The 57,671-nt window shown below is 43.0% G+C and carries 48 protein-coding genes and 1 riboswitch (1 of these 49 running past the window's edge); of the genes, 10 read left to right on the forward strand and 38 right to left on the reverse strand.

Going from position 1 to position 57,671, the window contains the following annotated elements:
* A partial coding sequence (locus ACWNM1_RS13865) for a sensor histidine kinase (protein WP_449601373.1) occupies positions 1–546 on the forward strand: 546 nt, incomplete at its 5' end.
* Between the two features lie 81 nt (positions 547–627).
* Here the strand turns inward: ACWNM1_RS13865 and ACWNM1_RS13870 are convergent.
* On the reverse strand, positions 628–4,071 hold the full coding sequence (locus tag ACWNM1_RS13870) for a collagen binding domain-containing protein (RefSeq protein WP_449601374.1): 3,444 nt from the start codon (positions 4,069–4,071) through the stop codon (positions 628–630).
* Between the two features lie 279 nt (positions 4,072–4,350).
* On the opposite strand from ACWNM1_RS13870, the gene ACWNM1_RS13875 reads away from it, so the two are divergent.
* Complete coding sequence (locus ACWNM1_RS13875) at positions 4,351–5,109, forward strand: YwaF family protein (protein ID WP_449601375.1); 759 nt, start codon at positions 4,351–4,353, stop codon at positions 5,107–5,109.
* 57 nt (positions 5,110–5,166) lie between these two features.
* Here the strand turns inward: ACWNM1_RS13875 and ACWNM1_RS13880 are convergent, their stop codons facing one another.
* The 5 genes from ACWNM1_RS13880 to ACWNM1_RS13900 all read right to left on the reverse strand — a co-directional run bounded on the left by ACWNM1_RS13880 (position 5,167) and on the right by ACWNM1_RS13900 (position 10,611).
* Complete coding sequence (locus tag ACWNM1_RS13880) at positions 5,167–5,598, reverse strand: peptidylprolyl isomerase (RefSeq protein ID WP_042190291.1); 432 nt, start codon at positions 5,596–5,598, stop codon at positions 5,167–5,169.
* A gap of 145 nt (positions 5,599–5,743) precedes the next feature.
* Positions 5,744–7,078, reverse strand: coding sequence for a diaminopimelate decarboxylase (gene lysA / locus ACWNM1_RS13885; RefSeq protein ID WP_076284538.1), 1,335 nt, complete (start codon positions 7,076–7,078; stop codon positions 5,744–5,746).
* 127 nt (positions 7,079–7,205) lie between these two features.
* A complete protein-coding gene (locus ACWNM1_RS13890; protein WP_449601416.1) occupies positions 7,206–8,819 on the reverse strand; it encodes a spore germination protein in 1,614 nt (537 codons plus the stop codon).
* Positions 8,820–9,526: 707 nt separating this feature from the next.
* The gene (locus ACWNM1_RS13895) at positions 9,527–9,952 is read right to left on the reverse strand and encodes a stage V sporulation protein AB (protein WP_076284537.1); all 426 of its coding nucleotides are present in this window, start codon (positions 9,950–9,952) and stop codon (positions 9,527–9,529) included.
* Positions 9,949–10,611 (reverse strand): stage V sporulation protein AA, encoded by a 663-nt coding sequence (locus ACWNM1_RS13900; RefSeq protein ID WP_339266226.1) that lies wholly within the window; start codon positions 10,609–10,611, stop codon positions 9,949–9,951. Before ACWNM1_RS13900 ends, ACWNM1_RS13895 begins: the two co-directional genes overlap by 4 nt.
* 298 nt (positions 10,612–10,909) lie before the next feature.
* Here ACWNM1_RS13900 and ACWNM1_RS13905 point away from each other — a divergent pair, with 298 nt between their 5' ends.
* Complete coding sequence (locus tag ACWNM1_RS13905) at positions 10,910–11,161, forward strand: glycosyl hydrolase 53 family protein (protein WP_449601376.1); 252 nt, start codon at positions 10,910–10,912, stop codon at positions 11,159–11,161.
* A gap of 54 nt (positions 11,162–11,215) precedes the next feature.
* Here the strand turns inward: ACWNM1_RS13905 and ACWNM1_RS13910 are convergent, their stop codons facing one another.
* From ACWNM1_RS13910 to ACWNM1_RS13940, 7 genes are all read right to left on the reverse strand, one after another.
* Positions 11,216–12,262, reverse strand: a complete 1,047-nt coding sequence (locus ACWNM1_RS13910) for a glycoside hydrolase family 53 protein (protein ID WP_449601377.1) — start codon at positions 12,260–12,262, stop codon at positions 11,216–11,218.
* Between the two features lie 2 nt (positions 12,263–12,264).
* Complete coding sequence (locus tag ACWNM1_RS13915) at positions 12,265–13,143, reverse strand: carbohydrate ABC transporter permease (RefSeq protein ID WP_042190304.1); 879 nt, start codon at positions 13,141–13,143, stop codon at positions 12,265–12,267.
* A 24-nt stretch (positions 13,144–13,167) separates the two neighbouring features.
* Positions 13,168–14,058, reverse strand: coding sequence for an ABC transporter permease (locus ACWNM1_RS13920; protein WP_042129685.1), 891 nt, complete (start codon positions 14,056–14,058; stop codon positions 13,168–13,170).
* Positions 14,059–14,305: 247 nt separating this feature from the next.
* Positions 14,306–16,009: a sugar ABC transporter gene (locus tag ACWNM1_RS13925; protein WP_449601378.1), complete on the reverse strand. Its 1,704-nt coding sequence runs from the start codon at positions 16,007–16,009 to the stop codon at positions 14,306–14,308.
* A gap of 109 nt (positions 16,010–16,118) precedes the next feature.
* Positions 16,119–17,759, reverse strand: a complete 1,641-nt coding sequence (locus ACWNM1_RS13930) for a response regulator transcription factor (RefSeq protein WP_449601418.1) — start codon at positions 17,757–17,759, stop codon at positions 16,119–16,121.
* Positions 17,760–17,770: 11 nt separating this feature from the next.
* Positions 17,771–19,522 carry a sensor histidine kinase gene (locus ACWNM1_RS13935; protein WP_449601379.1) on the reverse strand — a complete coding sequence of 584 codons (1,752 nt, stop codon included), beginning with the start codon at positions 19,520–19,522 and terminating at the stop codon, positions 17,771–17,773.
* Positions 19,523–19,829: 307 nt separating this feature from the next.
* Positions 19,830–20,789: a DMT family transporter gene (locus ACWNM1_RS13940; RefSeq protein ID WP_076299551.1), complete on the reverse strand. Its 960-nt coding sequence runs from the start codon at positions 20,787–20,789 to the stop codon at positions 19,830–19,832.
* A gap of 126 nt (positions 20,790–20,915) precedes the next feature.
* A riboswitch (FMN riboswitch) is annotated at positions 20,916–21,064 on the reverse strand.
* Between the two features lie 209 nt (positions 21,065–21,273).
* On the opposite strand from ACWNM1_RS13940, the gene ACWNM1_RS13945 reads away from it, so the two are divergent.
* Both ACWNM1_RS13945 and ACWNM1_RS13950 read left to right on the forward strand, forming a co-directional pair.
* The gene (locus ACWNM1_RS13945) at positions 21,274–22,464 is read left to right on the forward strand and encodes a substrate-binding domain-containing protein (RefSeq protein WP_449601381.1); all 1,191 of its coding nucleotides are present in this window, start codon (positions 21,274–21,276) and stop codon (positions 22,462–22,464) included.
* 207 nt (positions 22,465–22,671) lie between these two features.
* Positions 22,672–24,174: an N-acetylmuramoyl-L-alanine amidase gene (locus ACWNM1_RS13950; protein ID WP_449601419.1), complete on the forward strand. Its 1,503-nt coding sequence runs from the start codon at positions 22,672–22,674 to the stop codon at positions 24,172–24,174.
* Positions 24,175–24,224: 50 nt separating this feature from the next.
* Here ACWNM1_RS13950 and ACWNM1_RS13955 read toward each other — a convergent pair whose 3' ends face one another.
* The 5 genes from ACWNM1_RS13955 to ACWNM1_RS13975 form a co-directional block, all read right to left on the reverse strand.
* Positions 24,225–24,629: a VOC family protein gene (locus tag ACWNM1_RS13955; RefSeq protein ID WP_449601382.1), complete on the reverse strand. Its 405-nt coding sequence runs from the start codon at positions 24,627–24,629 to the stop codon at positions 24,225–24,227.
* A gap of 23 nt (positions 24,630–24,652) precedes the next feature.
* Positions 24,653–26,125, reverse strand: coding sequence for a carboxylesterase/lipase family protein (locus ACWNM1_RS13960; RefSeq protein WP_449601383.1), 1,473 nt, complete (start codon positions 26,123–26,125; stop codon positions 24,653–24,655).
* Positions 26,126–26,144: 19 nt separating this feature from the next.
* Positions 26,145–27,299: an AI-2E family transporter gene (locus tag ACWNM1_RS13965; RefSeq protein ID WP_449601384.1), complete on the reverse strand. Its 1,155-nt coding sequence runs from the start codon at positions 27,297–27,299 to the stop codon at positions 26,145–26,147.
* Positions 27,300–27,345: 46 nt separating this feature from the next.
* Complete coding sequence (locus ACWNM1_RS13970) at positions 27,346–27,540, reverse strand: hypothetical protein (protein WP_449601385.1); 195 nt, start codon at positions 27,538–27,540, stop codon at positions 27,346–27,348.
* Between the two features lie 168 nt (positions 27,541–27,708).
* Positions 27,709–28,068, reverse strand: a complete 360-nt coding sequence (locus ACWNM1_RS13975; protein WP_042190321.1) for a (2Fe-2S) ferredoxin domain-containing protein — start codon at positions 28,066–28,068, stop codon at positions 27,709–27,711.
* A gap of 147 nt (positions 28,069–28,215) precedes the next feature.
* Between ACWNM1_RS13975 and ACWNM1_RS13980 the strand changes: the two genes are divergently transcribed.
* A complete protein-coding gene (locus ACWNM1_RS13980) occupies positions 28,216–29,802 on the forward strand; it encodes a helix-turn-helix domain-containing protein (RefSeq protein WP_449601386.1) in 1,587 nt (528 codons plus the stop codon).
* Positions 29,803–29,905: 103 nt separating this feature from the next.
* Entirely contained in the window at positions 29,906–30,925 is a 1,020-nt protein-coding gene (locus ACWNM1_RS13985) for an ABC transporter substrate-binding protein (RefSeq protein WP_449601387.1), read from the forward strand.
* Positions 30,926–30,996: 71 nt separating this feature from the next.
* On the opposite strand, the gene ACWNM1_RS13990 is transcribed toward ACWNM1_RS13985, so the two are convergent.
* From ACWNM1_RS13990 to ACWNM1_RS14015, 6 genes are all read right to left on the reverse strand, one after another.
* A complete protein-coding gene (locus ACWNM1_RS13990; RefSeq protein ID WP_449601388.1) occupies positions 30,997–31,698 on the reverse strand; it encodes an ABC transporter substrate-binding protein in 702 nt (233 codons plus the stop codon).
* A gap of 4 nt (positions 31,699–31,702) precedes the next feature.
* Positions 31,703–32,371, reverse strand: coding sequence for a hypothetical protein (locus ACWNM1_RS13995; protein ID WP_449601389.1), 669 nt, complete (start codon positions 32,369–32,371; stop codon positions 31,703–31,705).
* 120 nt (positions 32,372–32,491) lie between these two features.
* Positions 32,492–33,532 carry an NAD(P)/FAD-dependent oxidoreductase gene (locus ACWNM1_RS14000; RefSeq protein WP_449601390.1) on the reverse strand — a complete coding sequence of 347 codons (1,041 nt, stop codon included), beginning with the start codon at positions 33,530–33,532 and terminating at the stop codon, positions 32,492–32,494.
* A gap of 42 nt (positions 33,533–33,574) precedes the next feature.
* Positions 33,575–35,290, reverse strand: a complete 1,716-nt coding sequence (locus ACWNM1_RS14005) for an ABC transporter ATP-binding protein (RefSeq protein ID WP_449601391.1) — start codon at positions 35,288–35,290, stop codon at positions 33,575–33,577.
* A gap of 43 nt (positions 35,291–35,333) precedes the next feature.
* Positions 35,334–36,368: a FecCD family ABC transporter permease gene (locus ACWNM1_RS14010; RefSeq protein ID WP_042194295.1), complete on the reverse strand. Its 1,035-nt coding sequence runs from the start codon at positions 36,366–36,368 to the stop codon at positions 35,334–35,336.
* Between the two features lie 2 nt (positions 36,369–36,370).
* Positions 36,371–37,429, reverse strand: coding sequence for a FecCD family ABC transporter permease (locus ACWNM1_RS14015; protein ID WP_076284524.1), 1,059 nt, complete (start codon positions 37,427–37,429; stop codon positions 36,371–36,373).
* 213 nt (positions 37,430–37,642) lie between these two features.
* Here ACWNM1_RS14015 and ACWNM1_RS14020 point away from each other — a divergent pair, with 213 nt between their 5' ends.
* Together ACWNM1_RS14020 and ACWNM1_RS14025 are read left to right on the forward strand one after the other, a co-directional pair.
* A complete protein-coding gene (locus ACWNM1_RS14020; protein WP_449601392.1) occupies positions 37,643–38,575 on the forward strand; it encodes an ABC transporter substrate-binding protein in 933 nt (310 codons plus the stop codon).
* Positions 38,576–38,841: 266 nt separating this feature from the next.
* Entirely contained in the window at positions 38,842–39,759 is a 918-nt protein-coding gene (locus tag ACWNM1_RS14025; protein ID WP_449601393.1) for a DUF7916 family protein, read from the forward strand.
* Between the two features lie 114 nt (positions 39,760–39,873).
* Here ACWNM1_RS14025 and ACWNM1_RS14030 read toward each other — a convergent pair whose 3' ends face one another.
* From ACWNM1_RS14030 to ACWNM1_RS14085, 12 genes are all read right to left on the reverse strand, one after another.
* Positions 39,874–40,095 carry a hypothetical protein gene (locus ACWNM1_RS14030; protein ID WP_042190339.1) on the reverse strand — a complete coding sequence of 74 codons (222 nt, stop codon included), beginning with the start codon at positions 40,093–40,095 and terminating at the stop codon, positions 39,874–39,876.
* Between the two features lie 20 nt (positions 40,096–40,115).
* The gene (locus tag ACWNM1_RS14035) at positions 40,116–42,119 is read right to left on the reverse strand and encodes an FtsX-like permease family protein (protein ID WP_449601394.1); all 2,004 of its coding nucleotides are present in this window, start codon (positions 42,117–42,119) and stop codon (positions 40,116–40,118) included.
* Positions 42,109–42,876, reverse strand: a complete 768-nt coding sequence (locus tag ACWNM1_RS14040) for an ABC transporter ATP-binding protein (RefSeq protein ID WP_449601395.1) — start codon at positions 42,874–42,876, stop codon at positions 42,109–42,111. Before ACWNM1_RS14040 ends, ACWNM1_RS14035 begins: the two co-directional genes overlap by 11 nt.
* Positions 42,877–43,180: 304 nt before the next feature.
* A complete protein-coding gene (locus tag ACWNM1_RS14045; protein WP_449601397.1) occupies positions 43,181–44,344 on the reverse strand; it encodes a glycosyl hydrolase family 28-related protein in 1,164 nt (387 codons plus the stop codon).
* A gap of 199 nt (positions 44,345–44,543) precedes the next feature.
* Positions 44,544–45,623 carry a chemotaxis-specific protein-glutamate methyltransferase CheB gene (gene cheB, locus ACWNM1_RS14050; protein WP_449601398.1) on the reverse strand — a complete coding sequence of 360 codons (1,080 nt, stop codon included), beginning with the start codon at positions 45,621–45,623 and terminating at the stop codon, positions 44,544–44,546.
* A 41-nt stretch (positions 45,624–45,664) separates the two neighbouring features.
* Positions 45,665–47,263: a HAMP domain-containing methyl-accepting chemotaxis protein gene (locus ACWNM1_RS14055; protein ID WP_449601399.1), complete on the reverse strand. Its 1,599-nt coding sequence runs from the start codon at positions 47,261–47,263 to the stop codon at positions 45,665–45,667.
* A 204-nt stretch (positions 47,264–47,467) separates the two neighbouring features.
* Entirely contained in the window at positions 47,468–48,130 is a 663-nt protein-coding gene (locus ACWNM1_RS14060) for a response regulator transcription factor (RefSeq protein ID WP_449601400.1), read from the reverse strand.
* A gap of 40 nt (positions 48,131–48,170) precedes the next feature.
* A complete protein-coding gene (locus tag ACWNM1_RS14065; protein WP_449601401.1) occupies positions 48,171–51,104 on the reverse strand; it encodes a PAS domain S-box protein in 2,934 nt (977 codons plus the stop codon).
* 98 nt (positions 51,105–51,202) lie between these two features.
* Entirely contained in the window at positions 51,203–51,958 is a 756-nt protein-coding gene (gene sigF, locus ACWNM1_RS14070) for an RNA polymerase sporulation sigma factor SigF (protein WP_042129724.1), read from the reverse strand.
* Between the two features lie 11 nt (positions 51,959–51,969).
* The gene (gene spoIIAB, locus ACWNM1_RS14075; RefSeq protein ID WP_042129726.1) at positions 51,970–52,425 is read right to left on the reverse strand and encodes an anti-sigma F factor; all 456 of its coding nucleotides are present in this window, start codon (positions 52,423–52,425) and stop codon (positions 51,970–51,972) included.
* The gene (spoIIAA, locus tag ACWNM1_RS14080; protein ID WP_042129729.1) at positions 52,422–52,775 is read right to left on the reverse strand and encodes an anti-sigma F factor antagonist; all 354 of its coding nucleotides are present in this window, start codon (positions 52,773–52,775) and stop codon (positions 52,422–52,424) included. The genes spoIIAB and spoIIAA overlap by 4 nt, the downstream gene beginning before the upstream one ends.
* A gap of 175 nt (positions 52,776–52,950) precedes the next feature.
* A complete protein-coding gene (locus ACWNM1_RS14085) occupies positions 52,951–54,138 on the reverse strand; it encodes a D-alanyl-D-alanine carboxypeptidase family protein (protein WP_449601420.1) in 1,188 nt (395 codons plus the stop codon).
* A 324-nt stretch (positions 54,139–54,462) separates the two neighbouring features.
* Between ACWNM1_RS14085 and ACWNM1_RS14090 the strand changes: the two genes are divergently transcribed.
* The gene (locus ACWNM1_RS14090; RefSeq protein ID WP_449601402.1) at positions 54,463–55,476 is read left to right on the forward strand and encodes a serine hydrolase domain-containing protein; all 1,014 of its coding nucleotides are present in this window, start codon (positions 54,463–54,465) and stop codon (positions 55,474–55,476) included.
* Positions 55,477–55,579: 103 nt separating this feature from the next.
* On the opposite strand, the gene ACWNM1_RS14095 is transcribed toward ACWNM1_RS14090, so the two are convergent.
* Together ACWNM1_RS14095 and ACWNM1_RS14100 are read right to left on the reverse strand one after the other, a co-directional pair.
* Complete coding sequence (locus tag ACWNM1_RS14095; RefSeq protein ID WP_449601403.1) at positions 55,580–56,911, reverse strand: pyrimidine-nucleoside phosphorylase; 1,332 nt, start codon at positions 56,909–56,911, stop codon at positions 55,580–55,582.
* Positions 56,912–57,063: 152 nt separating this feature from the next.
* Positions 57,064–57,671: the 3' portion of a purine-nucleoside phosphorylase gene (locus tag ACWNM1_RS14100; RefSeq protein WP_449601404.1), read on the reverse strand. It continues 217 nt past the right edge of the window; only the last 608 of its 825 coding nucleotides appear in the window; the start codon falls outside the window, past its right edge — the gene reads right to left on this strand; it ends in the stop codon at positions 57,064–57,066.

Consider the following 57,671-nt stretch of genomic DNA (forward strand, 5'->3'; position numbering starts at 1 on the left):
ACCTATGAGAAATCCCTGACTCTTAAAAAGCTAATCGACGATTTATTCGAATATACACGCGTTAGCAGCAACGGGCTTCCCCTTAATATGGAGCCTGTAGATCTCGGAAAGCTGCTCGAACAGCTTGTCGAGGAAATGTCTCCCGTATTGGAGCAAGCGGATATGACCTACCGTATTCATACGGATAAGGGCCCTTTGATTATCCATGGTGATGCAGACGAGTTAGTAAGATTATATGAGAACCTATTTACCAATGCGGTTAGATACGGTAAAGAAGGTATGATTCTAGATATTTCCGTTTATAGAAAAGACAATAGAGTGATTGCTACATGCACGAATTACGGTAACCCGATCCCTGCCACGGACCTCCCCCACTTATTCAAGCGATTTTATCATGTAGATAAGTCACGTTCCAGAGAGACTGGCGGAAGCGGCTTAGGACTCGCGATTGCCAAGAGCATCACAGAGCTCCACGGTGGAACGATTTCAGCCAAAAGCTCACACAAACAAACTAAAATTGAGACTTCCTTCCCTGCGGGTGAATAGGCTCTGAACACAAACAAAAACACCCGACTATAATCACGCCGGGTGCATCTTTCAGTTCAATTTCAAATCATACTTATTCACTTACTTTAAGTTTCCTCCACGTCTAAACACACGGTTTAGAATATAGCCTATGGCTATTAATCCAATACCTGTCATGTAGAGCGGCGCAGGGCTATTTTCCCCCGTCTTAGGAAGCTGAGGGGCACTTGAAGTGCTGTTGTTGACTGTACCTTTCGGAACTTCCTCATCAACAATGTCGACTTCACCCAAAGGAACATTTTCATCTGTAATAACTAAATCTGGAGTTCCTACTTCTTCTGATGTCGTGGATTCCAGATCGCTCGTATTCCCAGGGCCAGCAGGTACTGCCGGATCATTGATGATTACTCCTGGCACCAGCGAACTCGTAGACGTAGGTGTCAACGGACCTCCTGGGGCTCCTGAGGTTGGTGTAGACGTAGGTCCTGATGTCGGCTCTGTTGGCGGAGTAGCCGTCGGTTCCGATGAAGCTGATGGTGTTGCGGTTGGGACTATAGTTGGTTTTGGCGTTGCAGTAGGCGTAGGATCCACTGCTTTTTGATTCGTAATTACGAGTTGATTCGTTGATGAAGAATGAATGGACACTGGATGCTCTGTAGGATCTAGTACATAGCCACTAGGAGCTGTCGTCTCAATCAATACGTAGTTACCCAACCATAATTTATTGAATGTTGCTGTACCAGCGGAATCTGTGGTTAAGCTATTAATAAATACCCGGTCTGAGCCGTTAAGGCGATAGAGTGCAAAAGTTGCATCTGCCAGCGTCTTCAAGTTGCCCTCTGCATCCAGCTTCTTGATCATCAAGGAACCTCTAACCCCGCTGCCTGATCCTGACCCACTCGACACACCGACGATAATTTCTTTAGAAGAATCTTTGCTTATTTCGATAACATTAAAACCACTGAAACGAACAGTATTAGTAACTTTGTCTCCTGTATTCGCCATAATCAGGGACTGATAGTCGAGAATATAAGGTTTACTAATCTCCTTGGCGAAGCTTAAATCAAACGACTGCTTGCCTTCTAAATCCGTTTTTATTTCTAAGCTGTAATCGATACCCTGAATCAATTCAGGTCCGCTTTTTGTTACATCCCCGTTTTCAGCTACGATTGTAGGATACAGATGGAATGAATCCTGCAGCAGAATCTGATTAGTGCTAGGCGTATCTTTGATTAACGCATTCTTCACAGTAGACTGACTACGATTAATTTGAATACTCCAATCGATTTTTTCGCCATTCTGAACACCATTTTTCAAGAGATATTCGTCTCCATAAGGAATCTTTACGGTAGCGTTCAAATCCTTGGATACCTTTTTTGCCCCATCATAGAGACTGGCTTTATTATCAATAGAAGTGCCAATGACTTTGCCTTCAAGACTTGTATGAAATTCTATATAATAAGCGGATTGAATAGCATCTGTAAAAGAGAGCTTCAGCTCATTATTAGCATTAACACTGTAAGTGTATTTGCTACTGTTTACCTCGACACCTTTCGTTGGGTCTCCATTCTTAGCAACATTCATGGTGTATACTTTCAGCGATCCAGGAACCAGGGTTTGACCCGATTTCAAAATATCCACGACTTCTGGCTCTGCAACCGTTTTGCTATTATAATTGACCCCTAATGTCCAAGCTAATTCTTTAGTTAAAGCATTATAAGAACCAAACTTCAAACCATTGCTTTTCGCTTCGGTTCTTGGAATAAATAGCCCTTCTGCTTCTGTTGTGCGAGGAATTTCGGACGTGTCTAACCAGTCCATCCTAACCTTGTTATTGAAATTTTCAGTATTAGACCAAATCCAATCCTTATTAAATTCCGTTGTATAGCTAATCGTATAAAGACCAGTAATCTGCGAATTAAAGACAACCTTGAATCCTTTATTAGCCTGAACAGGAGCATTGTAAACCAAACTATATTTGGAAGGATTCAATACATTCCCATTAGAATTTCTAATAACGAGTGATTCCGGAATAAACTTCAGTCCGCCAAACGGGAATGACTCCGTAACTTCAACCTGACCCATTGGATAGTTATCACTGTTTAATGTGACTTTCCATCCAACCGTTTTATTCTGATAATCTACGCCTGATAAGTTCTTATACAAAATGGCTGACCGTATTAAGCGTGTAGCTTCTCCAGTATAGGTACTGTCCGTAACTGTATTAGTGATTATAGTATCTTCAAACACACGCTTTACAGCTTTGGTCTTATACTCGATTCGATAAGCAGATGTTACATCTTGTTTAAATTGCAAGGTGAACCCTGACTTCTTCACGTCTGAAGCTGCAACTACAGTGTAATCAATATCCTTGGTCAAAAGATTACTCAACGTTGCTGTACCCGCTGAGTCCAGTTGCACCGTGTATACTTTTATCGAATTGGCTACTAACGCTTGAGAATCATCAAACAAATCCTTTAGTACAGCATTTCCTTGCGGAATCGTTTTTTTATTATAGTTATATTCGATTGCCCAGGAAATGATTTGATTGCTCCAGTCATATCCGCTAGAGTATTTGTTCAAACTTCCTCCTCGTTCTACTTGAACAGTAGCAGAAGAACTTGCAGGAACTTGCCCATCTCCTGTAAAAGTCGCTGTATTCGTGAAGCTTAGCCGTTGCTCATCAGTAATAGCTGTGGAGTATTCAATACGGTAAGCACTCGAAATCGCAGGATCAGTGAAACGAACATTTAACGATCCTCCAGTGAACTCTGTAGAATATTTACTAGTATCGAGTAGTGCACCTTGTGTTACCGAACCGTCCAACTGGATACTCAGTTGATACACACTCACAGTAACCGGAGTGCTAAGTGACAAACCTGTTGGTATAGGGTCCGTTACGACTGCATTTCCAACAGTTTTTAATGATTTATTTACGTCAACGGACCATAGAATATGGTCTGCATTAAAACCCTGAGGAATCCCCCTCTTCTCAATGGTCGATCCTACATTCGGTTTAAAATTCACAGTAACCGTCTGAACACCACCGCTCACCGGAAATAAAATCTGCTGAACAGTACTTCCTGAGATTGTATGTTTATCAAACTTAGTATTAATCCGAAGCGTTCCTTGCACTTCATCATGCGTTTCTATGTAGTCGTTAAAGGTCATTGTTACTTTGTGTGATAACTGCTCAACTGTAAAAGTTCCTACATCTCCATCCTCTGAGACCAACAAGCCGCTAATATCATTAAAAAGCTGAAACTGCTCTGGAAGCTGAAAGGTAAAGGTGTCACCTTGCTTGTACGGATGAGCTTTAGGAAGAGACCACGTATAATCTAATGTTACATTAGCTTCTTGCTCATAGACGCTATCCGTAACCGTCTGCCCGTCTTCACCATATACAGCCATTGAGACACTGGTGATGATATTCCGCTCTTGATCGATTGCCGCTGCTTGTACTTGTGGAGTGATCCCGATGCCATAGGCATATTGCGCTACAAGCATCAGAATAACAATCATCACACTTATTCTTTTCTTTAACATTATCCTAAAGCCTCCAATTCCTTTTCCAATTTGATTTTTCTGTGTTTGTATCCCCTCTTGAAGCGTAATCTCTGCCATTCCTCATGCTCGAATGCTTCTTATGTAATTCCGCGCCCATTGCCCATCTTATGTTAAAATAATGAAAAGACATCCTTTTGTGGGTTAGCTGACAGAACGCATACATATATAACCATTTTATGGATGTTTCGAAACAGAAAATATCAAAAATTTACAAAGATATTTTTTGAAGTACTTTTTAGGTACGAAGGAGGTTGGTTCATGCATCTTTCATCTTTTTTTGATCGACAGCGTACGGAGGATTTCATTATGTTCTCCCCTTCACATTGGATTGCTCTGTCTATCATTACATTGGTCTGTATACTGTTTTACAGTTTAAGATTCGAGATTCGGACTGATGTGAGACTTCGGCAAAGTGTGCGCTTGCTGCTGATTATTATTCTTTTGTTCTCAGAAACAGGTCTTCAAATATGGTACCTCTCTCAAGGCGTATGGCAATCCAGCAGCTCACTCCCGCTCGAACTATGCGGAATTACTTTACTACTATCCGTTATCATGCTGATCACTCGCAGCCGAGCACTATATTCCTTTCTGTATTTTGCTGGGATTGGTGGAGCATTCATTGCTTTACTCACACCGAATCTGGTCTATCCATTCCCTCATTTCCGATTTCTACTGTTCTTTATAGCACATGGTGGTATTGTTCTCGCTTCTCTTTATATGACCTGGATTGAGGGCTATAAGCCCGCTTGGAAATCTCTCCTGTTCACCATGCTTGGACTAAACATTGTGGCCGCTTGTGTGTGGATCGCCAATTACATCCTAGGATCTAACTACATGTTCCTATCTCATAAGCCCAGCACTTATTCTGTATTGGATTATTTCGGGCCTTATCCTTATTACCTGCTTGTTGAAGAGTTGTTTGCCTTCGTTGTGTTTCTGCTCATGTATATGGTATTCTTCTGGGTGCCAGAGCAGCGTAAATCGAGACGTAAACGAATAAGCCGGATTCCTTATTAAATAAGAAAAGGCCAGCCTCCGATAATCCGGAGACTAGCCTTTTTAAATTAAGAATTCTTAAGCTTCGATGATTTCTACCGAAGTCATTTTGTCGCGTCCTTTGAAAGTATCAACAAGATCCATACCTTCAACTACTTTACCGAATACAGTGTGAACTCCATCCAAGTGTGGTTGCGGTGCATAGCAGATGTAGAACTGGCTTCCGCCTGTGTTCTTACCCGCATGTGCCATAGCAAGTGTTCCGCGCTCGTGTTTGTTTGGGTTGATTTCGCAGTTGATTGTGTATCCTGGACCACCAGATCCAGTTCCGTTAGGACATCCGCCTTGAGCTACAAAACCAGGGATAACACGGTGGAATGTCAATCCATTGTAGAAACCATCTTTTGCTAGCTTTTCAAAGTTAGCTACAGTGTTTGGTGCATCTTGATCGAACAAGTCAATCAGCACTACGCCGCCATTTTCAAGAGTAATTTTCGCTTGCTTTGCCATATGTAAATGACCCCTTTCAAAATTAACAAATTTAGAATACCTCAATTATATTACTATGAAACTACGCACAAAGCAAAGCAAGCAGGAGTAATTCCTGCTTGCTCTTTATGCCTTACCAGTTTTCCCTACCTAACATTAACGGCTGTTACTTAGCAACAGCAGCTTGTTTAGCGATACGCTCAGGAACAATATCGTTGGCAATAAGATCATTATAGCTTTCGCGACGCACTACAAGATCGCTGTGTCCGTTCTGAACGAACACTAAAGCCGGACGACGAAGCCGGTTGTAGTTGCTCGCCATGGAGTAATTGTAAGCGCCTGTGCAGGCTACAGCCAACAGATCGCCGCTTTCAGCCTCGGGCAGCTCTACATCCCAGATCAGCATATCTCCGCTCTCGCAGCATTTACCAGCGATGGATACAGTTTCTGTAGCCTCTTCATTCGCTCGATTAGCAAGTAATGCCTCATATTTAGATTGGTACAATGCAGGACGTGGATTATCAGTCATCCCACCGTCAACGGCAACGTACTTACGCACGCCTGGGATATCCTTGTTCGTACCTACTGTATAAAGTGTAGTACCTGCATCTCCAACAATACTACGGCCCGGCTCCACCCAAATTTCAGGCAAAGCATTATAGATTCCAGCAAAATGAGTCTTCACGGCATCCGTAATTGCAGTTACATATTCAGAAACATGTAACGGGGTATCACCCTCAACGTAACGAATACCGAAACCTCCACCTAGGTTTACTACACGGAAGTCCACTTCCAAACCTTCTTTAACACTACGAGCAAAACTCGCTACACGTTCAACAGCAAGCTGGAATCCATCCGTTTCAAAAATTTGAGAACCAATATGGGAATGTACGCCAAGCAGCACTAAATTCTTTTTGCTGACTGCCGCTTTAACTGCTTCATAAGCCGATCCATTACCGATATCAAATCCAAATTTGGAATCGGTCTGGCCTGTTGTAATATACTCATGCGTATGAGCTTCGACACCTGGTGTCACACGTAATAAGATGTTAACCTTAACTTCTTTACGTGATGCAATCGACTGCAAAAGATTAAGCTCTACCAGATTATCGACTACAAAGCAGCCGATCCCGGCATCAATCGCCATTTCGATCTCTTCAGACGTCTTATTGTTGCCATGAAAATGAATGCGTTCTGCAGGAAAGCCAGCTTGCAAAGCAGTGTAAAGTTCGCCATCAGATACAACATCAAGCGACAAGCCTTCTTCATCAGCCAAACGAACCATAGCCATTACTGAGAACGCCTTACTTGCGTAAGCTACTTGGAACCCAAGTCCAGAGGATTTAAAAGCATCCATATATTCCCGGCAACGTTGTCTCACCAATTGCTCGTCCAATATATATAGCGGGGTTCCATATTCCGCCTTCAATTCCGTTACATCACATCCGCCGATTTCCAAATGCCCAGCATCGTTAATTCGGCTAGTACCGTGTAGAAACATTCTTTAGTCCTCCAATTTCTGTGGAATATCAAGGTTCCACCCTGTCTTTAGTGTATTCAGTATAACAGACAGTGGGAACTCCATTGAATGGACTAATTTGCAGTAGTTTTGTATTTTCCTACGATTGTTAATCATTCTTTTGAGTAGGCGGCACTCTTGTATTGTCTCTAGTTTTGTTGAAAGACGGCCTTGTCTTCGAGCTTAAGACTGGCTTACGCACTAGAATTTCAATCATTGCCTTTGCATTAAAAGGTATAAACGGCCACATATAAGACGAGTTATAGGAGCGATGGGTAGTTAGGAAAATAGTCAGTAGCGTCGTACCAATCATAAATCCTGGCACCTGGAAGGCCGCTACGGCTACCAATAACACAAGCCTGACTATTCGATTCGCAAGACCCAGCTCATAACTAGGGGTTGCAAACATACCAATGGAGGCAACAGCCATATACAGAACTACCTCGTTTACAAACAAACCACTCTGTACCGCTATATCACCTATCAATATAGCTGCAATCAGACCCATCGCTGACCCTAAAGGTGTTGGGGTATGTACTGCAGCCATCCGCAGTAAATCAACCCCAAGCTCCACAATTAGAAACTGGGCGAGTATTGGAATTCTGGCGGTCTTTTGAGGTCCAATGAAATCCAGCATAGCCGGCTTTAGTTCAGGATGAATGACAAGCAACATCCATAGCGGCAGCAGAAACATGGACGCAAATATACCGATGAAACGGACCCACCGTAAGTACGTTCCCATAAAAGGAGTCTGACGATTCTCCTCTGCATGCTGACAAAGATCAAAAAAAGTAGTCGGAAGAACAATAACAATAGGTGAGGTATCTACAAACAGTACTACCCTTCCTTCCAATAAATTGGAAGCTACGACGTCAGGGCGTTCAGAATAACGCACCATAGGATATGGATTCCATCCACCGCCGATAATTGCCTCCTCTAATTGTTTATCTGCCAGAGGAATACCATCAATATCAATGCTTTTAATTTTGTCGATAACAGACATAACCTGTGTTTTATCAACGATATCATCAATATAAGCCACGCAGACATCTGTCTGTGTCCGTCGTCCAACCCGAAATAGCTCATATTTCAGCCCTGGATCACGAACCCGTCTTCTTACGAGAGAGATATTGCTCAGTAAAGTCTCTGTAAAACCGTCGCGCGCACCGCGCACCACCCGATCAATCGAAGGCTCTGCTGGACTGCGACTAGGATAAGAACGAGTATCCATGATGATAACTTTATTCTCACCTTCGACGAATAGCACGCTCAAGCCTTCTAGTACTTTCTCGATACTTTCACTTAAAGAATTCCCCTCTTCCACCTGAATGTGAGGGACATATTCATTCATAAAGCTAGACAGTACACCCGTAGACAGATTCTCAGATGTGAGATAGGTCAGACGTTTCAGAATATCATCGGTCACATCTGTATTGGTAAATCCACTTAAACAGAGTAGAGCTGTCTTATGTCCGCCAAAGGACATCTGTCTAAACGTCACATCAAAGCTTGTGCCTAGTCCCATTACCTCTGTAAGTGTTTGTTTCGTATCTTGCAAGGACATTGGGATTTCATCATTACCTTGCCAGTAAATGACGGATTCTTTTAACGAGTTGGAGTGCTCGCGATCCCGTTTCTTTTGTAGCTTACCGCTTCCCTTTTGATTGCTGTCTTGAGACTCTTGTTGCGCTTGCTTCTTAGATAGTTTGGACTTTGGCGTCACTTTGGCTTGAGATTCTTCCCCTGACTCTGTTGCGGACTCTGATCCGCCTGCTTGTTGGGTATTCTGTTCTTGTACCTCATCTTCGGATTCCGAGTCTGAATCTAAGCCGAATAACCTGGCGAAAAATCCTTTACTAGGCTCATTCTGCTCCTGATTCCCGAGCTCATCTGACGCCTCTGCATCCTGCTGCCCGGAATCCGGCTGTGTAGCTTCAGCGCTTTGCTCTTCTGCCCCAAGCTCATCCGATGCCTCTGCACTCTGCTGCCCGGAATCCGGCTGTGCTGACGCTTCGGTGCTCTGCTCTTCTGCCCCTAGCTCCGCAGATGCTTCTGCATCCTGTTGCCCGGAATCGGGCTGTGCTGACGCTTCGGTACTCTGCTCTTCTGCCCCTAACTCATCTGAAGCTTCTGCATCCTGTTGCCCGGAATCCGGCTGAGCTGATGCTTTGGTGCTTTGCTCTTCTGCCCCTAACTCCGCAGATGCTTCTGCATCCTGCTGTTCTTGACTCGGATCAGCTGCTGTAGTATTTTCCGCCGGATCTGCGTCTTCACTGGTCATAGAAGCTCCGTTAACCTCGGTATGATCATCAACTAGATCCTCTGCGGTATTCTTCATTGATGCGGCAGCCGCAGCATTTTCTTCTTGATGATCCACTTCTGGCACAGAATCACCGCTGTGAATAAATTTGCTCATTCCATAACCCCCGTTTACTGTCGGTATACAAACCAGTCGAACAAAGAACCCGCGACCTTCCCGCTTACCATCGCCATTAACAGCCCGAACAAATAATGTGTCATGTTCAAGCGTTTAGCGAGTATCGGCAGCACATTTAATACCTCGGTCAATGCTGCAGCGAGCATCCCGACAAAAATTCCGTCAAAAAGTCCTATACCAAGTTCAACTAAAGGACCTGAGGATATTTTCCAATTCCAAAAATCACTTACGGTTCCTAGCAATGATCCAACTACCATCGCACCCTCGTACCAATGTACTTTATCGTAAGAAGAAGTTAATTGAGCCAGACGGGGCACCATGTCGAGAACCACAAATAAAGCGATCACACCGCCGCCTACAGCGATCCCCCCTGCAATACCCAGCAGCAAATTCAACCCTAGTGTTATAGGTGCCGTCATCTTCCGTCCTCCACGTTCTCTGGTTGATTTTCTCCACGGCGCCTCATTTTGCTATACTCCTCATTGATGACGTATTGGTCGATATTTTTCTGATACAGGTACATTTCCACTTCTAGCGGTGTAGGCTCTTCATTCCACTTTTTCTTAAATAAATGGTTGAAAAAAATAACCATCCCAAAGCCGATTCCTACAGAATACGCAATCTGAAATACAACCGGATGTTCATCCCGATGACCGGTTATCATCTCCACAATTCGAATTTGAACCTCCTGCATGTTTACATCCGCATGAAAATTCATGATTGTCAGCGCAGATCCGAAGAACAGCAGCAGCCACACTAAGACAAACATCGCTACTGAAGGCTTCCGCCTCTCCACCGGACCTTCAATCTGCACAATCGTTCTCCCTTCACCGATCGGCTCAATATCCGCTTCCGGCAAAAGCTCATAAATGCGGGGAATAACCATCAGAAGATCAATCAAAATTAGATTGCCGTCACTTTGCTCTGGCTTCATTAGCAGAATAGATTCCAGCGACTCTTTCAGCTCTGGCTCCGCGATCAAAAATGCAATATCACCCAATGTGACACCTTTACCTTTGGGCACCGTCACCCGGTTCTTAAGCTGTATATAGATGGCGGGAGCAGAATGTTGTTTCATCCGCATTCCTCCTAAAGGTTGTGGTCAAGTAGCTCCGGTGCAAGATAACGGTAGTATGGGAGTAAAGCCTTATTTTTACTCTTGTAGCTCTGAATCAATTTCCAAAGATGCTGAAATGTTGAATTTTTATTGGTATCGGGAATGCTTACCCCACCTTACAATCTTGTTATAAAAGAGAAAGGGAGGAGCTTTATGTAAGCGGATACAAATATCACTATGCTAGGGGTGCCTGTTGTTTAAATCCTAATCCGGAGGTACAAGCAACTTGTCTACACTGAATGCTCAGATATAAACGAATATGAATGGTATGGTTGCCTGGTATGGTAAAGAGGTGATCATTTCAGAGGTCGGGATGGACGTTAGTGCTCTAACAACGGCTAAAGCTTTTCTTACCGACATCATTAGCAAAACAAAATCGGTAAGTAGCGGCAAAGAGCTTGGCGTGTTCTATTGGGAGCCGGAGAGTTATGGTACATGGTACGCTTACACAAAAGGTGCCTTTGATTCTTCTGGTAAGCCTACTGTGGCTTTAGATGCCTTTTTGAATTAAAAAAGAAGACAGCCACGGTGCTTAACTTTTGGCTGTCTTCTTTTCTAATAATCTTTAGAAATGGAGCGAATCCAGTTTCTTACCTTCAAAATCAAACAGAGCTAAATTGGACCACCCATTCTCATGCCCAACAGACCATTCCTTTTTCGAAGGAATCCAAGCAGGCTCCCAGTAATAAAAGCCGATTCCTTTTCCGTTAGGTGTATTCTCAATTACGTTTATGAAATCCTTCATATACTTAGCTTGACCCTCTTCTGTGGCTGGATAACCATCATGGAGCTGGGCTTCCTCATTCACAATTACTGGAAATCCTTCAGGTGCATTCAGTGTCCATGGATAGGCTGTTTCCACCACAATGATATCCTTGTTATAACGCAGCGCTAATTCGTTCAGGTTAAGCTGCAAGTCGTCTAAAGTACCATGCCACCAAGAGTAGAATGATAATCCGATAACATCATAATTTACACCATGTTCTAAGAAACGATCAAAAAAGTTACGGCTCGCCGGATGATCAGCACCCCGGTCAATGTGGATCATGATAGACAAGTCAGAATCGACGGATTTCGCGCCCGCTATGCCTGCTTTAACGAGCGTAGTGAACTGCTCCCACTGCTTCGGAGTATCACAATCTCCATCAACCTTGCCTTCTCCCCATAACATGCCTGGCGTAATTTCATTACCGATCTGCACCATATCGGGCAGTGTGCCTTGGGACTGTAAAGCTTCAAGTGTCTCGCGTGTATAATTATACACGGCGGATGTCAAACCCCTGAAGTCAAGTGCCTCCCAAGCTTTTGGCTTCCATTGGTTAGCTGGATCCGCCCATTTATCTGAATAATGAAAATCCAGTAGAAAATCCAGCCCTGCTTCTTTGATCCGCTTTGCCATAACCAGCGTCCGTTCCAAATTGCAAAAGACGCCTGGAGGGTCATTCCAAATCCGCAGCCGTATGGCATTTACTCCATTGTCCTTAAGGATGTGGAGTAAATCCTCACCTTCCTCAGCAGTCCGAACAGAGCGACTATGGAATTTGCCTCCACCCAGCTCTATTTCATCCAAAAACGAGATGTCCATTCCATTGATAAATGTCGTTATCATCATCCCTACTCCTTTACAGAACCAAGTGTCATTCCTTTAACAAAATACTTCTGCAAGAATGGATATACAATTAGAATAGGAGCAGCCCCGATAAAGATTTGCGCGGCTCTAACCGTTGTCTGCGAGATTAATTCCATCTCCTTCGGATTAATGCTCATGGAGCTCATATCCCGTTGAATGATAACGGTCTGCAGAAAGGTCGCCAGCGGAAACTGCTTAGAATTGTTCAAATACAATAGTCCATCGAACCAGGAGTTCCAGTGGAACACCATACTAAACAGTGCAATCGTCGCAATCGATGGTAATGAAATCGGTAAGTAAATGCTGAACAAGGTACGGAAATGTCCTGCGCCGTCAATTAGCGAAGCTTCCTCCAAATCTTTAGGAATACCGCGGAAGAAGTTCAGCATCAGAATTACCAAGAATGTATTAACCGCACCTGGCAGAACGAGTACCCAGAAGGAATCCATTAAGCCAATCTTTTGAATAACAATATAGAATGGAATCAGACCACCATTAAACACCATGCTGAACACGAACAACCAGGAATAAACATTCCGGCCTTTGAAGGCTGAGTTTTCTTTAGATAGCGGATAAGCTGCCAGAAAAGTAATCAGAAGCGTAAGTCCGGTTCCGAGTACAGTTCTTTGTACGGATACCCATATAGAGTGTAGGAATATCGGATTATTCATTGTCTTTTTATAAGCTTCCAGAGAGAACTGCTTTGGCCACAAGCCCACCAGATTGGCATCAGCCGCAGACTTGGCACTGAAAGATACAGCTAATACGTGAATCAGAGGAACAATACACATGAGTGCGAGTATGATCAGAAAACAAGTATTGAATATGTTGAAAATACGATAACCTCTAGTTTTGTAATACATAGGTCTCCCTCTTCCATTGGTAGTTTAGAAAATGCGATATCCTGCCCATTTTTTAGCCAGACTGTACGATACAAGGATTAGGACCATACTAATGGCTGACTTGAACAGTCCGATTGCTGTACCAAAGCCCATCTCACCATTCAGAATAGCTGTCCGGTATACGAAGGTGTCGATAATATCGCCTTTCTGATAGACCAGCGGATTGTAGAGGTTAAAGATCTGGTCAAACCCTGCATTCAATACATTTCCGAGAGCCAGAGTACCTACCACAACAACCATTGGCAGTAGGGAAGGCATTGTGATAAAACGTGTCTGTTTCCAGCGGGTTGCACCATCTATTTCAGCAGCTTCATATAATGAAGGGTTAATTCCTGCTAGAGCAGCCAGGAAGACGATCGTGTTATAACCAAATTCCTTCCATACATCCGTGAGAATGACCGTGAACCTGAACCAGTTATTATCTCCTAAGAAAAAGATGGGTTTAATCCCCATACTGCCGAGGATCTGATTGACGAAGCCATCTGTAGCAAGCAAATCTAGCAAGATCCCGCCAAGGATGACCCAAGACAAGAAGTGAGGTAAATAAACCAATGTCTGAATTGTACGCTGTATATAAACCTTGCGAATCTCATTCAATAGAATGGCGAACACAAACGGCACCGCCAGATTGAAGATCATCTTCAGAACGGCAATAATCAATGTGTTCCAAATGACCTGCATGCTGTCATTACGTTCAAATAGATAGCGGAAATTATCTAATCCAACCCACGCTGATCCCGAAATTTTTAGCCATGGCTTATAATCCTGAAACGCCATCACAATTCCGCCCATCGGTATAAAGCTGAAGATGATCAGGAATATCATCGCCGGCAGCAACATTAAGTGAAATGGCCATGTTTTTTTAAGTGTTCTCATCCTTGGTCCCCCATATCGTGTCAAGTTCTTCTGTAACCATACTCAAATTATAGCAACGACAGGATTCCCCAAATAGCGAGCAAAACCAATATATATGGTACAAAACCAATCTCTTTACCGTATAGATACAGAAGCAAATTTATACAAATCCGGATAACCGCTAACGCAAAAAGAGACCGTTCCCACAGCTAAATAAACAGCTGAGGAAACAGTCCCGAATTGTGCTACTCATACCCTTAACAGAGCATTATTTTACGCTGTCATACCATTCATTTACTTCTTTAGTGATTTGGTCGCCGCCGCCTGATTTCCAAGTCGCTACGAAGGTATCGAAAGCTTCTAGTGGCTTGTTGCCATAGATGATCTCATTAAACGTTTGGTTCTCGATTTTGTTCAGATAATCCATCTTCGATTTCATAGTTTCAGTAGTAGGACCGGTGAACATATTCTTGAAGGATTTATCCTCTTGTGCCAGCAGAACCTTTGCAGCTGCAGGAGTATCCTTACCATAGTTCACAGCTACATCCTTCTCCAAACGAGTGGTTGGTTCAGCACCATCTGCAAGATTAAGAAGAGCTTTCATTTGGGCATCCGGAATCCGGGCACCGTCACGAACCAGCATATAACGAACGCTGTTCACATAACCACCAGCAATTTTATCATTTTCAATCATCTTACCGTTTGCATCTAGTTCATAGTCATATCCTGCGAAGAGGCCATTATCCAGCTCGCTACCAGGCTTAGGATCAGCGAAGTTATCGAACAGATAGTTTTGATAGGTGAAGAATGCTTCTGGATTTTTCATCTTAGTGCTAATCAGAGTTACACCGTTGGTGAACTGTGTTCCATGACGCATAACTTTACCATCTGGTCCCGCTGGAATTTCAATTGGAGCCCATACCGCATCCGGAGCATTCTTCACAGTATCTTGAAGCGGCCAACCGCTCATCCAGTAAGGTCCTGGGAGAATACCTGCTGTACCCGCCACTGCCGGCTCAGCTGTTTTGTTCTCATCCCAAAGCGCTGCTTCTTGAGGAATGTAACCTTTTGCGAGCCATTCCTTCATTTTTTCCAGCCCTTGCTTCATACCTGCATTTACAGAGCCGTATTCCAACTTACCATCAGCATCAAGATTCCATTGCTGCGGAAGCGTTCCATAAGCACCGAAGATCCAGGAAGGATCGCCCATCCAAGTGTTCATCGATGTCTTAAAGCCGACACTAAGCGGAGTTACCTTGTCTGGTGCCAAGCCATCAGGGTTCTGATTCTTGAATGCATCCATAACTTTTTCTAGCTCATCTATCGTTTTAGGTGCTTGCATATTTAGCTTGTCCAGCCAATCTTGGCGGATCCAAAGAATGTAATCATGGTTGTACGCGTAATCGAGAACAGGCAGACCCATTCTTTTGCCATCACGGCTGTATTGGTTCCATACGTTCGGATCCTGTGCCATGGCTTCTTTCCAAGTAGCTGAAGCGTATTTATCAAACAGTGTTCCCACTTCAGCATACATACCGGAATCGATCAAATCCTGAGCAATCGTGCTATCACCCGTACCGATCGTTACAACATCGGGCATTTCCTGACCAGATGACATCGACAGGCGCAGTTTAGTTCCAAAAGCACCATTCGTATCTGTAATGGACCAAAGTGATTTAATATTGATGCCGAACTTTTCTTTTGTCCACTTCGTAGCTACGTTATTCTCAATGCTTTCCCCGTTCTTGAATTTAAGCTCAGGGTCAACACCCCATACCGTCGTAATGGTTACCTCAGGATCATATTTATCCTTGTAGGCGTTTTCAGAATTAGATGTTGTATTGGTAGTCGTATCACCGGCTGTATTCTTTCCATCAGCAGCATTATTGCTCGAGCAACCTGCGAGACTACCTACCAAAAGCATACTCATACACAGGAGCGGCAGCCATTTTTTTCTCTTCATCGCGCTCATTTTGTTCCCCCTTAGATTCCTTAAGTGTTGGTTATGACTTAATTATAGGGAACGAAGATGATGTCGAATACGTCATTTAAACAAGGTTTCTGCACCTTTCTCAACCTCTCTATCCGTCACGAAATTCATTTGGTGTCATATTGTAATGCTTTTTGAACATTTTACTGAAATATTGGGGATTCTGATATCCGAGTTCGGTAGTGATTTCATAGATTTTTTTATTCGTATTCTTAAGTAAATAAAGTGCACGTTCCATCCGCATGCGGATAATATAGTCTCCGAGCCCTTCCCCTGTCTCTGCCTTATATATTTTAGATAAGTATACGGGGTGCAGATACACATGATCCGCTATCGTCTTGACCGACAGATCATGCCCAGAATGGTTCCCTACCAGCTCATGTACCTGCTTAATAATGTAACTTTTCGTGTTCTGATCACTTTCTGAGACTTCCTTCTGAAGCTTGTTTAGCATATCAAATGCCCAGTCCTTCAGTTTGTCAAAAGAAACAATGATGCTCTGAGTCAACATCGGATCGAACGCATATTGGTCGATTTGTGAGATGAACTGCCCCCCTTTGTGGGCAATGTACATGAATGCATTAGTAATGGACAAAAAGACTTCATACAGATGCTCACTTGAAAAGCGTGCATTCTCCATATCTCGGAACACATCAGCTATCTTCTGGCGGGCTGTATCCCATTGCTTAGATTCCAGCAAATGAATGAGTGTTGGCGGACGATAAAGGCTTTCGAGTGATTTGATGCTCATCATCTCCTGAAGATGACGATCACCCAGATAAAGTACCGAGCCAGTTTCATTATGTGTTGTCAAATACATTGAACTTAAGCCACTTCGATAGGCAGCCGTCATCCCTTCGGGAAAAGCAAACCACTCCGTTACGATAAGCGATATCTCACCCTTCAGGTAGTTACTCACACTAATTCTGAAGTTAGCAATCGCTGACTTAAGGATTTGTTGTCTCGCAGCATCGTAATTATTCGATTTCTCTAACTCTCGCTGGATGACTGGCTTCAGTTCCACAAGCAAAATTAAACAATCATGGGGTGCTTTGCAAAACCAGACATGGAACTGCTCCTTAAAGAGCTCCTCGGCAATATTGCCGATGGCATATTCCATTAGGGAAACCGAATGATGATCCATTGCGGCATAATGTTTACCCAGCTGAATCAATAACATCGCCGCTTCAACATCTGATTCGAAAGAGATTTCATATTCCTTAAGCTTTAATGCAAGTGTCCGCTCAGAGAGCACTCTACCAAGTAGTAACTCATGCATCAAGTTGGCCCGTAAAACACTGTAATCGGCTTTGCGATTATAGAGTAGCAAATGATATTTATCATGTGCCTCCCATTCATCTTTTAGAGACTCAATCGCTCCGGAGATACTATTGATAAATTCCTCATCACTTACTGGCTTCAAAATATAATCAAAAGCCTGTAGCTGAATCGCCTTCTTAGCGTACTGAAAATCAGAATAACCTGTCAGCAGAATCGACCGGATATCCGGCCATCTCTCGCTTACTGTTTCAATTAGTTGCAAACCGGACATTCCAGGCATCGAAATATCAGTAACCATGATATCTATGTCCTGCTGTTCCAATATTTCCAGAGCCTCGGCACCCGATGCCGCCTGATGCACTTGCTTTACGCCAATCTCGTCCCACGGAATCGTGCGGGCCAGACTTTCTGTTACATAAGGCTCATCATCGACTAACAATATCTCTATCATCATATTCCCTCCTAGATGTCATCCATATGATTGTCAGTTAGCGGTAACAACCACTGAAGTTTAACCTGCAATCCTCCGAGTGATGATGGTGCAATCGTCAATCCTGCATCCTCACCAAAACGCAGCCGCATTCTCTGATGCACATTCCAAAGCCCGCAGCCCATTTCTTCATCCATCGCCTTGCCTAGCTTATTTTCCAATACGATAATTTCCTCTGGAGTCATGCCTTTTCCGTCATCCTCAACCGTTAATGTCATCACTCTTCCGTTGCATGTGCCTGTAATTCGCACCAGCCCCTCTTTTGAGACAGGCTCAATCCCATGGATAACCGCATTCTCGACCAAAGGCTGAAGAACCAACGGAGGAAGATCTCTTTTCCGCATTTGCGGCGGGATAAGAACTTCATATTGAAGTCTGCTCATCCTCATTTTTTGGATCTCCAGATAGTGAGTCACAAATTCCGTTTCTTCAGATAAAGCGACAAGATCGCGTTCTTGGCGGGTCGTATATCTGTAATACCGGGATAGATTATGCGACATACCGACGACAGCACCCATATTATCGAGCTTCGCCATACTCGTAATAAATGAGAAACAATTATAGAAGAAATGCGGATTGATCTGGGATTGAAGCTGCTTTAATCTAGCTTCTCGAACATGGATCTTTTCCATTAACACATTCTCAATCAGCTTCTGAATCTGTTCCACCATGCTATTAAACCTTCCGGACAGGAAGCTGAACTCATTCTTACCTTTGATCTCCACCCGAGCAGAGTAGTCTCCTTGCTTCAACCTCTGGAAGCCTCCAACCAATAGTCTAACGGGCACCTGCACCTGAACATATAGTAGATAGGCTACGAGACAGCTCATTAATAACAATGCACCAATAGCAAAATAAAATAAGCGATTGGAGGTTTGAATCGGATGCAGTATTTCTGACAGCGGCATATAGTCGATCAAATACCAGCCCATTTTATCCGAATAGACTATGTTTACACTGTAGGACTCACCATTAATGTTCACTGTACGATTTTCACTTTGCTTCAGCTGCTCTTGCTCCAGCCTTTTTACCAATTCATTAGCTAGTAGCTTGTCAGCACTACGGTTAAAGATAAGTCCAGTACCCTGTTTATAATAAAAAGGATCTCTCCTGCCATCACTTTTGAATTTATCTAGCATATCTTCAATGTTTCGGCTGTCAAACTCCACTTTCATAATCGTATTGACCTTTTCAGGAGTGAACTCTGACATGAAGGGGGTAAAAGAAAACCAAGAGAACACAAAATGGTCGCCATCTTGCTCAACGATCTTTTCTACATGCCAGCCTGACTTAACTTCCCGCTTCAAATCCTCATCCGAATACGGTATAGCATCATTCTCTGACACCATTCGATGGATGGACGGTGAATATAGGTACAACTTACTCTTCCAGTTGGAGGAGCTTTCCTGAATACTGATTTTAGTCTGGATCCGCTTAATCAGATTAATCGCATCCAGGTTCAAATGTGTTCCCTTCAAATAAGTATCCTTCAAGCTCAAAATATCAGGATCATGAATGAGCAGGATCGGCCAGGAGGACAACAGCTCCATATTGCTCTCTACTTGATTCTGAAAAAAACTGAGCTGATTGCTGTTCGAAGTATTTAACTCCGTACGGAGCACATCCGTGGTCGTTTTATTGGAATAGAAATAGAGGATCGTAATAGGAATCAGCATGATGACCATGATACTTACGATTTTGGTAAATAAATTATATCTATACACTTTCCTTCACACTCCGACTCAAATGTCATAGCCTCTATTGTACAAATAATCTTCATTAACGCATAGATAATTTCTCCCCGCAAAATGAGGTAGGCAGGTGATAGCTTGTTCAAGCACTGTTATCGTCCGTCCTCTCTATTGTAAAGGCTTAAATTATTACGCTATATGCTACGTACGAAACATTTCTGCAGTTTTTGCAGTCTAATGTATTGTTGAGACATACAAAAAGGGATGATCCGAAAGCCTCTAGGCATTCCAGTCATCCCTTTATACTTTATTTAGTTCAATCTATACAATCAGAGTCTTTTCAGAGCGTTTGTGCTTTAGATTGTTGACTCGATATGAAAAATAAAGCGGTCCAGATCAACGCGAACCCTATAATTTGCGGTAGGGTGACGAGCTGCTGGAATACGATCCAGTTAATAATTACTCCTGTCATAGGAAAGCTTAGTTCAGCCAATGTAGCGAAGGATGCTTTGGTAGTGCTTAGTCCTTTGTAATACATCAGCATACTGAGTAGTCCTGGCAGCAGAGCCTGCAGCAACAAATTAATGGCTATGGCAGCAGATGCACCAAATCCACCATTAATCTGCCAAGGAGCACCTTCTAATGTGGTGATAACGAAAAGCAACGGCAGCGCCAATATAAATCTTAGGGAAGTCACTGTCTCATATTTCATAGACCCAAGCAGATAACGTCCCATTACTGTTGAGCCACCCCACAATGCGGCCGCTCCTAAGGCCATCAGACTGCTAACACCGATAAAGTTGTTCACATGTCCGAATGGAATACTCCAGCCAAAGGTCAGCAGATAGGTTCCTACCAGTGCCACAATAATAAGGATTCCGAAATTTTTAGGCAGACGTTCTTTAAGAATTAAGGCTGCAAGACCGATAGCGAATATTGGCTGAAGCTTTTGCAGCAACAGCACAGCATTTAAATCCCCACTGGAGAGTGCCATCGTAAATAGAATTGTCGCCCCGGCAGAACCTCCCCAGGAAACAATTAGCAAAGCTCCAATCTGGCGAAATCCAATACCTTTTAGCTCCGCCCGGTGACGCCAAAGAACAGGGGAAGCAGCCAGGAAAAGCACCACATGCTCCAAAAGAACAATTTGCGATGAGGTCAAAGATTTTAAGAGGATAATACGAAAGAGCGGATCAACGCCCCATAGTGCTGCACCGAACACAACGAGCCAAAACCCACTGCGTAACGGCGACGTGCTGCTTACCTTATTAGCTGATGATGAAGCTGTTACATTACTCATAATTCCATTCTCCTTGTCGATACAAACCCTCGATAAGAGACCAAAAACCCCCGAATCACCATAAAAGGTCGACTCGGGGGCATTATCAATAAAGACGTACAGGATAGACTCCTAGCGCCTTTATCTTATGATCCTCTCCCATCCGGACTTTACCGTCGGCTCTGGATTCACACCAGATCAGTCACTTCTCTGCAAGCAGAACAAGTGAGTCGCGGGCTCAGTTCGCTTTGAACATTACCGCCGGTTGGGAATTTCACCCTACCCCGAGAATCTTGTATTCCGTTGTTTTTTTCACAATCTCAGAATAAACCTCTTCTTGCCATTCGTCCAGTACTTTATGAAAATATACATAAAATTTTCATGTGTCACAGCTTTTCTTACATATTTTTTTTCGTTATTGTTCTACTGTCTCATCCACAAAAATCTGTATAATGAAATTATGTTTATTTTTCCATAGTTTAGGAATTTTTCTAAGGAGGTTGTTATGAAAGAATCATTTTGGACGAAGGAGTCATTCTGGACGAAGTTATTGTTCTCCTTTTTTGCTGTCGGAGTCATAGCTTTTTTAGGATTCATAGGTTCGATAATTACCGCGCTTTTCGGGGGACTAATGTTTTATACTCCACTTGTGGCGATTTTATCTGTTGTGATAGCTATTTATGTTGTACTCCTTATATTTAATGTGTTGTCCCGAAAAACAAGCAATATTATATTGCTATCCATCCTCGGACTTAGTGTGCTCGTAACCGCAGGATATGAGATCAAACAAGCATATATCAACAGCATTGCCACGGTCGATGATCGGGAAGTTAATTTGGTACAATACGAACCTTTTGCTGAGAATACCAAAGCAGTGAATTTGGATAAACCTTCTTCATATCATATCGATAACAACTTACCAAAATTGGATGGTGCAACCGCACTATATCCACTGTATTCAGCTTTCGTGCAATCTGCTTATCCTGCGGCAAATTATAATCCATATGATTTTCAAACAAGTCAAGTGATTTGCAGTAGCACACCGGAAGCTTACAAAAGACTAATCGAAGGTGAAACTGATATTATCTTTGTCGCTGCGCCTTCTCTTGCCCAACAGAAACATGCGAAGCGAAAAGGCGTCGAGCTGAAGCTCACACCCATCGGCCGCGAGGCTTTCGTATTTTTTGTGAATAAACGAAACGAAGTAACTGGACTTTCCACCGCCCAGCTTAAAGATATCTACGCAGGCAAGATCACCAATTGGAAAGATGTAGGCGGAGCTAATAACCGTATTCGCGCTTTTCAACGCCCAGAGGATAGTGGGAGCCAGACGATGCTGCAAAAGTTTATGGGAGACACTACACTCATGACACCTCCTAAGGAAGACGTGGCGGATATTATGAGCGGAATTATTAAACAAACCTCCAGTTATCGCAATTATAAAAATGCACTCGGGTACAGCTTCTTATTTTACGCCTCAGAAATGAATCAAAGTGGGGAAATTGCACTACTCGCCATCGATGGTGTTAAGCCCGACAAAGAGAGTATTCGCAGTGGACAGTACCCTTTGGCTACAGAATTTTATGCTGTGACTGCTGGAAGTGACAACCCCAATATTCAGCCCTTTCTAGATTGGATGCAATCTGCTCAAGGTCAGGAATTGGTAGAAAAAACGGGTTATACTTCTTTGCAATAAAATATTGTTAGGGAAAGAGAGCTAACCCAAATGTTTGGGAAAGCTCTCTTTTCGCTTTTTATACCGAAATTTTTCCTTTTTCACTCTAAAAGAGCGCAACTTTTGGAAACTATTGTCGTTTAAGATTTATATAAGCCGAAACTGCATCATAGGAAGAAAAAGTAAGAATTGCTAGAAACCAAGAAACGGGGATGGTAGGGATTGCAGATGAAGAAGTTTGGTTTTTTGGCGTTACTGCTGCTTTTGTTGGTGCTGGTTCATCCAGGAACTGGTTATGCCGGCTCCGCAGAGACACACATCAATCTAGACGGCAATGATCTTAAGATTTCAAAAGAAGCACAAGTTCAAATTGTAAATGGAAGCGTGATGGTTCCACTTCGCCTCGTTACGGAGCAGCTTGGTTATACCGTGAAATGGGATAATGTGACCAAGACTGCAACCATTGAGCAAAAGGGAACGACATTAAAGCTTATCGTGAATAATGCGATGGCAGAGGCTTCAGGGAAACAGGTAAAACTGGACAACCCTCCTTTTCTCAGTGGCAACACGACCCTCGTTCCTTTAAGATTTGTTGGTGAACAGACAGGAACTACTGTCGGTTGGGATAATGTGACCAAAACGGTATACTTAACTTCTCCAGTACCAGAGATTGGCGGAAGCGAACCAGAAATTACGGTTCCAGACACATCTGTACCCGCACCCTCTGATAATGGATCGAATGGTAACACAACAACTGATGGAAACACCTCGACGGCAGCAGTCACAAATCTTAGCTTCATCGATAACAAGCTCATCATCGCGATGAACGGCAGTGTAACACCAAATGTATTCACAATGACAGATAAAGACCGAATTGTCGTAGATTTACCGAATACCAGCTTTGGCGACAGCTTTCATCAGAACCTTTCTGTCGGAAAAAACCAAAGTGGGCAGTTGTCCATTACCGAATATCCTAACGTCTCAACCATTCGTTATTCATTATTCAGTAGTTCTCCCTCTACGATCCGGATCGTGATAGATCTGAACAGTGCGAATAACTACAGTGTAACGAATGCTAACGATGGACTTATTATAGTGGATCTAAATGGGACAAGCACAAGCACCACACCTCCTGCAACCACTGTACCTGAAGTACCGGTCACAACGCCGCCACCTTCTACTGGCAACACAGACAAGAAGATAATCGTTATTGATGCAGGACATGGCGGGAAAGATCCTGGCACTGGAAGTAACCGCAAAGAGAAGGATTTCACCTTGCCAACAGCACTAAAAATTGCAGAATTACTAAAGAAAGAGCCAAATATCGAGGTTGTGCTCACTCGAAGTGATGATACATACCCGACCCTGCAGGACAGATCCAACCTCGCCAATAAGGTAAAAGCAGATTTGTTCATCTCTGTTCATGCCAATAGTATCCCAGTGGGTAGTAAGAGCAATCCTAGTGGTACAGAGACCTATTACACACGTAAAGATAGTTTATTATTCGCGCAAACCGTTCATAAATATCTTACTGTTGCTACAGGTCTTCAGGATCGAGGGGTTCGTCAAGCAAATTATCATGTAACAAGAGAAACTAAAATGCCAGCCATTTTATTAGAATGTGGTTACTTAAGTAATACCAAGGACGAAGCATTACTCTTCACGGTAGATGTTCAGAATAGGATAGCCGAAGCAGTAGTTCTAGGGATTAAGGAATATTTAGGTCGATAGAAAAAAGGGGAGCTTCTTAGCCAATTAGCTAAGAAGCTCCCCTTTCTATTTTATTCTTGTTTGTTATTCCAAACACTCATTCGTTCTCTTAGATCAGAAGTGTGTAGCTCTAACTGAATCCCATCTGGATCGAGAAAGTTGACGGTCCAGCCTACTCCCCTTTTAACAGGTCCTCTAATGATTCGTACTTCGTGGGTACGGAGTACCTGTACAGCCTCCTCGAAATGTTCCTCCGCTATACTAAAAGCAATGTGGTCTATCCCAATTACACTGCCCATTAATTCAGTGTATTCTGGCTTTTCAATGAGGCAAATCCATGCGCTTCCCCATTCCAGATAGGCATCTGTATTCCCTTTGTGTATTAGCTGAAGACCCAAAATACCAGTATAAAAATTCAATGAACGTGATAAATCACTCACATTTACCGTCACATGATTAAATCCTTGGACCTTCATCCCCGTTCATCTCCTCAGCCTTCTCAAACCAGAATAGAGACAATTCTCTTGCGTTTCTCTGAATCGGGATCTTGAGTTACTCGCATCTCTTCATCAAAGATCAGTGTAGGACGTTCTTCCAGATTATACTCAGGCCATGATAGCTCAGATGTAGCTGGGTTTCCTCGATGAGCAAAGGCAATCCATGCCGTATGCATACTTTCAGCCAATTCTTGCATCGCCGGTGTAATTTTCGCACCCAAGCGAGTTACATGAGACAGATTGTTAAAAGCATAGACAATTTCCGCACCATGTACAGCTTTATTTAACAATGGATGGCCAGGGACCGTCCCATCAAAACGATACATCCACACAGGCGCATAGGCCAATTGATTCTCAGCTAAGGATATAGAGGTTCCCCAGAAATATAGATCCGTTAGAATCTCCGCCTGTCCCTCCCATGTAGAAGAATAGTGGCTGGCAACCTCCGCCAGACTTCCAGTTCCCATCATCTGCTCCAGCGCCTTGAGCGATTCATCAAAGTCTGCACCTGGTGTTTCTCCCCTGAAAAATAAATTACCCTCATCTCGATTGGTTCCAATCAACAAAGGAATACCCTGGGCCGACCCTTCTGCCACAGCCTGTGCAGGATATACAGGAAGCGTATCCCCATCAATGACGGGCTGAAATAACATGCCTATTGAACCACCCGTTAATTTAATGGTCATTCTTGTAGCTGCTTCTATAATTTGTTCCGCTGAGAACGTATTAAGTAGGCTTGTATCTCCATCAGGAGAAATGCCTAGTTCAGTAAGTAATGCTACAGCAATATCTTTTCCTTGCTGATTTGGCAAGGTTTGAGCAGCCCCACTTTGCATGATCGCTCCAGCAAATAATCCCTTTGCAGCAGGCATAGCCAGAAGGGCAGCGATACTCATGCTGCCAGCTGATTCTCCAAATACCGTAACTCGCTGAGGGTCGCCTCCAAAAGCGGCAATATTAAGCTTTACCCATTCCAGCGCGGCAATTTGATCCAGCAAGCCTTGATTAGACGCAAATCCATCACCAAGCGAAGACAGATGCATAAAACCAAAAGGTCCCAGTCGATAATTAATCGTCACCAAGATTACATTACCGTTCTTCGCGAAGCTAGTGCCATCAAACTGTGGCTGACTTCCAGCACCAGTCACAAATGTACCCCCGTGGATCCAGAACATTACAGGAAGTGCCTCGCCTTGGGATGAAGGTGACCATACATTTAAATATAAACAATCTTCAGAATGACGAGGTGTTAAGCCACCGAAACGCGTACCTCTCGTATCCGCTGGCTGATGGCTAACTGGACCAAATTCAGAAGCATCTCTAATTCCGCTCCAAGCTTCTGGTGGCTGCGGCGCACGAAATCGAAGCTCTCCAACTGGTGGAGCGGCAAAAGGGATTCCACGCCAAACGTTCACGCCATCCTCCTCTCGTCCTTGAAGCTTACCGTAAGAGGTTACTGCTATCGGTCCTACCATTACATTTCACCCTTCCACATTATTCCTTATTCTCTTCAATCTGCTTATACAACCCGGACTGGAACCGGAACCATTGAAAAATATGTGTAAATACAACCTTGAGCACCGCGTAACCAGGAACTGCAAGGATAATGCCAAGAACGCCAAACATTTTTCCGGCAAAAATAATCACAAAAATGATCGTGATCGGATGAATCTTCAGTGTCTTGCCCATAATCTGCGGAGAGATAAACTTTCCTTCAATCAGCTGTACAGCCGTCCAAACGATGATCATCTTCAGCAGCATAAATGGTGAAGTGACCATCGCCACAATTAAGGCTGGTGTAATAGCAATTGCCGGACCCAAATAGGGAACAACTGCTGTACAAGCAGCGGCAATGGCAAGGACAAGTGAATACTCCAGACCAATAATCAAGTAGCCAATATAGAGCAGCGCACCAATGCAGCAGCTTACTATAATTTGCCCTCGAATATAGGATGATACCTGGGCGTTCATTTCCGACATTACCATCCGAGTCTGCGGCTGCAGCGTGGTAGGTACAAATTTCAAAATGTAATCTGGCAATCTTTTTCCATCACGAAGCAAGTAGAATAGAATAAACGGTGTCGTCACCACCGCCAGCACAATCTCCGTAACGGCTCCGACGAAGCTCCCTACACCTGTTAGCGCATTATTCAGAAAAGAAGTGCCCCAAGCCGTAATTTTACTGGTAATTTCACTTAGGTTGGTTCCTATACTGTCTTGAACTTGACCAAAGAATTCGCTTCCCGTCAGGTTCATAAATCGTTCCTGGATCAAGTCACTATACCTTGGAAAATCGTCAATCAAACCAGATAACTGCGTTCGAAGAATCGGAATCACCATCACCAGAATTAACGTAATAATACCCGCAATTAACAGATAGAGAATGATGATTGCATACACACGTTTCATCCTGAATCTTTTTCCCATTAGGTCTACTAACGGATTAAGCAAGTAATAAGCGATACCGGATAGTAACAATGGTGCAGCCACCGTGTGCAGCAATACAGATATAGGCGTAAAAATAAACGGTATCTTTGAGAACACCAGGATAGTTACCCCAGTTAACAATAAAATAAGTAAGGTTACCACAAATTTATTGTTCAGAAAAAACTTCTTAAACTTCCCCGGCCACACCTGCAGCCTCTCCATCAAACCCTCTCCCCCATGCGCCACCTTATATGAAGTGTTATTTTATTCACTTTTTAATAGCATAGTCAACGTTAGGGGCCCAAGTCAAATTTGATATCTGCAATTCTGCAATCGTAGTACTGTAATTTTCAGTCGCAAGCATCATATATGTATGAAAAGTTTCTTCATGTAATTCACAAAAAGATTCCGCAAACAACTGCGCCGTTTCTGCATAATCATCCACTGTAAACCTCTTAAACATGTCTATTCCCCCTAGATATTCCTTTCATTCAATCATAATCCTCTACTAAGCAAAAAGAAACGAAGTTGCTTTCCTGAAAAGACAAAAAAATACCGCCAGCGCATTGACGGTACTTCAATCATTTCTACTTTGATTTCACTTAGCTGCGAAGCTTCGATCAGTGGACAGCTATTTTTTCTTCTTCCCTTTAGCTCCCTTGTCATTTGCAGCCATCAGCTGACCATCATATGTGTACAGCAGATGATCTTCAAGTCTCTCGCCCTGTAAATGCTTCCTTACTAACGATTTCGCTGATTTAGGTGTGATCTCTTTATACCACACACCTTCAGGATATGCGATCACGACGCAGGAATCTGAACATCTACCATTACAACGGGTTACCGTCGTATGTATAAGACTCTGTGCACCTTGCTTTTCAATCTCATCTTCTATCGCTTCAGCTACCTCTTCACCTTTATGTTTCTTGCAGCTGCTACCATTACATATCAACAAGTGACTTACGGTTCCTTGTAAATTCCAAGTTGTCATGAAATCCCCATTCCTTTCATACCTAAAAATATTCGTTAGCGGATTATTCTAAACACTATCATAAGAGCCAGTATAGTCAATAGAAAGAAAGACTGGTATACTATAATTGAGAATGATTATCATTGAAAAAAGGGAGCGATTTCTACCATGCTCATCCAATCCGGCGGGATGCCACATCAATCCCATCCTTTTTATATGCCTCTTAAGATTAGTAGCCTAACAAGTCTTTCCCACTACGCAACCGATAACATCCCAGCTACAAATTTCTGTATTATGTTTGTTTGGGAAGGTAAAGGTCAGCTTGAGATAGATGGCGAACTTCATAGCCTCGAATCCGGAAGCATCATGACCTTTGCTGCAACTTCAAATTTGAAGTTAGAGACTGGGCAACAGTTACAGGGGATGTGGATAGAGTACACCAGTATGCCCAACCATAGGCAAGAGCATTATTTTCTAAATGGCAGCCCAGCCTTACACCACGCCTCCACACAATTGATCGCACTGTCTGGTGAGCTTTACAGTGCTTGGATAGTACCCGATGATCGGAAACCGTTTAAGGTCCAGCAATTATTCACTCAATTCATCGTGGATCTTCATCATGAACTGGCTGCAAAAAAGGAGACGTCAGGAAGCTGGATTGATAATGTGTTTGAATACATAGAAGCTCATTACAACGAAGATATTACTCGGGAGCAGATGGCTACGTTAGCTGGGGTAAGCCCTGAACACTTCTCACGTACCTTTCGTAAAATTATGGGTCAAACTTTCAGCGCTTATATTACACTGTTAAGAATCCGCAGAGCACAGCAGCGAATCCTCACCAGTTCCCCAAATCTAACAACGCTGGCGCATGAGGTGGGTTATGAAGAAGGAACTTATCTGAGCCGTAAGTTCAAGCAGCTTGTGGGTCTTTCACCTACAGCCTATCAGAATAAGAACAAAAAAATTATTGCTTTAAACTACAATCATACAGCTATCCTACGGGTACTGGAAATTATGCCTCAACTCGGTGTTTATTCGGATTGGCATCGGAGCTTAGAGCAAGTGCCAGCATCCAAACAACTTACGATGAACGAAGGTAACTCTTCCCTTCTATTTGATTCGATAGCTTTAGCAGAGCCGGATGTCATTATCAGCTACAATATTCCTGAGAATAAGATGCTGACTCCAGTTGCTCCGGTCATTGAATTACCCTTTATGCAAATGAGCTGGCGAGAGCAATTTGGTTTGATCGCTGATGTAGTCAACCAGCGACAGCGAGCAGAAGAATGGTTAGGTCATTACGATGGGCTCTGCCATGCTGCCAATAAGAAACTAAACCTTTCGATAGGATCGGAAAGAGGGACAGCTATCGTTTGGGAGCTTAGTTCCCGAGCAGCTTATTGTTTCAGTAGCAGTTACGGTAGGGGGTGTCAGATTTTGTACGGAGATTTTGGATTCAAGCCACCATCCATCATTATGGAGAACGGAATAATGGATTCAGGGTATCTAGTGTCATCAATTGAGGAAATCGGAACCTATCCTGCAGACTATATTATTATCACTAGCATCCCATCATCTTCTGAGGGAAGAAAACGGTTCTCTCGCCTTCTGCGTTCTCGTGATTGGAAGCAGTTAGATGCAGTCCGTAACAATCGGGTATACATCCTGAACCAGGGTGACATGTTCTATGGATTTGATCCGCTGTCTTCTCAAGCACAGCTTAAAGAATTGCTGCGTGTGATGACATCATAAATATGCACAAACGAAGATCATATTCGTCCATAGTAAATAACCAGAGAAGATTGTAAAGTTCTTATTGAGAATGATAGTCAATTACTATAGGAGGAACAACAAATTGCATAATCTACAAAAGAATACTTCGAAACAGAATCATTGGCTTCTATTTCCCTTCATGCTGACGTTAATTCTAGTCCTATCAGCTTGTGGAAATTCCAATACTACGGTGGAGAATACAAGTGGTACTAGTAATACAACAGCAGCAACACAAGCGCCAACCGAAACTAATCAAGAAGCAGAAAGTGCTGAAACCCCTACTGTCAAGACAGTAAGTACCGTAAAAGGTGATATTGAAATCCCTGTTCATCCTAAACGAATTGTCGCTGAGGAATACTTGGGAAGTCTAATAGCTCTTGACACCATTCCTATCGGAGCTCCAGGCTTGACCTTAGAGAATATTTATTATAAGGAGGCTCTTACCGGTGTTACAGACACAGGAGCGTACGGTAAAATGTCACCTGAAAAAATCATCGCACTAAATCCTGACTTGATTATTTCGGGGCAAGCAGAAAGCTATGAAACGCTTAGCAAAATTGCTCCTACCATCATTGTGCCTTACGGGGATTTAAAAGATGCTCATGCAGAATTAACCTATTTCGGAGAACTCCTTGGAAAGGAGCAAGAAGCAAAGAATTGGCTTGCAGATTATGACAAGCGGATAGCCGAAGCTAAAGCAAAAGTGGACAAGGTCCTCCCGGCAGATGCAACCTTCTCCATCATGGAAGACGGTGGAAAATCCATTTGGGTCTATGGCGATAACTTTGGCCGAGGAGGACAGCCCATCTATCAAGCGCTTGGTCGCAAGCCGCCTACAGAAGTAGCAGCGGAGATTATGGAGAAGCAATGGGCGGAAATATCTAAAGAAGCGTTAACTAAGTATGCAGGAGACTATATTATCTTAACCTCAAATAACCTTACAGAAGCTGATTACAAGGCAGATTCATTTTGGGGCAACCTTCCTGCTGTCAAAAATGGACACCTCTATGTTTGGAAAGAAGAACGTTCCTGGTATTATGACCCTATCGCGGTATTAACCCAGACCGAAGAGCTGGCCGATTGGCTAATAAATAATAAATAATACATGAGGAAAAGGGATGTCCGAAGCCATAGCGGCTAAGCGGACATCCCTTCTCACGCTTCAAATTTAACTTATTGTAGGGACTTCAACAACGTGACTATCTCATCCAGCTGCTTGTCCAGCGCATAAGCATCAGAGAGATAATAAGTTTTGAGATCGTAGGTGAACACATGACCCGCCTTAACAGCAGGTAGACTTTGCCAGAAGACACTATCCAGAATGTCCAGCTTGTCCTGCTCTACACCTCGGCTGAAGCCTTGGAATATATAATCTGCTTCTCCTAGATACTCGGGCAGCGTTTCGAGAGAAAGGGAAGCCCAGCCTTCCTTAAAGGCTACCTCTTGGATAAGATTAGGTGCATGCAGCCCCAATCCGTTGTATATAATCTCTCCACCACGCCCATATGACGAACCGTATAGATACAGCTCTTTACCGGCAATTTCAAAGATTGCCACCTTTTTGTCAGCTGCGATCAGATCGGCCAATTCCGCTTTTTTCACTTCCAGCTTCTGATTGAAATCCGCCACCCATTTTACAGCCTGCTGCTCTTTGTTCAAGATTTTCCCGATCTCGATCAATCGTTCCTTATAGTCGTATTTACCCCAAGGAATAAAGACAGTCGGAGCAATCTTGGAGATTTGTTCATAGGTATCTTCCTGATAAGTGATAATCAAATCCGGTTCCAGGCTCGTTATTTTCTCCAGGGACACCGTCATGTCATCGCCCACTACTTCTACACCTGTAAGCGCCTCTTTGAAATATGGATGGTTCAAGACGTTATTCCCAGCTACGGCAACGGGCGTCACCCCCAGCGTCAGAATAGCGAGGATTAAATCCCATCATTCTAGACATCATCTCTCGCGTAATCTCCTTTTGGATGTTCTGGTGAATATAAGAGAGCATTCTGAAATATGAACTATCCGTAATGTCTGCTTCAGTATCAGCCTCTACGACCAGTTGATGCAGCTGATGCAGCAAGGATTGAATTCTATCTGCCTGTGCTTCTAAATTATTGGCAGAAACATCTTCCAATTCGCTAAATAAGCGGGTTATTTTATTCGTCGTACGTACTGGTAAAATCCCATTGACCGGAAAAAATTCACGGCAAAGTCCATAAACCAATTCTTGCTCAGTACTATTGCTTAGCCCATATACCTCATAGGAGATTGCTAGAACAGAGATAACGGTCTCTAATGGAGCATTAATATGATAAGTCGTACCTGCACTTAAAAAAAGAATTTCACCTATTTTAAGAGCTACTGTCTCTCCTTCAATGGTTATTAGAACGGTAGCTTCTATTGGTGTCAGGAAGAGTGGGGACTGGGCCATCTGGAGATTACTGATGTGACCACCGCCGCATTGGCGTTTCCCAGCCTCTTTTAACATATAAATTCTGTAAACCGGGTTATTACTAGATAGCTTCATTCCTGCTCCCTTCCAGATCATCAGGCTATTACACCTTGAAATATAAAGAAGGCGCATAAGGCTTCTCTCCGCTCGAAATGGATAAGAAACCCTATACGCTCAACATTAAAATCAAACCTATTCCTCAAGAATTTACCGCTATTAATGGTCGTCAACGACACCAAGCGCCTTATTCTTCTCTTTGAACCGCTCATTGTGAGAAGACACATAAGCAACTTTAGCCGCAGTTGGGTCTATGAACAGCTTGGCACTATTAAGCGCCAGAACTGCATCGGTGAAAGCACCGGCAATTAAACGTACCTTACTTGTATAATCCACAAAGTCACCAGCTGCAAATATGCCTGGGAGATTGGTCTCCAGCTTATCAGATACGTTCGCACACCATTCGCCCATATCAAGGCCCCACTCTTTTAACGGACCAAAATCGCTCTTAAGACCATGGTTTACGATCACTGCATCCACTTCAAATTGCTCTGTTTCACCTGTCTCTATGTGGTTGATCGTCACCTGATCTATTGTTTCCCCATTACTGCTGTGTAATTGGCTTACTGCATAGGGCACTCGGACATTGACCGAAGATTCCTTCATCTTCACAATATTTTTCTCATGACCCCCAAACTGTTCACGACGGTGCACAATCGTTACACTTGCTGCAATGGACTCCAGTTCATTTGCCCAATCTACTGCAGAGTCTCCTCCGCCGGAGATCAGCACTCTTTTGCCACGGAATGGCTCTAGCTCCTGAACGGTATAATGAAGATTCGTCACCTCATAGCGATCCGCACCTTCGATTTCGAGCTTAGCCATTTGCAGGATTCCGTAGCCAATTGCCAGAATAACGGTTCGTGTCCAGTGTTGTTCCCCGGTAGACGAGGTTAAGATATATGTCCCGTCTTCTTGTCTCACTTGATTCATGATTTGCTGTCCCAGCACAATGGTGGGTTCAAAGGTCTGCGCCTGCTCCTTGAGCTGCCCGATCAGCTGATGACAAAGAGTCGGCGTTACTCCGCCTACGTCCCAGATCATTTTTTCAGGATAAATAAGCATTCTTCCTCCGAGCTCATCCTTCGCTTCAATCAACTTCGTCTTGAGGTCTCTCATTCCACTATAAAAAGCTGTATACATCCCAGCAGGTCCGCCGCCAATAATCGTTACATCGTATAATTCCAGTTGATTGTTCATTATGTCCCTCCAAAAGTATATTCTATTGATGCCCTTAGCTTCTTACGCTCCAAATTGTGCCTCATGTAGTCGACTGTAAATTCCGGTTGTTTGTAACAGTTCTTCATGTCTGCCTTGTTCAGCGATACCACCTTCCGCAACGACAACAATACTGTCGGCATTCTTGATCGTTGCCAATCGATGAGCAATAACAAGCGTCGTACGACCTTGTGACAACTCCGCAAGTGCTTCCTGAATTGCGGACTCCGTCTCGGTATCCAACGCCGATGTGGCTTCGTCTAGAATGAGAATCGTTGGATTCTTCAGGAACATCCGGGCAATGGACAGGCGTTGCTTCTGACCTCCAGAGAGCTTAACGCCCCGCTCCCCGATCATAGTATCCAGCCCAGCAGGCTGGGATTTGATCAGCTCTTCCAGTTGGGCGCGCCGTGCTGCCTCCCAGATTTCTTCATCGGAGGCACCCAAACGCCCGTAAGCTATATTCTCACGGATGGTTCCGTCAAACAGAAATACGTCTTGCTGTACAATCCCGATGTGTGAACGAAGAGATTCAAGCTTCATGGAACGAATATCAATTCCATCAATGCTAATGTTACCCTCACTAACATCATAGAAGCGAGGTAGTAGACTACAAAGCGTTGTCTTACCGGCACCAGATGGACCGACCAGAGCAACGGTCTCTCCTGCTTGAATCGATAGATTCACATTTTGGAGTACGTTCTCTTTATCGCTGTATGCGAAAGCCACATCATAGAAGGTTATATTCCCCTTAAGATCATGAACTGTCTTAGCGTCAATCGCATCATCAACATCCGGCTCCGTCTCCAGCAGTTCGAGATAACGTTTAAAACCTGCAATGCCTTTGGGATAGGTCTCAATGACCGAGTTAATCTGTTGTAATGGTCCTAAAAATACATTGGACAACATCACAAAAGCAATAAATTCACCGTAGGTCATTTGCTTCTGGATTACAAAATATGTTCCGCATACGAGAACAAATAACGAGACCAGTTTCATGAGAATAAAGCTAAAGGATGAATTCCAAGCCATAATTCGATAGGTCATCAGCTTTGTTATACGGAAGCGTTCGTTATTGACCGCAAAACGGGAAATTTCATGATTCTCATTAGCAAAAGCTTGCACAACGCGGATCCCGCTTACATTGTTCTCCACGCGTGCGTTATAGTCAGCAATGTCCGCGAACATGATGTGGAAGGCTTTAGACATTTTCCGGCTGAAGTACATGGATAAATAAATCATAAGCGGAACGATTACAAACGTCAGAATAGCTAATTGCCAATTGATACTGAGCATAATGCCGAACACACCGAGCAGCGTCATTACTGCTATAAAGAGATCCTCTGGCCCGTGGTGGGCAATCTCACCGATGTCCATCAAATCATTTGTCATCCGGGATACTAAATGGCCGGTCTTGTTGTTGTCAAAGAAATTGAAAGATAACTTCTGAACTCGGTCAAAAAGCTTTTTTCTCATATCCGATTCGATATTAATCCCCAGCTTATGCCCCCAGTAAGTAACGACAAAATGCATAAAGGCACTGACAATATATATCCCCAGTAAGCCGAGGCATGAATAGAGTATCCATCTCCAATTGCCGCTTGGCAGCAGATCATCTACTACCCGGTTAACAGCTAACGGAAAGACCAGTTCAAGTAGTGCAGCAGCAATAGCACAAGAAAAATCAAGAATAAACAATCCCTTATAGGGCCTATAGTAAGCAAAAAAACGACGCAACATGTTAATAACTCGCTCCTTCTGGTGAGAGATCAGCCTACTTTCATCAAGATTTCGTACGGGCTAACAAATACAAAAAGTATGGTGCTCCAATCACAGCTACAACGATACCTGTTGGAATCTCAGACGGCTGAAGGATCCAGCGTCCAATGGTATCTGCTGTAATAACGAGCAGTGACCCAAGCAGTGCCGAGGTTGGTAGCATAAGCTGATGCTTCGGTCCAACTAGCCTTCTCGCCAAATGGGGTCCAACTAATCCCACAAAACCAATACCACCGCTGACAGCCACACTCGCCGCTGCTAACCCTACCGCTGCCGCAAGAAGCCGAAATTGTTCCTTCGTCACTGCAGCACCAAGTCCTACAGCGGTCTGCTCCCCTAGATTCAGTACGTTCATCACCCTTGCCTTATAGATGACATAAGGCACCAGAATAAGAATCCACGGTAGGAGTGACAGTACAAACTTCCAGCTTGTTCCCCAAATGCTGCCTGCTAACCAGGTCGCGACGAATTGGTATTTTTCTGGATCAAGCCTTAGCGTAAGCACGATCATAGCTGCACTCATCCCAGCTGCGACTGCTACACCAGTCAACAGTAGACGCATAGGCGATATTCCTTGGTGCCGTTTATAAGCTAGAGCATAGATTAAAGCAGCTGTAAGCCCCGCACCGACGAACGCTACCATTGGCAACAGATACACCGGAGCCGCGGTTGCCGTAGGGTAAAAAGAGATTAACAACATAACCATTATTCCTGCACCAGCATTAATCCCTAAGATACCAGGGTCCGCTAACGCATTACGAAAGACGCCCTGCATCACAGCACCGGATACAGCCAGACCTGCCCCAATTAGAACGGAAATCACAATACGTGGCAGCCGAAACTGAAACAAGATTAACTCCTGCTTGTCGGTTCCTTTACCGAACAATGTATTAATCAACTCCATAGGAGTCAAACGTATGTAACCTGTATTCATACTAATAATAAAAGCAATCACAATTAGTACAGCCAACGAAATCATGATAATTAAGCCCCGTTTGTTTTTGGCGGCTTCGAAGGAACCGAATGTCGTCTTTTCCATCATTACAGCTCCCTCCTTTCTTTACGTGCAAGATAAAGGAAGAAAGGTACACCAATCAGTGCAATAATAGCGCCAAGTGGCGTTTCATTAGGTGGATTAATCATCCGTGCAGTTAAATCTGCAAATACAGCAAGTAAACTGCCCAGGATCGCTGAACAAGGAATGATCCATCTGTAATCGACACCCACAAAAAATCGTGTCAAATGCGGAATAATAAGTCCAATGAAACCAACTGCACCAACTACAGCAACCGATGATCCAGCCAAAATCAATACGATTAAAGCACCTGCCAACTTCACAAGCCCTGTACGCTGGCCTAGACCTTTCGCAACATCGTCACCTAAACTGAGCATCGTGATCGATCGAGAGATTACCATTGCACCAATTAAAGCGGCCCCTATCCAAGGGAACATGATTTTGAGTTGGATCCATTTCGTTCCAGCCACGCCTCCCGCATACCAGAAAGCTAAATCTTGACCGATGTGAAAATATAAAGCTACCCCTTCACTCAGCGCCGACAAAAGCGCACTAAAAGCAGCACCGGCCAGCACCAAACGAGCAGGAGTTAATCCTCCCTTAGCAAGTGATCCTATTCCGTATACAACGCCCGCGCCTACGCCGGCACCCACGAAAGAATATAGAATCAAATACATAAACGATAAATTTGGAAAAAAAGCAAAACAAAGTGCAAGCGCAAATCCTGCGCCTGAGTTGATACCCATCAGACCTGAATCAGCCAATGGATTTCGCGTCATCCCTTGCATAATGGCACCTGCAACTGCAAAGCTAGCCCCTATCATTGCTCCGCCAAGTACACGAGGTAATCTTAATTCTCTAATAATCTGATGATCCATGATCTCCGGATCAAAGTGAAACACAGCTGACCATACCACAGACAGCTTAATATCTGCTGCACCGAAGGAGACGGAAACAGCGATTCCTAATAATAATAGCGCCAGACCGCCGACCAAGATTAATGTTGCCGCCCAAGGACGTGAACGAAATTCTCGTTTAACGACTCCTTTATCGACTCCTATCCTGGTAGTTATCTGTTGATTCATGAATGCCACCCTATTTCTGTGAAATTGATTCTCATTATCATTAGACTATTGTAAATTACATTTCCTAGGTTTGGCAATAGATAGATTTAATTGGTACCATTTAATTTATTGCATTGACAGAAATTCTAAGCTTTGATACAGTTCAAATTGAAAATAATGTTGATAATGATTCTCATTATTATTATTCGGTACATATACTTAGGGAGGTTTACCATGCTAAAAAGAAAGACCCTATTCCCCATCCTGGCACTCGTAATGTTATTGTCTGTATTTGTGACGGCTTGCGGGGGAAACAACAATGCTTCAGCTACCGAAATGCGCAGCTATGAAACTACTAAAGGTACTGTTCAAATCCCAGTTAAACCTCAGCGGATCGTTACAGATTATTATGGCGGGGAATTACTCTCCGTTGGAGCTAACGTCATAGGCGTTGAACCTAGTACTTTTGATAACCCCTTCTTGATAGACCTGCTCAAAAATACACAAGATGTTGGTGCTCCAGTCAACGCTGAGAAAGCACTAGAACTTGCACCTGATCTAATTGTAGTTATGTACGATGACAACTATGATGCTTTATCCAAGATCGCTCCAACCATTCACATTCCATACGGAACTGCTACGAACATCTATGAAACCGTAAAACTGTTTGGAGATATCGTAGGAGCACCTGATAAAGCTGAGCAATTCATTGCTGACTTTGAGAAGAAAGCTGCTGAAGGCCGTGAAAAGCTTAAAGGTGTCGTGAATGAAAATGATACATTCGGAATATATGAGCTGACTGACAAAGGTGAGCTATGGACCTTCGGTAACAATGCGGGCCGTGGTGGACAAGCCCTCTATAATGCACTTAAGCTGAAAATGCCTACTAAGAACAGCAATGACAACCAAACACTGCAGCTATCCATGGAGCTATTGCCAGAATATGCAGCAGATTACATGTTCCTAACTACTTATGATCCTGATAAAAAAGGTGATAAGCTGAAAGAGCTGAAGGAATCACCCGTTTGGAACGGACTTGCTGCTGCGAAGAACGATCATCTGTTCTACAACGATTTTGATACTTTCTATCGCTATGATCCTATTGCCATTACCGCACAAATCGATCTGTTCGTTGATATGATTCTTGAGCGCAACGGTAAGAAATAAGAATAAACACATAAAGAAACACCCCACTTATGCACTCTAAATGTGACTCACAAAAAGATTACTTTGAAAAAAGTGATCTTCTTGTGGGTCTTTTTTCATCTATACTGAGCCATAAAGCTATATTGACAAATTTTACAAATGAATTTATAATTCGATTCAACTACATATTTAAGTACACAGCGTGTTACCATTCCATGGGCAATAGCTGAGAAGGATATCCTTTTCTGCTATTGCCTATTTTATTATTAATTATTGGAGGGATTACCATGACAAAACGTATATTAGACTGTAACGCTTCAGATTTTGTAGAAATGAAAAAAAAAGATATATTAGATTCTATTGTTGCTAGTGAAGGTAGAGTCTTAGTATCTGAGATCATTGGACTGTATAATCCTACACTTCATGCCATTAGTAATGCGGAACTCGCTTCAGCCTTTGGTGCAGATATTTTACTGTTAAATATGTTCGATGTGTATGAGCCTATATTTAATGGAATCCCAAATGTTGAAAAACAAAATATCATTAAAGAGATTAAAAGATTGACTGGAAGGTTGATAGGGATTAATTTAGAGCCGGTAGATCATGATCAAGAGATTATAGGTGGATTCACAGCGATATCACAAGGGAGACTTGCTACTGCGGATACGGCTAAAACAGCTTATGAACTAGGAGCAGATATGATTATTTTAACCGGTAATCCTGGCACGGGAGTTTCTAATAAGGCTATTACAAGTTCCTTGAAAGGGATAACTGCTATTTTGGGAAATGAAATAATTCTGGTTGCTGGCAAAATGCATGCATCTGGATCACTCAAGGAAGCGGGTGAAAATATTATTACCAAAGCTGATATCCAGGAATTTGTTGAAGCAGGTGCCAATATTATATTAATGCCTGCACCAGGAACAGTTCCAGGTATTACCATGGAGTATATTAAAGAATTAGTTACATATGCACATAGTCTTGGAGCTTTAACCCTGACGGCCATAGGCACCTCTCAAGAAGACGCTGACTCTGATACGATAAAACAAATCGCCCTCATGTGCAAAATGACTGGAACAGACATGCATCATATTGGCGATGCAGGTTATAAAACGGCTAATCCTGAGAATATTATGGATTATAGCATTGCTATTAGAGGGAAAAGGCACACTTACATTAGAATGGCCCGATCCATCAATAGATAATTTAAGCGCAACGGTAAGAAATAAGAATAGCACATAAAGAAACACCCCACTTATTAGGCATCGCCTACAGTGGGGTGTTTTGGTTATACATAAGAAGTTTCTGTTAATTTTATATCATCTAGTATATTCATTATACTCATCGGTGTTATTTAATTTTTTGTACATATACTCATCATTTTTAAGCTTATAGAGCTGCCCCATCCCCGCAAATACGAAAAACAGCACCAAAATTAATCCATACGCATAGGTGAATTCACCAATATAAAAGCAAGTGACTATCGCAACAAGGGTCAAGATCATTAATGCGACTGCAATTCTGGAAAAAATCTTTTTCAAATGGAATCCCCCCTACGTTTTTATTTGTTAATATTATTATAATTGGAATTAAATTTACATCTTGTATTATTCGTTCTGGGAACATCAAGCAGTTCGATATGAGCCAGCATATTGTGAGTGTATATTTTGGTGTATATACGATAAAAGAGGACTTGTAATAAAAGATACGCTCCGCCTACCAACAAACAAAACCACATCGGCTCCAGAGCTGTAGACATTTCAACCCTGGAAGAACTAACAACATAAAAAGAAGACAATACAATGCCTAATGCATACGGGAGAAAAAACAGCACTTTTAAGGGGCCGCCTATAATGCGAGCCACGTCCTTAGAAGTAATTCCAATCTTGTTCAACTTCCAGAATTTGATCCTCTCACGCTCTAAATCGGTCTGAATACTGAAATGCAGCACTATCCCGGAGGCGCCGAAAAATATTAAACCAACAAATGAAATTACGAAGATTCCAAATCGGCCAGACTCCTGTAACTGTAGATAGTCACTTATTCTAGACTTCGTAGAGAATACGAGAGCTTCGTGCCGTTCATTGCCATACCAGGACTCTGTATTGTCTTTGTTATATTTGGCTAAAGCGGCATTTAACTTAGCATCTATATCCGCAGTTTTTTTCCAATCCTTAAAATTCAGGAGCTGAAGGTTACCGATCGATTTTTTATTTTCCGCTTTCAGCACCATATAATCCTCTTCGTTAACAATGACATGAAGACCATTCATAAGATTCGCCACAGGGTTAAATAGCATTTTAAATATAAGTCCTTGTGAGTACAACGTATGATTCCCGGAAGAAAGCTTCACTTCGAAGGTGGGCATCTCCGGTCTTTGATTCATCCATTCTTCTCCTCGAGCAACTAAGGCAAGATTAAGAAAGTGATCTTTCTCCACATGATAATTACTGCCGATTAATGTGTTGATGTTTTGATCCAAAAATACTTTGAAATTGAACAAATCAATGTATTCAAGCGTTTGGTGTGAAATCAGCGGTGTAGCACCATGATCCGTGAGTTCGCTGAGTGTCTCAGATGGAAGGCTATTTTTCCCGAATACTTCTGCATAGGCAATATCATAAGGGTTGTTTTTTACAGAAATATTCTCAGCATCCCAGGTAATATAAAAGATAATGCCACTTAGAAAAACCGTGATGAAGACGAGGAACGTGATGAGAGAAAGCACTATTTTGGAGCGCCCAAGAGTATAGTTCAAATCGGAGCTAAACATTAAATGCTTATGATAAGCTTTCGTAGATCGCGAAAAGATGAGTTTCATCCAGTCCCCAAGTCCTGACAGCAGCAAATAGACACCCACCATACTTACTCCCAGATTGATTAACATCATACGGGCATCATCAGGACTGTAATGAGTAATCATATCATAAACGGAGATCCCCAGTAGTACGACTCCGATGATCCCTGTGATTTTACCATGAAGAAGGCTACGTTCTGCGGTTCTGGATTCTTTTAGAAGGCGTACAATATTGTATCTCAGCGTTAATATTAATTGGATTCCAATCACAGCTATGTAAATAATCCCGAAGAATTTAATGGTATACAGATAACTTTCCAGCGTAAGTGAAAAAGAACTGCCCCCTATATTAACAAACAACGAGATGATGATGAAGAAAAGACCGGAGAAAACCGTTCCTGCACCTAAGCCCGTGAGAATCGAAGCTAATGCAATCAAGCTATTTTCTAACAAAATAATTTTACGGATATTGTGGCTCGTCATTCCAAGAACCATTAACAGCCCAAAGTCGCTTTTTCTGAATTTCAAAAAGGCCATTTGCGCATATACAATAAATAGAACAGCAAACACTCTTATAACCAAGAAAGGAGCGTATAAATTACCAGACACCATTCCATTTACTTGATAGGGGTCATTAAAATCAGGGTTCGTATACAGGGAGTAAAAGGCGAAAAAGACCATAATCGTAAAGCTGCTGCATAAGAAAAATAACAAATACCTTCTAAGGTTCGCCTTAATAATCTGAATAGCCATTCTCCTAAAGGTCATCTTCTCCCCCTCCAATAAAGGCCAGACTCTCCAGAATCCTATCAAAAAATGCTCTCCGTTCTTTATTGTCCCTAGTAATCTCTAATAGAGCCTCCCCATCCTTGATAAAAAGTACGCGATTACAATAGCTGGCCGCAAAAGGATCATGTGTGACCATCACAATTGTTGCTCCTTTCAGAGCATTCAGTTTGGCGAAGGTCTTCATCACTATACTTGAGGATTTGGAATCCAAATTCCCCGTCGGCTCATCCGCAAAGATCACCTCTGGATCATTTATAATCGCTCTGCTAATCGCCGCTCGTTGTTGCTGTCCTCCTGAAACCATATACGGATATTTATCCTTCACCTCGCCCAGATCAAAGAGCAATAACGTCTCATCTGTCTTGGTATTGATGTCGTCTACCTCTTGGTCATCCAGAACCATGGGCACCATTATATTTTCCCGTAGGGTCAGGCTATCCAGCAGATTGTAATCTTGAAAAACGAATCCCATTCGCTGCCGGCGAAACAGTGCAAGCTCGTTCTTAGACATCTCGCTTATACTAGTCTCTGCAATCCGGACTACCCCACTATATTCCGTGTCGATCCCGCTAAGGATGTTCAGCAGCGTCGTTTTACCACTCCCCGAAGGCCCCATAATCGCTACAAGCTCTCCGCTATCCACACGCAGGCTTATGCCGTTTAGCGCCCGAAACACATTCATTTTGCCCTTGCCTTTATATTCTTTTGAGAGATTCTCTACCTCTAGAATAGGCATGCTCGCACCGTCCCCTTCATAGCTTGGCGGATTAACATTAAATGGAATTAAGTTATTCCTGTAAATACTATAAAACTAAGTGAAGAGAACGGTTGTTAGATTGCTCACAGAAGTGGTTATTGGGGGAATGAAGTATAAGACACATGGATTGATGGTACATGTGTCTGGTGTTGTTCTATTTACTGTTCTCGATGTTAAAGTGCTTCTTCTAATCTTTCTATACATAATGAGCAACTTTGTTTTTTTATATTTCTCTTCCTACTGCTATAACTCTACATATATTTTAATTATAAGTTATATTATTCTATAGATTATTTGCAACTATCCTGTGTTTCCCACTAGCATTAATTGTATACCCACTACTTCCCTCCTCAGAAGTATCGTTGTTTGTAAATATGAAGTGATCTAGTGAGTTACTACTGTGGTCATAAAGACCTGCACCGAAACGTGCGGAATTACTTCGAATTATATTACCTGTAATTATTACGTGTTTACCACCTTCCACTTGCAAACTATCACAAGCACATTTACTGTTTACATTGCCTTCTAATGTGTTTCCCTCAATTATTACTTCGTCGCCTCGTGATAGGATTCCCATTTTACGTTGATCACCTATACGATTATTTGCAATTGTAATAGTTTTAGCCCCTGGCTCTATTTGAATACCAATGCGAGTATCACCTTCTAAATTCCCAGCGCCAAGCCACGAGTTAGTTATTGTGAACCTTTCCGAAAGTCCCCCTATAAAGATTTGCTGGTGTAGTGCATTTTCTATGATACTATTTGTCACGTAACGTGCAAAACCAGTCCCCTCGCTTACAATTCCATATTGATAGGTCCCTCCATTAATAACAGAGGTTTGATCTATTGTGATTGCATTCGAATGGCCTGACATTACTATTCCACGATTTTCTGGCTCAACAAATACTTTAGAAACCTTATGATCAGCACCCGAATAAAAAATGATACCAGAATCGGGAAACATACCATGGAGTAATCTGGAATTAGTTATATTCGTAAACTGATTCGGTATTCCCTCTATATCTTTTGGCCCAACTGCAATTCCGCAGCCAGATTTATACACCGTTACTTCGTCAATATCTGTATACATAGCTCTCTCAACCCAAATTCCATATGAATCTATATCAGGGTTTTCACTTCTAGAAATTGCGATATTTTTTATTTTATTATGGGTTGTCTGATTCATTTCTGTAGAGTGACCAATTTTAATAACGGTACCTGAGCTTTTATCGAGAAAAATTTTCGAGCCATGTCCACTTCCTACGATTTGCACATTGCTACCAGTAATATTTAGTGTCGAGCTTACTTTATAATCACCAATCGGAAAGAAAACTGTCCCTCCTCCGGCAGTCTGTGCAGCTTGAATTGCACCTTGAATTTTCCCCGTATCATCTGAGACTCCATCACCTACTGCACCAAATTGTTTCACATCATACATATGTACCATTATTAATCACTTCTTTCCTTATTTTTTCACTTATACAATGTCCTAATTTCAGATGAATATACAATCTAAGGGGGAACAACTTTAGAGCCATTACTTCGATGCTTTCCAATCAAAGTTTTCTGATAACACAACTGCAACAGCTTTAACAAACCACAAAAAAAAAAAGCCTTAAAAAGGCTCTAAAATAACTCTTCCCCACCTACCGCCGCAACTCCCCTGTAACTTCCATAATCTTCGAGGCTAACAAATGCGAAGGAACCACATGATCCACACACCCTAGCGCCAACGCCGCTTCAGGCATTTCATTTACAATCGAAGTCTCTTGTGATTCTACAAGGGTAGATCGAGCGCCAGCTTGTTTGGCATTCAGCATACCTCTCGCTCCATCATTACCCATTCCGGTCATCAGGATCACATGCTGCTTCAGGCTTTTTAAGCCTGAGATAGAATCGAACAATACATCAATAGATGGACGATACCCGTTCACTGGAGCTTTCCTGTGTAGTTTAATTCTATATTCTTGCCCTTGCTGAACTATAGTCATATGACATTTACCAGATGCGATATATACCGTTCCGCCGAGCACCAACTGATCATTCTTCGCCTCAACCACCTGTATACTTGAGAAGCGATTTAATCGTTCTGCTAATACTTTCGTATACTTAGGCGGCATATGCTGAACGATCAACAAAGGATATGGAAAATTAGCCGGGAGCGAGCTAATTACGATTTCAAGCGCCTTCGGGCCACCTACTCCACATCCTATGGCCACGATTTGATCCCATTCTTTCATACATCCCTTCTTAGAATTGTCTTCTGCCTGTTGTCCTGCAATCACTTTGGAAACAGTAATATTGTTAAGAATGAGGGTTCTCAGTGGAATTTGGGCAGCCTGTTTAATCTTGAATATTAGCTCATCTTTTATATGGGATAAATCAGGTCCATGGAATGGAGTTGGTTTGGATATAAAATCTACTGCTCCGTTCTGTAGACCTGTGATGGTTGCCGTTATTCCATCCTTTGTCCCTGGGCTTAGCATAAGGATGGGGGTTGGGCGCTGTGACATAATGCTTGAGAGTGCTACTAAACTGTTCAATTCTGGCATTTCTACATCTATAATCACGACATCAGGCCTGAATTCTTGAACCATACATACCGCTTCGGATGCATTTCGAGCTGCTCCAATGACCTCGATAATTGAATCCTCCGCAATAAGGTTCGAGATCTGTTTACGCATCATTACTGAAGTAGCTACAACGAGCACCTTTAACTTTTGCACTACTTCCCCTCTCCTATCAATGATGATCCCCATGACACTGTTTATTTAACTTTAAAAATAGATACGAGTGCATTTAGTTCCTCCGCAAGCTGTGCTAATGCATTAGCCGTCGTTGCCGTTTCACTACTGCTTGCCGCCATTTCTTCCGTTGCTGCCGATATGCTCTCGATCGAGTACAACACCTCTGATGACTGCGCGGCCTGTTCTTCACTGGCAGCAGCGATTTCTGTTACTTTATGAGCGGTATCGTTCACCATAGAGAGAATATGATCAAAGGCTTCCCCATTTTTTTGTGAAAAAGCTACGCCTTCGACTACAGCCTTTACACTATGCTGCGTATTCTTCTGCATTTCTTTAATAATGTCCGTGACTTGCTTAGTAGCCTCACTGCTCCGCTCTGCTAGCTTTCTTACTTCATTTGCTACAACGGCAAAACCTCGTCCCTGTTCACCTGCACGAGCCGCTTCTATAGCTGCGTTAAGAGCCAGCAGATTTGTCTGTTTTGCAATATCATCAATGACCGCAATGATCTCGCCAATTTTATCTGAGCCTTCTTCTAGTCTTGACATTTGGTTGTTAAGTAACGTCATCCCTTGAATGGAGTCAGTAACCACCGCACCTCCATCTTGAGCAATACGCATCGTATGATCTGACAGCTCTGAGGCTTGCTCTGCACTCTGAGCTACTGAATTAATCGCTTCAGACAATTCTCGGAACAACTCATTCATCGTTTGCGCTGCAGTGGCTTGACTCATACTGCCGCTAGCTACTTCCTCAGTACTTGCTGATATTTGCTGTGCTGCCGCCGAGACACTTTCCGCAGAGGACAAAATCCCCCCCACAGTATGCCTTAAGTTCAGAACCATTTCATTCACAGAATTCGCAAGTCTTCCGATCTCATCCTTAGAATTTAGATTCGACGTTTCGCTCAAGTCTCCATTGGCTACTTTACCTAGCAGGCGCATCACTTGATTAAGAGGCCGTGCAATAATTTGCGAGATTAGATAGCCAAAACCCACGCTGATCAGAAGTGCAATGATAGTAACACTAAAGGTAATCAGCCGAGAGGATTGATATAATTTATTGGCGTTATCACTGGATTCCTGTGCCTGCTTCATATTAATGTCAATTAAACCTTGCAAGAAATTCGTCATCTCCGTGGTGGCCAGCTGTAAATCTCCTGTCAGCAAATAATTCGTATATTCTTCATTACTAATGATCTTCTTATCCAATTCAATTGCATGATCCACGCTGGTGGTATAACGTTGCCAGATCTCAGGATAATCCTTCATTTTCTCTAATTCTTCTTCTCTCAATCTTGTCTTACTGTATTTACTCATGATGTCTTCAATGCTTTGGACATTCTTATGTAATTTATCCCGATATTCTTTTTTCTTCACCTCGGTTTGGGCCATCGTATTTATATCCCGGATGTTTATTCTATTCGTTAAAAAAAGTTCATTCGCTTCACCGAGATAGGCAATCGGTGTTAAGCGATTTTTATACATATCCTCGATGGACTCATCCATCTTACTCAAATTACTTATTCCATAGAATCCTACAAAGCATAAAATGACTGATACCAACACAAATGCTGAGATTAGCTTCACTGCTGTTCTCAAATTATAAAACCATTTCATCCTTCTGCACCTCATTACGTTAGTCAATTTTTAGTAATTCTTAGGAACTATTTCATCATAAACGGTAAGCAGAATATGGTAACCGAAAAAAAATGGCGTGATCACGCAAAATTATTGCGCATCTACGCAATGACGCGCAAAACAAAAAATCCCGCCTCACTATCTAGTGATCGGGATTTCAATCTATAGGGTTGCTACGTATTTTCACAATGAATTAGTAAAATCTGATTCCTTCAATATTCCGAGCCGTTTAGCTTTTATAGCCGCTTCAATTCTAGATTTCACATTTAGCTTTTGGAACAAATTCGTTAAACTATATTCTAGTGACCGCTGACTCATAAGCACAATCTCCGCTATTTCCTTATTACTTTTTCCTTTTGCGATTTCCGTCAGCATTTCATGTTCCCTTTTGCTAATCATGGAGGTTGCTTGTTCATCATTGATTTCTAATCCTTTAGGCGATACTTTTCTTAACTGCATGACTAAGGTCCGCGGCAGAATGACTTCCCCTCTTAATGCACATCGTACCGCTGTAATCAACTGCTCTCTATTGGTTGTTTTTGAGATAAACCCAAAGATCCCCGATTCTATCATCAGGTTAAATTTGTTAGTAAATTCATATCCGGTGTAGATTAAGATAATCGCATCCGCGTTCATTGTTAATACTTGCTTCGCCAAATCAATCCCATTCACATCCGCGATATGAAGATCAAATAACATTACGTCAAAGGAATGATTACTCACCATTTCAAGCACTTCATCCGCTGAATTAGCTAGAGTAACCTTCATGTCTCCCTCTTGCTCTAATATCATTTTAGTCCCTTCCATAACAGATGGATGATCATCCACTAACAATATTTGAATCATGCCTATGACTACCCCTCTATCCAATTGTTATGCCGCATGATTAATCTGCAGGTATAGAAATATTGACCGTTAATCCCTTTTTGTCTGGCGATCGGAATACTATGGACCCATCCATACTTCGAACCCTTTCCTTCATCCCATAAATCCCCATACTTGTAAGTGAATCCTCACCAAATAAATTCATTCCGATTCCGTTATCTTTATAATCCAAATGAATATGATTGTCTTCACTAGCTAAGGTGATGTGGACTTCTGTCGCAAAAGAGTGCTTTGCTGCATTAGCTAAAAGCTCTTGCACAATACGGTACAGACCTATAAGCACTTCATCATCTAACTTATGCGTGAATCCTTCAGACTCGAAATAAATCTGATAGTTGGTACGTAGCTGCGTAAATTCAAACAACGTCTCCAGCGAGGAGATAAGACCTTCATTGATTAATGCAGGAGGTCGGAGCTCGTTACAAATAATCCGCAGTTGATAAATAACATCAAGTAAACCTTCTGAGATCTGTTCTAGTTGTTCTCTAAGTTCCCCATTAATGGACCTTTCACCTAAGAGAAAATCCAGCTTACGATACCAGATAATCTGTTCTTGAAGCGCTGAGTCGTGTAAGTCCTGTGCAAGTCTTTTTCGCTCATTCTCGGATAAATTAAACATAAATCGGAGAAGCCATGTAGGGGCCACCTGCATAGAAGCCGCTAGCTCAAGATCCTTCGTTAAATCTTCGATAAGCAAAAAATGATCAAAGAGAACACTGACATAACGGGTAATCGTCTCCAGCCACACTCGAATAGAACCGATTTCTAGTAAAAGCGTCTTCTCGTTAATCGACAGCAAGTAGCTTTTTCCTCTGGACTCCCCGATCTTGAGTGAATACCCTTGCTCCGTCTCGATAATTTCACATAATTTATCATGGTTAGATTCAACTGCGATAAATTTTATATTTGTTATCTGCAGAGTTTCTCTGACTTCTCTAAGTAACCGCTGTTCCATATGACTAATCTTCATCACACCAAAAAGATCTTGGGAGAACTGATCGAGACTCGTTTGCAGGCGAAAATACCGTTCCTCACTCTCTCGAATAATCTGCTCTGTATGTTCTCTGTCCTCATCTGCTTTTTTTCGATCACTTATATCCCTAAATATAGAGATACATGCGACTTTCCCCTTATACAAAATGGAGCTAGCTGTTACCTCTACATCGATAATCGTTCCATCCGAACGTACGACCTTTTGTTCAATAGGAGCTATGATCTTATAGGGTTCTTTATAGATCTCACGCATGCGTTCTTTCGACAGCCGCAGATACTCCGGGTGCGCCCAATTGAAAATATTTTTACCGATCAATTGACTCTCATCGCTAACTCCAAATAATCCAAGACAAGAGAAATTTACATAAACAAACTTATAATCGCTATGCAGAACAACCGCTTCAGGCGACATCTTGATCAGCTGCTGATTGAACTCCTCGCTTTCCCTTAATTCATTTTCCATTTGGACTCTCTTAGTAATGTCTCTTGCTACAATTACGATACTCGTTACCTCTCCATCCTCACCTAGAACGGGAGTAGCAAGACATTCTAAATTTAAGATATAACCTTTTGTGTGAATAAAACGATTGTAAAACATCTTACTTGCTTTTGTCCGAAAAATATTTGATATTTGTTCACGCAAGCTTTCTCGCTCATCTGGATCGATATACTCTAGGATGGTAGTGTCCTTGATTAAACCTACAGGAATGCCGATTAGGGTCTCACAGGAGGGAGAGGCTACAATAAAATTCCCTTTTTGATCCAGAACCCCCATCATATCCTTCATGTTATTAATAATAAGTCTATACTCTGCTTCACGCTGTGCTAACTTATGTTCTACTTCTACTGCTGATGTTATATCTTTAGCGACCACAAATGCACCCACAATACGACTATTCACATAAATCGGGATATTCTTCATAGTCCAGTGACTCTCTGATCCATCCTCACGGGAAGATGTCACAACATAGTGCTGAGCAGATCCCAATATTGTTTTTTCAAAAGAATCCGACATCTTTGATATATTCTCTACACCAAACAGATTCCTGATCGACAAGTTATCTCCGAGCATACCTAGAGCTTCTCCAGTAATTTGCTCTGCCGCAGAGTTGATTGCCAAAATATTACCTTGCAGATTCACCTCGCATACGACGTCTGAGTTATAGTCAAATAAGGATTTATAGCGCTGTTCACTTTTGAGTAATGCCTCCTTCATTAACTTTCTTTCAGTGATATCTGCCAAGATCCCGTCTAACCGAACCACCGCTTGGGATTCATCTAGACTGGGTATGATTCTGACCTGTAGCCAGCGAGGCTCACCACTTGCGTGGATGATTCGATATTCACTAAGTTGTGGAATCCCTTGACCAACTGATGATATGATCTCATGAATCAAGGGATTTTCTTCCTTATAAGCAATACGAAGCCAAAAGTCATCCTCTTTCACCTGCTCAATGGAATAACCGGTGATATTGAGAATGGCATCCGATATAAATAACACTTTCTTAGATACGTAATCGTAAGACCAAACCGCCACATCTAGATTAGAGAACATCTGTTGATACAAAGAAAATGTGCTTTCTAATTGAATTTGTGCCGTTTTTTGTTCAGTAATGTCCAGCATAACCCCATCTATTCGGCAGACCTTGTTCTCCTTATTTAGGATAGGCGTGCCGATATTTTGAACCCACTTCAGTCCTGCAGTAGGTAGTTGCATCCGATATTCAAGACTACTGATATGACCAGCATTTAATCTTTCCATGTAAGCATCATATCGATCACGATCCACTACATTCACAAGTTCCCGTAAAAAACTAGGGCTGTGCGGTTTAGTCTTACTTGTGCAACCAACCCATTCCTCTAAAATTCTCGACATCGTCAGTAGATTTTCTTCCATATCCATAGACCATGTGATCACATTCTCGTCGCCGAGTGAATGCATATTGAGATCACCTCCACATAAAAAGCCCCCCCTTTTTCGGGGCGGCTTTTTGTTCTAATTCGCTATTTTACAAGCGTCATTACATGAATAACTTTATCCTACTGAGCAATCTGCTCACGGATATTCTGCAATATTTTCTTCTCCAGCCGGGATACCTGCACTTGAGAGATCCCTAGACGACTGGCGACCTCCGACTGCGTTTGATCACGATAGTAGCGAAGATAGACAATCAGACGTTCACGTTCACTGAGGCCTCCGATAGCTTCATTTAATGCCAGCTTATCGAACCAACGCTCCTGTGATTCGTCAGCGATTTGATCAATCAGCGTGATCGGATCTCCATCATTCTCAAACACCGTCTCATGGATAGAGGTCGGTGGTTTATTGGCTTCTTGAGCGAATACCACTTCTTCGGGTGTAACCCCTAACGCTTCCGCAACCTCACCAATCGTAGGCAGACGATCAAGCGTTTTAGACATTTCGTCCTTCATCTTACGAACTTTATTAGCCATTTCCTTAAGGGAACGACTGACCTTCAAGGTGCCATCGTCACGAAGGAAACGCTGAATCTCACCGATAATCATCGGCACCGCATAAGTGGAGAACTTGACCTCATAACTGAGGTCAAATTTATCAACGGACTTCAGTAGTCCGATGCAACCGATCTGGAACAAATCGTCAGGCTCATACCCGCGGTTCATAAACCGCTGCACTACCGACCAGACCAGTCGGATATTACAGCTTACAAGCGTGTCGCGGGCAAGACTATCTCCAGCCTGACTGAGCGCGATAAGACGTTTGACCTCCGCATCGTCCAAATAGGTCGGCGGAGCTTTTTTTGACTCTGCATCCATGGCTCCAACCCCTAATTGTATAAAGCTTTTTTCGAGACGATGGTTTTCTTCATTGAGATAGAAGTACCGTGTCCCGGTTCACTAGTGACTTCAAATTCATCCATGAAATTCTCCATAATAGTAAAGCCCATGCCCGACCGCTCCAGCTCTGGCTTAGAGGTATAAAGCGGCTGTTGCGCCAGCTCCAAATCCTCAATGCCCCGTCCTTGATCCTCAATGGTTAGATGTACCGTTTCGTTGTCCAGCGATGCCGAAATAGTCACAATACCTTCCGGATCACTATCATACCCATGAATAATACAGTTGGTGACCGCTTCCGACACGACTGTCTTCAGATCATTCAGCTCGTCCATTGTAGGATCAAGCCGGGAAACGAACGCCGCTACGACTACACGCGCGAACGATTCGTTCTCCGAGCGTGCAGCGAACTGCACGTTCATGAAGTTACCAGCCTTACTATTTGTCATAACGCAACCTCCAAATCCGAGAGTGCAGTACTCTCGTCGTCATATAGGGGCATGATTTTGAACAGGCCTGACATTTCCAGCAGCCGCTTCACAGGTGCCGTTGCGTCACACACAACCATTTTTCCACCTTTACTGTGGATCAGTTTATACCTTCCCAGAATCACGCCAAGGCCTGAACTGTCCATAAACTGCAGATGCTTAAGACTAAGAACCAAATGCGATACCTGACCACGCATAATCGCTTCATCCATATCCATTCTTACAAAATCGGCTGCGTGATGATCCAACTCCCCTGATAAACGGACAATCAACACACCCCTGTGATGCTCCATCTCCACATGAGAATTCATGCTTGCCACTCTCCTCTTCGTTGCTTTGAAAACTGACCTTGAAAGACAGTACCTATTCCCTTCAAGGACAAGGTTTTCTACGCGGCAAATCAGGAATCCTGCCTCACGACAAAACTAGAAGAAAACCCCTATGAATCTACAGAGTACATGGGGGTAATCTACAAAAAAACTGTTTTTAATCTACGCCGAACATCGAGCCAGTTGTGCGCTTAAAGAGCTTCCACCAGCCTGCTTTCGGCACAGCTTCCCCTGCTTTTAATTCATATTCCTTAATCACTTGGGTTCCTTGGTAGACAACTAGCTTGCCCACAGATTGACCTTCAGCTACTGGAGCCTTCACGCTTTCCGGCAATACTAGTTCGTGGCGAATGCCTTCTTGAGTCACACCTTTTTTCAAAAGAACACTGTACGTCTCTTTGGCCGTTATCGGCAGCTCGGATTTTACGCCCTTTTCAATCTTTAGGGTGCCGATGGCATCCCCTTCTTTGTGAATCGTGTGTACTTTATATTGCGAGAACAGGTAATCGAACATGCCTGACACTTCACTATTGCGTGTCTTTGTGTTCGGCTCGCCTAGCACAACAGCGACAGCACGAAGGCCATCTCTTGCTGCTGTAGCGGACAGACAGAATTTTGCCTCAGCAGTATAACCAGTCTTCAAACCATCAGCACCAGTGTAGAAACGCACTAGCTTGTTCGTGTTCACCAACCAGAACGGTTTAGTTGAATCCTTACGTAAGTAATCCTGATAGGAACCGGTATATTTGATAATTTGATCATGCTTCAAAAGCTCACGACTGATGACCGCAATATCGTAAGCTGAGGAATAGTGATTGGCGGCCGGAAGACCGTTGCAGTTGGCAAAATGGGTATCTTTTAGACCCAGTTCCTCTGCACGTTTATTCATCAGATCGACAAACGCACTCTCTGAACCAGCTATTTTCTCCGCCATCGCCACAGAAGCATCATTACCAGAAGCCATAGCGATGCCTTTGAGCATATCGTCTACCGACATTTCTTCACCAGGCTCCAGAAAAATCTGCGATCCGCCCATAGAAGCTGCATATTCACTTGTTCGCACCTTATCAGTCAGCTGCAGCCTTCCTTCATCCAGCGCTTCCACCGTTAGTAACATCGTCATAATCTTCGTAATACTTGCGGGAGGCAGCTTATCATGGCTGTTCTTCTCATAAATAACGGTTCCGGTACCAGCGTCCATCAAAATAGCAGAACGCGCTCCCGGTGCGAGGTCTACAGCGGCAGCATTACTGCCAGAGTCCTTAGTTTTTTCTTCTGCATAAGCGCCTGATATAGGTCCTAGAACCGATACAGCGATACAGAGCACAAGCACAGCAAAACGCATTTTTCTCACAATGGTTCCCCTCCTGAACGTTAACCTTCATATCACAGGTACTGTGTTCCAGTTTCGTCAGAAAGGGTGGAAATTATTCCATTTTTAAGGAAATAACCACAATTATTTATCTCAAGAAGTAAGGATATCATCAATTAAAAAAAGCCCAGCAGCAGTTGCAGAGCATTTTTATTATAGGGGAGATTAAATGATATTTCAATTTTAAAGTATTTCCATTTTTTTAGCTCTTATTTTAGGACTTTTAAAGGTAAATCGTAGACTTTCACGAATGCTAACTAAGAACCTATACTGTCTTACAGAGGAGTGAATATACGAATGAACCCACTAGAAACTTATATTGAGACAGAAGCAAAACAGAACGATTTCTCAGGTGTAGTACTAGCAAAACAATATGATAAAGAAATCGCCAGCAGCTGTCACGGTTATGCCAATAAGGCGAATAAGCGCGAAAACAATATTCATACTCGGTTCGGGATCGCTTCCGGGTGTAAAATATTCACAGCAATTGCCGTCTGTCAACTGGTCGAAAGGGGATTGATTTCTTTCGAAAGCAGATTATCAGACTATCTGAAGAAGGTAGAGTTCCCTCTCTTTAGTTCTGAAATCACCATACATCAGTTGCTTACGCATAGCTCTGGGATTCCAGATTATTTTGATGAAACAATCATGGATGACTTCGAAGAACTGTGGAAGACACAAACTATGTACACTTTACGGCAGCTGGAAGACTTTGTACCAATGTTTCGAAACCTCCCCATGATGTGGACCCCTGGTGAACGTTTCCACTACAACAATGCCGGATATATCGTGCTAGGTCTTCTGGTGGAGGAATTGAGTGAAATGTCCTTTTCGGATTATGTGGAGCTTCACATCTTTAAGCCTTGCGGAATGGAGCAATCCGGTTACTTTACGTTAGATGCTTTACCAGCCAACTGTGCACTAGGATACATAGAGGAAGAGAACGGTAGCTGGAGAAGCAACATCTATTCAATCCCGGTAAAAGGAGGCGCTGACGGTGGAGCTTTCGTAACCGCTCCCGACATGCAGTTATTCTGGAACGGGCTAATGAACTATACCCTTTTGAGTCCAGTACTCACTTCATTGCTGCTTACTCCCCACATACATGTGGATGGTGAAGGCTATTATGGTTATGGTGTATGGATCACCCTCCGAGAAGAAAAAGTGTTCAAGTTTCACATTATGGGCTACGATCCCGGTGTTTCCTTCCGATCTGCTATCTATCCGGCTAGTGGAGAGACTGTGGTCGTATTATGTAATACAAGCAGCGGGGCTTCTCAGATTTTCAATCTTATCGATAAGCATTTGTAGCTGCTCCGTCAAAAATGTAAAACAGCGAGGCTCCTATCAACGGAGGCTCGCTGTTTTAATGTCTATTTAAGTCTTTGTCATGACAATAATTACATTTCCTTGGCTAGTACCGTGTTACTCCATCCTTCGTAACAAGCGCGAACACCAGTGGCAATGGTGGAACCGATTCAGAAGTAATACGGTAAGCTTCTAACACCTTGCCCTCAGCTTCCTCTACTTTCTTATCACTGGCATCATTGATATGCAATACTGCAAGTGTATCCCCAATCTCTACAGCATCTCCAACTTTTTTAGAGAGTTGAATACCTACAGCCAAATCTATTACAGATTCCTTGGTTTCACGTCCTGCACCAAGCAGCATAGCAGCAATACCGATTTCTTCTGCTTGAATCCCCTCAATGAAACCCTTAGTCTTCGCTTTCACTTCAATGAATCGTTTAGCAGCAGGGAGTTTCTCCGGATCATCGATTTGCGAAACATCTCCGCCTTGCGCACTCACGATCTGTTTGAATTTCTCCAGCGCTGTGCCATCTTCAATATGTGTCATCAGAATCGAACGAGCCTCCGCTTCATCCTTGGCTTTACCGCCAAGAACAAGCATCTGGCTGCCCAGAATAAGGCAGACTTCCTGTAAATCTTTAGGACCGTGACCCTTCAAGGTCTCGATTCCTTCCTTAATTTCCAGCGCATTTCCGATCCCGTAACCCAGTGGCTGATCCATATCACTGATGATCGCAACAGTATTACGACCCAAATGGGTGCCAATATCCACCATAGCCTGGGCAAGCGCAATAGAATCATCAAGCGTCTTCATAAAAGCACCGCTGCCGGTTTTGACATCCAGTACAATGGCGTCTGCACCCGCTGCAATCTTCTTGCTCATCACTGAGCTTGCAATAAGAGGGATGGATTCAACAGTTGCTGTTACATCCCGAAGGGCATACAGCTTTTTGTCAGCGGGTGTAATGTTGCCCGACTGGCCGATCACGGCAGCTCCGATCTCCCCTACTTGATCAAAGAAACGCTCGCGATCCATCTCTACAGAAAAGCCAGTGATCGACTCCAGCTTATCAAGTGTACCCCCTGTATGCCCAAGTCCGCGGCCGGACATCTTCGCTACCGGTACTCCAGCAGAGGCTACCAACGGTGCAAGCACCACGGTGGTTTTATCTCCCACTCCACCTGTGGAGTGCTTATCAACCTTAATGCCTGCGATTGGGCTCAGATCCACTTGATCACCGGACATCGCCATTTCCATCGTTAGATCACCGGTCTCCCGTGCGTTCATACCTTGAAAATAAACTGCCATGGCCCAAGCGGAAAGTTGATAATCAGGAACTTCACCTTTACTATAGCCTTGAATTAGAAAGGATATTTCCTCACGGCTCAGCTCTCCACCGTCTCTTTTTTTCTGAATAATATCGACAGCTCTCATTTTACACCTGCATTTCACGGACATTTGCGCGAGCAAATCCGATATATTTTGGTTTAGTTAAATTAACTACCTGTTCGTGCGTCAATGGCTTAAATTTAATCACTTGTGTCATAATTATGACCTCCCAGTAATTCAAAATGCAGTGCCCGAAATTACATTTTCGGAATAAAGCCTAAGACCAGTTTCAAGAAACGTTCACGTACACGTTCTGCAGTTTCCATCACCTCTTCATGATTGAGAGGTTGATCCAGGATTCCCGCGGCCATGTTAGTAATACAGGAGATGCCCAATACCTCGATACCTGCATGACGAGCAACAATGGTCTCCGATACAGTAGACATGCCCACTGCATCGGCACCTAGCGTACGAAGCATTACGATTTCAGCAGGCGTTTCGTAGCAAGGTCCCAATAGACCTGCATATACACCTTCTTTGAACTCGAAATTCTGCTGAGCTGCCGTTTCCTTCGCTACCTGGATCAGGCGGCGACTGTAGGCGGTCGACATATCTGGGAAGCGCACACCAAGTGCAGGATCATTAGGTCCTATTAAAGGATTCCGACCGGTCATATTAAGATGATCCGTAAGAAGCATAAGATCACCCGGCGTGAAATCAGTGTTCACTCCACCAGCTGCATTCGTTACTAGTAAACTGGCTATTCCAAGCTCTTTCATAACCCGTACAGGGAATGCCGTTACCTCCGGTCCATAACCCTCATACATATGAAAGCGGCCCTTCATCATCACGACTCGGCGGCCTT

The sequence above is a fragment of the Paenibacillus sp. Marseille-Q9583 genome, assembly GCF_976954365.1.

Bases quoted from the DNA above. Each gene is read 5' to 3' on its own strand.
- ACWNM1_RS13900 (WP_339266226.1), bottom strand. From the start codon at position 10,611: ATGAAACAACATTCTGCTCCCGCCATCTATATACAGCTTAAGAACCGG.
- ACWNM1_RS14000 (WP_449601390.1), bottom strand. From the start codon at position 33,532: ATGAACAATCAACTGGAATTATACGATGTAACGATTATTGGCGGCGGA.
- ACWNM1_RS13875 (WP_449601375.1), top strand. From the start codon at position 4,351: ATGCATCTTTCATCTTTTTTTGATCGACAGCGTACGGAGGATTTCATT.
- ACWNM1_RS13870 (WP_449601374.1), bottom strand. From the start codon at position 4,071: ATGTTAAAGAAAAGAATAAGTGTGATGATTGTTATTCTGATGCTTGTA.
- sigF (WP_042129724.1), bottom strand. From the start codon at position 51,958: ATGGATGCAGAGTCAAAAAAAGCTCCGCCGACCTATTTGGACGATGCG.
- ACWNM1_RS13960 (WP_449601383.1), bottom strand. From the start codon at position 26,125: ATGGTAGGACCGATAGCAGTAACCTCTTACGGTAAGCTTCAAGGACGA.
- ACWNM1_RS13895 (WP_076284537.1), bottom strand. From the start codon at position 9,952: ATGACGGCACCTATAACACTAGGGTTGAATTTGCTGCTGGGTATTGCA.
- lysA (WP_076284538.1), bottom strand. From the start codon at position 7,078: ATGTTTCTACACGGTACTAGCCGAATTAACGATGCTGGGCATTTGGAA.
- spoIIAA (WP_042129729.1), bottom strand. From the start codon at position 52,775: ATGAATTCTCATGTGGAGATGGAGCATCACAGGGGTGTGTTGATTGTC.
- ACWNM1_RS13980 (WP_449601386.1), top strand. From the start codon at position 28,216: ATGCTCATCCAATCCGGCGGGATGCCACATCAATCCCATCCTTTTTAT.
- ACWNM1_RS13965 (WP_449601384.1), bottom strand. From the start codon at position 27,299: ATGGAGAGGCTGCAGGTGTGGCCGGGGAAGTTTAAGAAGTTTTTTCTG.
- ACWNM1_RS14005 (WP_449601391.1), bottom strand. From the start codon at position 35,290: ATGTTGCGTCGTTTTTTTGCTTACTATAGGCCCTATAAGGGATTGTTT.
- ACWNM1_RS13955 (WP_449601382.1), bottom strand. From the start codon at position 24,629: ATGAAGGTCCAAGGATTTAATCATGTGACGGTAAATGTGAGTGATTTA.
- ACWNM1_RS13880 (WP_042190291.1), bottom strand. From the start codon at position 5,598: ATGGCAAAGCAAGCGAAAATTACTCTTGAAAATGGCGGCGTAGTGCTG.
- ACWNM1_RS14040 (WP_449601395.1), bottom strand. From the start codon at position 42,876: ATGCCTATTCTAGAGGTAGAGAATCTCTCAAAAGAATATAAAGGCAAG.
- ACWNM1_RS13925 (WP_449601378.1), bottom strand. From the start codon at position 16,009: ATGAGCGCGATGAAGAGAAAAAAATGGCTGCCGCTCCTGTGTATGAGT.
- spoIIAB (WP_042129726.1), bottom strand. From the start codon at position 52,425: ATGACAAATAGTAAGGCTGGTAACTTCATGAACGTGCAGTTCGCTGCA.
- ACWNM1_RS14035 (WP_449601394.1), bottom strand. From the start codon at position 42,119: ATGACCTTTAGGAGAATGGCTATTCAGATTATTAAGGCGAACCTTAGA.
- ACWNM1_RS14065 (WP_449601401.1), bottom strand. From the start codon at position 51,104: ATGCATTCACTCGGCGACGAGAATGTGATCACATGGTCTATGGATATG.
- ACWNM1_RS14025 (WP_449601393.1), top strand. From the start codon at position 38,842: ATGACAAAACGTATATTAGACTGTAACGCTTCAGATTTTGTAGAAATG.
- ACWNM1_RS13910 (WP_449601377.1), bottom strand. From the start codon at position 12,262: ATGATGATAACGACATTTATCAATGGAATGGACATCTCGTTTTTGGAT.
- ACWNM1_RS14020 (WP_449601392.1), top strand. From the start codon at position 37,643: ATGCTAAAAAGAAAGACCCTATTCCCCATCCTGGCACTCGTAATGTTA.
- ACWNM1_RS13945 (WP_449601381.1), top strand. From the start codon at position 21,274: ATGAAAGAATCATTTTGGACGAAGGAGTCATTCTGGACGAAGTTATTG.
- ACWNM1_RS14085 (WP_449601420.1), bottom strand. From the start codon at position 54,138: ATGCGTTTTGCTGTGCTTGTGCTCTGTATCGCTGTATCGGTTCTAGGA.
- ACWNM1_RS13995 (WP_449601389.1), bottom strand. From the start codon at position 32,371: ATGATCTGGAAGGGAGCAGGAATGAAGCTATCTAGTAATAACCCGGTT.
- ACWNM1_RS13915 (WP_042190304.1), bottom strand. From the start codon at position 13,143: ATGTATTACAAAACTAGAGGTTATCGTATTTTCAACATATTCAATACT.
- ACWNM1_RS13905 (WP_449601376.1), top strand. From the start codon at position 10,910: ATGAATGGTATGGTTGCCTGGTATGGTAAAGAGGTGATCATTTCAGAG.
- ACWNM1_RS14055 (WP_449601399.1), bottom strand. From the start codon at position 47,263: ATGAAATGGTTTTATAATTTGAGAACAGCAGTGAAGCTAATCTCAGCA.
- ACWNM1_RS14015 (WP_076284524.1), bottom strand. From the start codon at position 37,429: ATGAATCAACAGATAACTACCAGGATAGGAGTCGATAAAGGAGTCGTT.
- ACWNM1_RS14045 (WP_449601397.1), bottom strand. From the start codon at position 44,344: ATGGTACATATGTATGATGTGAAACAATTTGGTGCAGTAGGTGATGGA.
- ACWNM1_RS14095 (WP_449601403.1), bottom strand. From the start codon at position 56,911: ATGAGAGCTGTCGATATTATTCAGAAAAAAAGAGACGGTGGAGAGCTG.
- ACWNM1_RS13970 (WP_449601385.1), bottom strand. From the start codon at position 27,540: ATGTTTAAGAGGTTTACAGTGGATGATTATGCAGAAACGGCGCAGTTG.
- ACWNM1_RS14060 (WP_449601400.1), bottom strand. From the start codon at position 48,130: ATGATTCAAATATTGTTAGTGGATGATCATCCATCTGTTATGGAAGGG.
- ACWNM1_RS14090 (WP_449601402.1), top strand. From the start codon at position 54,463: ATGAACCCACTAGAAACTTATATTGAGACAGAAGCAAAACAGAACGAT.
- ACWNM1_RS13920 (WP_042129685.1), bottom strand. From the start codon at position 14,058: ATGAGAACACTTAAAAAAACATGGCCATTTCACTTAATGTTGCTGCCG.
- ACWNM1_RS14010 (WP_042194295.1), bottom strand. From the start codon at position 36,368: ATGGAAAAGACGACATTCGGTTCCTTCGAAGCCGCCAAAAACAAACGG.
- ACWNM1_RS13975 (WP_042190321.1), bottom strand. From the start codon at position 28,068: ATGACAACTTGGAATTTACAAGGAACCGTAAGTCACTTGTTGATATGT.
- ACWNM1_RS13950 (WP_449601419.1), top strand. From the start codon at position 22,672: ATGAAGAAGTTTGGTTTTTTGGCGTTACTGCTGCTTTTGTTGGTGCTG.
- ACWNM1_RS13930 (WP_449601418.1), bottom strand. From the start codon at position 17,759: ATGATAGAGATATTGTTAGTCGATGATGAGCCTTATGTAACAGAAAGT.
- ACWNM1_RS13940 (WP_076299551.1), bottom strand. From the start codon at position 20,789: ATGAGTAATGTAACAGCTTCATCATCAGCTAATAAGGTAAGCAGCACG.